The 57,671-nt window shown below is 61.9% G+C and carries 35 protein-coding genes and 1 rRNA gene (1 of these 36 running past the window's edge); 13 read left to right on the top strand and 23 right to left on the bottom strand.

Going from position 1 to position 57,671, the window contains the following annotated elements; translation table 11 throughout:
- The 7 genes from CAF76_RS17345 to CAF76_RS17315 form a co-directional block, all read right to left on the bottom strand.
- Positions 1-391, bottom strand: partial view of an HlyD family secretion protein gene (locus CAF76_RS17345; RefSeq protein ID WP_085647900.1) — the 5' portion only. The gene continues 497 nt to the left of window position 1, outside the view; 391 of the gene's 888 nt are visible here — the first part of the coding sequence; its start codon is at positions 389-391; its stop codon lies beyond the left edge, outside the window.
- A complete protein-coding gene (locus tag CAF76_RS17340; protein ID WP_007957657.1) occupies positions 388-597 on the bottom strand; it encodes a DUF1656 domain-containing protein in 210 nt (69 codons plus the stop codon). The genes CAF76_RS17345 and CAF76_RS17340 overlap by 4 nt, the downstream gene beginning before the upstream one ends.
- Positions 594-2,657, bottom strand: coding sequence for an FUSC family protein (locus CAF76_RS17335; protein WP_085647899.1), 2,064 nt, complete (start codon positions 2,655-2,657; stop codon positions 594-596). The genes CAF76_RS17340 and CAF76_RS17335 overlap by 4 nt, the downstream gene beginning before the upstream one ends.
- Entirely contained in the window at positions 2,654-3,082 is a 429-nt protein-coding gene (locus tag CAF76_RS17330) for a MarR family winged helix-turn-helix transcriptional regulator (protein ID WP_039773010.1), read from the bottom strand. Before CAF76_RS17330 ends, CAF76_RS17335 begins: the two co-directional genes overlap by 4 nt.
- A 121-nt stretch (positions 3,083-3,203) precedes the next feature.
- Positions 3,204-3,449 (bottom strand): type II toxin-antitoxin system Phd/YefM family antitoxin, encoded by a 246-nt coding sequence (locus tag CAF76_RS17325; RefSeq protein ID WP_081353107.1) that lies wholly within the window; start codon positions 3,447-3,449, stop codon positions 3,204-3,206.
- A gap of 88 nt (positions 3,450-3,537) precedes the next feature.
- The gene (locus CAF76_RS17320) at positions 3,538-3,783 is read right to left on the bottom strand and encodes a DUF2789 domain-containing protein (RefSeq protein WP_085613325.1); all 246 of its coding nucleotides are present in this window, start codon (positions 3,781-3,783) and stop codon (positions 3,538-3,540) included.
- Positions 3,784-3,912: 129 nt separating this feature from the next.
- Positions 3,913-4,374 carry an aminoacyl-tRNA deacylase gene (locus CAF76_RS17315; RefSeq protein ID WP_007957669.1) on the bottom strand — a complete coding sequence of 154 codons (462 nt, stop codon included), beginning with the start codon at positions 4,372-4,374 and terminating at the stop codon, positions 3,913-3,915.
- A gap of 197 nt (positions 4,375-4,571) precedes the next feature.
- On the opposite strand from CAF76_RS17315, the gene CAF76_RS17310 reads away from it, so the two are divergent.
- Together CAF76_RS17310 and CAF76_RS17305 are read left to right on the top strand one after the other, a co-directional pair.
- A complete protein-coding gene (locus CAF76_RS17310; RefSeq protein ID WP_085647898.1) occupies positions 4,572-5,099 on the top strand; it encodes an NfeD family protein in 528 nt (175 codons plus the stop codon).
- A gap of 2 nt (positions 5,100-5,101) precedes the next feature.
- The gene (locus CAF76_RS17305) at positions 5,102-5,860 is read left to right on the top strand and encodes a slipin family protein (RefSeq protein WP_039773021.1); all 759 of its coding nucleotides are present in this window, start codon (positions 5,102-5,104) and stop codon (positions 5,858-5,860) included.
- Positions 5,861-5,903: 43 nt separating this feature from the next.
- Here the strand turns inward: CAF76_RS17305 and CAF76_RS17300 are convergent, their stop codons facing one another.
- From CAF76_RS17300 to CAF76_RS17245, 12 genes are all read right to left on the bottom strand, one after another.
- A complete protein-coding gene (locus CAF76_RS17300; RefSeq protein ID WP_085647897.1) occupies positions 5,904-7,484 on the bottom strand; it encodes a glycosyltransferase family 39 protein in 1,581 nt (526 codons plus the stop codon).
- Positions 7,485-7,539: 55 nt separating this feature from the next.
- Complete coding sequence (locus CAF76_RS17295; RefSeq protein ID WP_256579629.1) at positions 7,540-9,051, bottom strand: efflux transporter outer membrane subunit; 1,512 nt, start codon at positions 9,049-9,051, stop codon at positions 7,540-7,542.
- A complete protein-coding gene (locus CAF76_RS17290; protein ID WP_085613328.1) occupies positions 9,048-10,118 on the bottom strand; it encodes an HlyD family secretion protein in 1,071 nt (356 codons plus the stop codon). Before CAF76_RS17290 ends, CAF76_RS17295 begins: the two co-directional genes overlap by 4 nt.
- An 18-nt stretch (positions 10,119-10,136) precedes the next feature.
- Positions 10,137-11,672, bottom strand: a complete 1,536-nt coding sequence (locus tag CAF76_RS17285; RefSeq protein WP_085647896.1) for an MFS transporter — start codon at positions 11,670-11,672, stop codon at positions 10,137-10,139.
- 102 nt (positions 11,673-11,774) lie between these two features.
- Positions 11,775-12,692, bottom strand: coding sequence for a LysR family transcriptional regulator (locus CAF76_RS17280; RefSeq protein ID WP_039773030.1), 918 nt, complete (start codon positions 12,690-12,692; stop codon positions 11,775-11,777).
- A gap of 58 nt (positions 12,693-12,750) precedes the next feature.
- Positions 12,751-13,617, bottom strand: coding sequence for an ABC transporter permease (locus CAF76_RS17275; protein ID WP_064592581.1), 867 nt, complete (start codon positions 13,615-13,617; stop codon positions 12,751-12,753).
- Positions 13,618-13,637: 20 nt separating this feature from the next.
- Complete coding sequence (locus tag CAF76_RS17270; RefSeq protein ID WP_007957720.1) at positions 13,638-14,498, bottom strand: ABC transporter ATP-binding protein; 861 nt, start codon at positions 14,496-14,498, stop codon at positions 13,638-13,640.
- Between the two features lie 5 nt (positions 14,499-14,503).
- Positions 14,504-15,529, bottom strand: a complete 1,026-nt coding sequence (locus CAF76_RS17265) for an ABC transporter substrate-binding protein (RefSeq protein WP_074689341.1) — start codon at positions 15,527-15,529, stop codon at positions 14,504-14,506.
- Between the two features lie 18 nt (positions 15,530-15,547).
- Positions 15,548-16,444: a TauD/TfdA family dioxygenase gene (locus CAF76_RS17260; RefSeq protein WP_085647895.1), complete on the bottom strand. Its 897-nt coding sequence runs from the start codon at positions 16,442-16,444 to the stop codon at positions 15,548-15,550.
- 370 nt (positions 16,445-16,814) lie between these two features.
- Positions 16,815-18,182 (bottom strand): HlyD family type I secretion periplasmic adaptor subunit, encoded by a 1,368-nt coding sequence (locus tag CAF76_RS17255; RefSeq protein WP_011331851.1) that lies wholly within the window; start codon positions 18,180-18,182, stop codon positions 16,815-16,817.
- Positions 18,172-20,328 (bottom strand): type I secretion system permease/ATPase, encoded by a 2,157-nt coding sequence (locus tag CAF76_RS17250; RefSeq protein WP_039773034.1) that lies wholly within the window; start codon positions 20,326-20,328, stop codon positions 18,172-18,174. Before CAF76_RS17250 ends, CAF76_RS17255 begins: the two co-directional genes overlap by 11 nt.
- A 34-nt stretch (positions 20,329-20,362) precedes the next feature.
- A complete protein-coding gene (locus CAF76_RS17245) occupies positions 20,363-21,715 on the bottom strand; it encodes a TolC family outer membrane protein (protein WP_011331849.1) in 1,353 nt (450 codons plus the stop codon).
- Between the two features lie 359 nt (positions 21,716-22,074).
- On the opposite strand from CAF76_RS17245, the gene CAF76_RS17240 reads away from it, so the two are divergent.
- Together CAF76_RS17240 and CAF76_RS17235 are read left to right on the top strand one after the other, a co-directional pair.
- Complete coding sequence (locus CAF76_RS17240) at positions 22,075-39,207, top strand: LapA family giant adhesin (RefSeq protein ID WP_085695477.1); 17,133 nt, start codon at positions 22,075-22,077, stop codon at positions 39,205-39,207.
- Between the two features lie 146 nt (positions 39,208-39,353).
- Positions 39,354-39,692 (top strand): hypothetical protein, encoded by a 339-nt coding sequence (locus CAF76_RS17235; protein ID WP_039773037.1) that lies wholly within the window; start codon positions 39,354-39,356, stop codon positions 39,690-39,692.
- Positions 39,693-39,732: 40 nt separating this feature from the next.
- Here the strand turns inward: CAF76_RS17235 and lapD are convergent, their stop codons facing one another.
- On the bottom strand, positions 39,733-41,679 hold the full coding sequence (lapD, locus tag CAF76_RS17230; protein WP_085647893.1) for a cyclic di-GMP receptor LapD: 1,947 nt from the start codon (positions 41,677-41,679) through the stop codon (positions 39,733-39,735).
- Positions 41,680-41,693: 14 nt separating this feature from the next.
- Positions 41,694-42,386: a cysteine protease LapG gene (gene lapG / locus CAF76_RS17225; RefSeq protein ID WP_085647892.1), complete on the bottom strand. Its 693-nt coding sequence runs from the start codon at positions 42,384-42,386 to the stop codon at positions 41,694-41,696.
- Between the two features lie 193 nt (positions 42,387-42,579).
- Between lapG and CAF76_RS17220 the strand changes: the two genes are divergently transcribed.
- The 5 genes from CAF76_RS17220 (at position 42,580) to CAF76_RS17200 (ending at position 49,639) form a co-directional block, all read left to right on the top strand.
- A complete protein-coding gene (locus CAF76_RS17220; RefSeq protein ID WP_039773042.1) occupies positions 42,580-43,290 on the top strand; it encodes a GntR family transcriptional regulator in 711 nt (236 codons plus the stop codon).
- Between the two features lie 755 nt (positions 43,291-44,045).
- Positions 44,046-44,819 carry a DUF3050 domain-containing protein gene (locus CAF76_RS17215; RefSeq protein WP_039773044.1) on the top strand — a complete coding sequence of 258 codons (774 nt, stop codon included), beginning with the start codon at positions 44,046-44,048 and terminating at the stop codon, positions 44,817-44,819.
- On the top strand, positions 44,816-45,745 hold the full coding sequence (locus tag CAF76_RS17210) for a diiron oxygenase (RefSeq protein ID WP_085647891.1): 930 nt from the start codon (positions 44,816-44,818) through the stop codon (positions 45,743-45,745). Before CAF76_RS17215 ends, CAF76_RS17210 begins: the two co-directional genes overlap by 4 nt.
- Positions 45,746-45,758: 13 nt before the next feature.
- Positions 45,759-49,148, top strand: coding sequence for a non-ribosomal peptide synthetase (locus CAF76_RS17205; protein WP_085647890.1), 3,390 nt, complete (start codon positions 45,759-45,761; stop codon positions 49,146-49,148).
- A 23-nt stretch (positions 49,149-49,171) separates the two neighbouring features.
- Complete coding sequence (locus CAF76_RS17200; RefSeq protein ID WP_085647889.1) at positions 49,172-49,639, top strand: SRPBCC family protein; 468 nt, start codon at positions 49,172-49,174, stop codon at positions 49,637-49,639.
- A gap of 147 nt (positions 49,640-49,786) precedes the next feature.
- Here the strand turns inward: CAF76_RS17200 and CAF76_RS17195 are convergent, their stop codons facing one another.
- A complete protein-coding gene (locus tag CAF76_RS17195; RefSeq protein WP_064592567.1) occupies positions 49,787-51,667 on the bottom strand; it encodes a methyl-accepting chemotaxis protein in 1,881 nt (626 codons plus the stop codon).
- A 311-nt stretch (positions 51,668-51,978) separates the two neighbouring features.
- Here CAF76_RS17195 and CAF76_RS17190 point away from each other — a divergent pair, with 311 nt between their 5' ends.
- The 4 genes from CAF76_RS17190 to CAF76_RS17175 all read left to right on the top strand — a co-directional run bounded on the left by CAF76_RS17190 (position 51,979) and on the right by CAF76_RS17175 (position 57,323).
- Positions 51,979-52,479 (top strand): sigma-70 family RNA polymerase sigma factor, encoded by a 501-nt coding sequence (locus CAF76_RS17190; RefSeq protein WP_085647888.1) that lies wholly within the window; start codon positions 51,979-51,981, stop codon positions 52,477-52,479.
- Entirely contained in the window at positions 52,479-53,480 is a 1,002-nt protein-coding gene (locus tag CAF76_RS17185; protein ID WP_085647887.1) for a FecR domain-containing protein, read from the top strand. The genes CAF76_RS17190 and CAF76_RS17185 overlap by 1 nt, the downstream gene beginning before the upstream one ends.
- Before the next feature lie 87 nt (positions 53,481-53,567).
- A complete protein-coding gene (locus CAF76_RS17180) occupies positions 53,568-56,069 on the top strand; it encodes a TonB-dependent siderophore receptor (protein ID WP_085647886.1) in 2,502 nt (833 codons plus the stop codon).
- 75 nt (positions 56,070-56,144) lie between these two features.
- Positions 56,145-57,323, top strand: a complete 1,179-nt coding sequence (locus tag CAF76_RS17175) for a PepSY domain-containing protein (RefSeq protein WP_085647885.1) — start codon at positions 56,145-56,147, stop codon at positions 57,321-57,323.
- A gap of 73 nt (positions 57,324-57,396) precedes the next feature.
- Here the strand turns inward: CAF76_RS17175 and rrf are convergent.
- Positions 57,397-57,512, bottom strand: a 5S ribosomal RNA gene (rrf, locus tag CAF76_RS17170).
- Positions 57,513-57,671: the final 159 nt, after the last annotated feature.

Below are 57,671 nucleotides of genomic sequence, written 5' to 3'. Positions count from 1 at the left end.
CCACTTTCGACAGGCTTTCTTCCAGCTGTTCGGCTGGCACCAGATTGCCCAGACCACGGTTACGCTTGGCTTCACGCTGCGCCTGAGCCAGGGTTTCTTCGCGATCGGCGACCGCCGCCCTGGCCTGGCGCAACGCCAGTTTGAAACGGTCCTGGTCGATGCTGAACAGCACCTGGCCGCGTTTCACCAACTGGTTGTCCTTCACTTCGACCTGCTGGATCAGCCCGGACACGTCCGGAGCGATCTGCACGATGTCGGCGCGAATGTGGCCGTCGCGGGTCCAGGGCGCGAACATGTAATACATCACCATGCGCCAGACCACGACGACGGCGAAAGTCACGATCAGCAGCGTCAGGACGACGCGACCGAGGGTCAGAAACGGTTTTTTCATGTCATCAGGTATCGACTGAGTGAATCCACGCCGTACAGCATCACGGCGTAGAGAGCCACGTTGAACAATGCCCGGTGCCAGACCAGACGGTAGAAATGCAGGCGTGTGAGCACGCCGTGTACCAACACAAACAGCACATAAGTGATGCCCATCAACACCAGCAGGGTTGGCAGGAAAATGCCGCTGATATCCAGATCACCGATCATAGGGGCGCTCCTTCGGGCAGCGGTTCTTCGGGCTCTGCGTTGGAAACGAATTCCACGCCGGGCAACAGCGCCAGGCGCAAACCGCTCAAGGCGTGCAACAGGTTGAGCCGGGTTTCTTCATCGCCGTGGCCGTTGAGCGCGCGGCGGGTGCGATCCATGGTCATCAGCAAGGCGCTTGGCGCTGGCAGGCGTTCGCCGGCCTTGAGACAGGCCCGGAAATACTCGCCGACCTCTGCCACCACTTGCTTGAGCAACGCGTTCGGCGCGCCCGTCACTCGCGGTGTGTAGGCGAGCAGGTCGAGCAGGTTCAGCCCCACGCGCACTTCGCGCATGGCGATGCCGGTGTCCTGGCCGGTCAGCGCCAGACGCGGCAGGTGCTGCATCAGACGGTCGAGCAGTTGCACACCCAGTTGCCGGTGTTCGGCGAGGTTCGCCGGTTCGGTCATGCTGACGATGTCTTTCCAGCTGAAACGGGTCAGGCGCTTGGCCGCCAGTTCGGCGCCGAACGGCCGGGCGATCAGGGTCCAGATAAACGCGAACAACAACCCAATCGGACCCGCCAGGTTGGAATTGACGAAGGCAAAGAAGTCCGCGTCGTAAGCACCGGAAATGCTGATGAACGACGAGGTGTTGACCAGCGTCAGCAGCATGCCGAGGTAGAAGCGTGGCTGCACCGTCAGGGTGCCGACACAGATGAACGGCACCGCGAACGCCAGCACCAGCATCGGAAAGTCATGCAGGTTCGGCAGCACCAGAAACAGGTACAGACTGGCAAACAGCACCGACATACCGGTCCAGAAAAAGAACCGGTAGATCTGCGGCGCCGGGTCGTCCATCGAGGCGAAGAAGCTGCACGACACCGCCGCCAGAATCACCGCGCTGCCGCCGTCGGTCCAGCCCAGCAGGATCCACAGTACCGAGGCGACGATGATCGCCAGGATGGTCGAGACCACCGAATACAGCATCAGCCCACGGTCGATGAATGGCGTCAGGCGACCGAGGCGCCAGTGACGATACACCGCGCGCCAGCTGTCCTGGCGCTCGCACAGGATCGCGTCCTGCAGGCTGCGGCAGTCCTGCCACAGATCGATGAATTCGCCGAGGCGATACAGCGCGTTGGAAAACAGCAACTGTCTGCGATCTTCCAGGGCTTCGGTGCTCGGTTGCAGCGCTTCGAGCTGATCCCGCAGGGCTTGCCAGCGGTCGAGATCGGCGTCTTTGTGGCCGAGCCATTCGCGGGTCGCGGTGAGCAGCGGGGCGAACTTTTCCACCAGCTCGGGCGTGCGCCTTTCGAGGGCGTAAAGCGAATCTTCGAGGGCATCGATCACCGGCAGCAGGTGGATCATCCGCCCGCGCAGTTCCTTGGTGTTGCGCACCGTCTGCGGCCGCGCACCTTCGTGCGGCAACTGGCCGATCATCAATTCCAGGCTGTTGAAACTGCCGACCATGGCCATGCGCAGGGCTGCGACCTCTTCGGGCTGCACGTCGCGGCTGAGGAATTTCAGACTGTAAGTTGTGGCGTCGGCGAACCACTTGCCCACGGCATCGTTGAACACCGGTGCCAGGCGTCGTGGCCAGAACATTGCGCCGACCACCGCCGCTACGGCGATGCCGAGAAAGATTTCCTCAGTCCGCGACTCGGCCACGTCCCACACCGCCAGCGGGTTATCCACCACCGGCAGGGCGATCAACGGCAAGGTGTAGCCGGCCAGCATCAGCGCGTAGTTGTTGGCGGTGCGCAAATGCAGGGACAGAAACAGCAGAATCCCCGTCCACAAGGCGATGACCACCACCAGCACATACGGGCTCTGAACGAACATCGGCACGAACAACACCGCCGCCGCCGCACCGAGAAACGTGCCGATCGCCCGATACAACGCCTTGGAACTGGTCGGGCCGAGGAACGGGCTGGAAACGATGTACACCGTGGCCATCGCCCAGTACGGACGCGGCATCTGCATGAGCAAGGCGATGTACAGCGCGGTCATCGAAGCCGCAAACGTGCGGACCCCGTAGAACCAGTCCCGCGCCGGGGGCATGCCGGAAAAGAACCCGTTCACGGATTGATCACCGTTGGCGGAGTGGCCGCCTCAAAAGCTCTCAGTACTCGAAGCGTAGCCTCCAGATCGCGCTGGTCGATGCCTTCGAGCACTTCATGACGCAGACGCACCAGTTGCGCCTCCACCGCTTGCACCAGCTCACGGCCGGCGTCGGTCAGGCTCAGGCATTTGGCGCGACGGTCCTGGGCATCTTCGGTGCGGCAGACAAACCCGGCGTGACACAACTGATCGAGCAGGCGCACCAGCGACGGCGACTCCATCCCCGCCGCCTGCGCCACCTGCACCTGGCGCACACCCTCGCCCAACCGCCCGATCATCAACAACGGGACGGCGCAGGCTTCGGAAATTCCATAATTGACCAGCGTGGTCTGGCAGATCTTCCGCCAATGCCTGGCGGCCACCACCATGGCACTGCTGATGTTCATCTGGAGAACGTCGAGGTTATTCGGCACGAGGGAATGCACACACTGTTAGTTTGCTAACTATCAATATCGCATTGGTGGGGAAATTCAGTCAAGTTTTGAAACAAATCTCCTCGAAGGTTTTTTACAGTTGATCCAGCTCGATGGGTTTTCCAATTTCATTGCGTCGCGAGTGAATGATCAACGCCAAATACTGATCGTCCAGCCGTTCAATAACCGCCTCATACAATGATGCGGAAAGCAGGACAGCTAAAACTTGACTGTGCTTTTGTAAAACGACTGGCTCATATTTGACGTCCTTGATTACCGCATCAAAATTTTCTTTAAAAGCCTCGACACTGATCATTTTTACCGGGGGGAATCTTTGCATTTTTCAGCTTCCAGTCTTCTTTGAAATCGGAAGCTACCCCAGATAGAGAGGGCGATTGAGGATATCCTGTGACGAAATTTTACGCTGACTAAGCGCCCCGCCCCTTCCTCAACATCACATCCAACTGATCCACCACCTCCGCCCAATCCGCATCATCGAGAATTTCGTCCCGCAGGAAATCCGCCTGGCTCTCGCTCCAGAAAAACGCGTCGCACAGGTGCAGTTCGGGTTTGAGCGGGGAATGGGTGGCGATGAACTGGTCGATGCTGACCGGGTCGTTGTCCAGGCCGAGTTGCTTGAACAGGGATGGGAGGCTGTGCGTCGGGTTTTCCATGTCGGAACTCCTGCGAGATTTGTAGGGTGTGAAAGATTTTTCGCGAGCAAGCCCGCTCCCACAGGTTTAGCGCAGAACCTGTGGGAGCGAGCTTGCTCGCGATTGGCGTCGGCACAGACGCTAAAAAAGCTACTGACTCAACTCCCGCACCTGCGCATGCGGCACCATTTTCAGGAACTCGGGCATGCTCATGTGCAGCAGGTTGTTGTGGTTGCCGGCTTCCAGGTAGATGTCTTTCTGCCGGGTCAGCAGCGGGTCGATGACCATGTCCAGGCCATAGGAATCGCCCAGGGGCGGTACGGCGCCGCGTTCGCAGTCGTCGAAAATGTGCGCCAGATTGCTTTCGCGGGTGATTTGCCATTCGCCGCTGCTGCGCACCTTGCTCAAGTCCAGGTGTCGGCTGGCGGGCAGCACCGCCATCAGGTAGTGCCCGTGACGGTCGTCCAGGATCACCGATTTGGCCACCCGTTCTGCGGCAATCCCGGAGACCCGCGCCGTTTCCAGGCTGCTGGACGAGTGCGGGTGGGTGACGATGTCATATTCGCATTGCGCCCGGTTGAGGCTGCTCTGCACTTTCTTGGCCATACGCATGATGCACCTCGGTGCCCGCCGACGCTGCGCGGCGGACGGTAATGAAACGCTGTGGCTGTCCTTCAAAGTCTAGTCCCGTCGGCCGCGCACACCGGGAAATCCGCCCACTGGCGGGGCGGGGAGAATTGATCAAAATTCATCCAGCCACAGCCTCAACTAGACTGTAAGAACAACCCCTGACTCTCGCGGAGGGTCACGTGAACATCCGTTGCTGTGCGTTTGCCCTGTTGCTGCTGAGTGGAACGGTGGTTGCGGCAGACACCCCGTTTACCGCTGTCAGCCCGGTCGGTCTGTGGCTGATCACCCTGGGCATCGCGTTTCTGATCGCCGAAGCCGCGCTGCCCAACTACGGGGTGATCGGCCTCGGCGGCATCGTCATGTTCGTGATCGGCGCACTGATCCTGAGCAACGCCGAACTGCCGGTACCGATGATGATCGGCCTCGGCCTGGTCAGCGCCCTGTTGCTGATCGCGCTGCTGGTCCGCGCCCTGAAAACCCGACCGCGCCAACCGGTCAGCGGCGATGCCGGCCTGCTCGGCAGTGTCACGGCGGTGACGGTGGTGCAACCGGAAGACAGCCGCAACGGCTGGGTGCAGTTGCAAGGAGAACGCTGGCAGGTGCTGAGCGCCACACCGCTGCACACCGGGCAACCGGTGCGGGTGGTCGGGCGCAAGGGTCTGTTGCTGCAAGTGGCCGCGACTGACGCGGCACCGCTCGGAGAGTGATCATGGGTCTGCAAATCGGTTTTGTCGCGCTGCTGCTGTTGCTGATCGCCCTGGCCGGCTCGACGTTCCGCATCCTGCGCGAATACGAACGCGGCGTGGTGTTCCAGCTCGGACGCTTCTGGCAGGTCAAGGGACCGGGGCTGATCCTGCTGATTCCGGTGGTGCAGCAAATGGTCCGGGTCGATCTGCGCACCATCGTCCTCGACGTGCCGCCGCAGGACGTGATCACCCGCGACAACGTATCGGTGAAGGTCAACGCGGTGCTGTACTTCCGCGTGCTCGACCCGCAGAAAGCGATCATCCAGGTCGAAGACTTCCTCATGGCCACCAGCCAACTGGCCCAGACCACCCTGCGCGCGGTGCTCGGCAAACATGAGCTGGACGAACTGCTGGCCGAACGCGAACGCCTGAACATCGACATCCAGCAAGTGCTCGACGCCCAGACCGACGCCTGGGGGATCAAGGTCGCCAACGTCGAAATCAAGCACGTCGACCTCAACGAGTCGATGGTGCGCGCCATCGCCAAACAGGCCGAAGCCGAGCGGGAACGGCGCGCCAAGGTGATCCACGCCGAAGGCGAATTGCAGGCCTCGGAAAAACTCATGCAGGCCGCCGAAATGCTCGGTCGCCAGCCCGGCGCCATGCAACTGCGCTACATGCAGACCTTGAGTTCGATTGCCGGGGACAAGAGCTCGACCATCGTCTTTCCGTTGCCGATCGAACTGCTCAAGGGCATGGCAGATTTGTCAGGTAAATCCTGAGGCAAAAGCTCGCAGTCGGCAGCGGCGTCTATGAGGGGCGGCTTTAGTCGAGTGGTGGCTGGGGGATGAACAGGCGTGCGTTGGCGCCGCCGGCATGGATTTCGGCGCCGGGCTGCCAGGTGGCGGGTAAGGGTGAGAATTCTTCCGCAGCGCCGAACGTCCCGACCAGCCAGACCCGTCCATGCCCCGGCAATTGTGCGAGGCTGTCCAGATAGACCTCGCGGCTCACCAGTGTGCCGAAGCCGTACTCATTCGGTTGTGTCGAACGGCCGTCCGCTGTCGGCGGAGTAAAGAGGCGCACCTGCGCACCGCTGCGGTCGTAATAGACGTAGCTCAAGTACCAGAGCATGTCGCTGGTGACGATACGATCGCCCGGCAGGAAATGCCGATTGACGTAATTCACCACGCGGTCGAACTGATCATCGCTGTCGACGTTGGCGTTGTTGTTCACGCCGAGCAGTTCCACGCCGATCAGTGAGACCAACACCGCCAAAGCGAGCAACCGTGCGTGGCTGTACAAACGGTCAATGGCCAACGCCGCCAGCATCGGCAACCCCAGGGCGTACGCCGTCAAATAGCGCTCGACAAAGACCGGCGTGATGAACGACACCGCAAATACCAGCAGCAGCGGCAGTCCGGTGTACAGCGCCAACAGCATACTGCCGCGCGACACGCTGCGATCGCGCATCACCGCGACAGCCGCCAGTGCCAGCAATGCCAGGGGCAACGCTGCGAACGTCAGCAGCGGTAACGTATCGCCATCGTCCTGAATCAACCACGACCAGATCATCGACGGCAGCGAACTCAAGGTGACGGCCGGCTCCCAGCCGACATCGCCGCCGGCCCTGAGCTGTTCCATGTGCTGCATCAAGTCGAGCAGATTGGGCAGCCAGGGCAGGTACAGCACGACGATGGCCAGGTTCGCCAGCCACCAGTTCCAGCGCTGGATATGGCGGAATCGATAACCGCGCTGTACGCGGATCGCGATCAGGTAGAGCCAGTGACACAAAACCGCGAGAACGGCGAAGTAGTGGGTGTAGAAGGCCGCGCTCATCAACAACGCGTAAATCACGAGATAGCGGTTTCGCTGGGGGCGCCTGATCCAGTAAACCAGCGCCAGGCTCGCGGCGAGCAACAGTCCTCCGAGCAACGCGTACATGCGCACTTCCTGGCTGTAGCGCACCGCTGTCGGCAGCAGCGCCAGCAACAGACCGGCGATGAAGGCGGCCCGGCGTGTGGCCAGGCGATCCACCAGCCAGACGCCCAACCCGACCGCCGCGATGCCGGCCAGCGCACTCAGGCAGCGGATCGCGAAGATGCCGTCACCGAACAGCTCGATCCAGCCATGCAGCAGTATGAAGTACAGCGGCGGATGCACATCGAAGGCCGCGTGCTTCCAGATTTCGCTCAACGGATAGCGCGCCAACAGCAGACTGGACCCTTCATCGCCCCAGATCGCCGCCGCCGTCAGGTCATAAAAACGCACGAACGCCGCCAGCACGAGGATCGGCCACAGCCAATGATGTTTTACCCAGCGCACCCAGCGCAGACTGCCGAACCAGGAGCCGGGTGCGGCAAAGGGATCTTGCGTGTCGCCCATTGGCGTGACTCTGTTAACCGCCATTGCTTCCTCTTGCCGCGCCGTTGCGCCACGAGAGTATGACGCGCCAACCTGCTCATCACTTTAGGTCAGCCACAGCAGAACCGTCGACGCCGGCTGGCGCTTTCGCGACACCCGGCAACACGGCGGCCCGGTTCTCGTCTGGGTACACCGACTCCCATCCCCCACCCAGCGCCCGGTACAGCCCGACCATCGCCAGTGAAACGCCGGTGGAGCTTTCCACCCATTGTTCCTGGGTGGCGAGCAGAGCGCCTTGCACGGTGAGGACGTTGACGAAGTCGACCACGCCTTCGACGTATTGCTGTTGCGCAGTGCGCAGGGCGATCTGGTTCTGGCGCACGGCTTCGGCGAGGCTGTCGCGGCGGCGCTGGCTGGCGTTGTAGGCGGTCAGTTGGTCGTCGATTTCGTGCCAGGCGCGCAGGACGGTCTGTTGATAACCGATCGCTGCTTCCTGCTGCTGGGCTTCGCGCAGTTGCAGCATGCCGCGCAAGCGGCCGCCGTCGAACAGCGGCAGGCTGAATTGCGGGCCGATGCCGAAGGCGCGAGAGCCCCAGGAACCGAAATCGCTGAGTTGCATGGCTTGCGAGCCGAGGTTGCCGGACAGGGTGATGCGCGGATAGAAATCGCCCTTGGCCACGCCGATGTTGGCGGTGGCGGCATGCAGACGAGCTTCGGCCTGGCGAATGTCCGGGCGGCGTTCGGCCAGTTGCGACGGCAGGCCGATGGCGACGGTCAATGGCGACTGCGGCACCGGCGCGTCTGTGGATAACTCTTGAGCCAAGGCCTGTGGCGGTTCGCCCATCAACAGGCTGATGGCGTTGATCAGTTGCGCCTGACGTTGCTCCAGCGCCGGCAGGCGCGATTCGATGGCCGCCACTTGCGCGGCGGCTTCGGCGACGTCGAGATCGGTGGCCACGCCATCGTTGAGGCGCAGTTGCGAGAGCTTCAGGCTGTGCCGCGCCACGTCGAGGTTCTGCTCGGTGACCGCGCGGGTGTTCTGCACACCACGCAGCTGGATGTAGTTCTGCGCGGTGTCCGCGAGTACCGCCAACAGCACGCCGCGACGGTCGTTTTCCGCGACTTCGAGATTGGCGTCGGCGGCTTCGGTTTCCCGGCGCACACGGCCCCAGAAATCCAGTTCCCAGGAGGCGGAGAAACCGGCATCCCACAGGTTGAAGGCGGAATCGCCGTTGTGCCCGGACGGGTCGTTCAAGCCTTCGCCGCTGTTGCGTTTGCGGGCGTAGCTGCCGGTGGCGGCGGTCGTCGGATAGCGGTCGGCGCTGATCACCTGACGGGCAGCGCGGCTTTGTTGCAGGCGGCTGCTGGCCAGTTGCAGGTCGAGGTTGCTACGCAGGGCGCGCTGAGTCAGGGCCGAGAGCTGTGCGTCGTGAAAGACTTCCCACCAGCGCTCGTTCAACGGTTCGCTGACGGCCTGGCTGGGGGCACTTTTTGACGGTTTTGCCCACTCGGCAATCCGGGTGGTTTCGGGTTTCTGGAAGTCCGGGCCGACGGTGCACGCCGCCAACGCCGACAGACTCAGGACAACCGTCATGGACTGAAAGCGCTTCATCGCTGCGTCACCTCACGCACCGAGGTGGCCGAGCTTTCGGTGTCGATGCTCGCCTCTACCGACATCCCCACCCGCAGCCGTTCGGCCAGTGGCTGGCCCGGATCCAGCAGAACCTTTACCGGAATCCGCTGCACGACTTTGGTGAAGTTGCCGGTGGCGTTGTCCGGTTTGACCGCCGCGAAGGTCACGCCGGTAGCCGGGGCGATGCTTTCGACACGGCCGGTGAGGGCTTCGCCGCCGAGGCTGTCGACCCGCACGACCACGTCCTGCCCCGGCTGCACGTCGGTGAGCTGGGTTTCCTGGAAGTTGGCGACCACATAGGCCTGTTTCAGCGGCACCACCGCCAGCAGTTTGCTGCCCGGCGTCACATAGGCGCCGACCCGCACGGCGCGCTCGCCGATCATGCCGTCCTGGGGCGCGGTGATGCGCGTGTAGGACAGCTCGAAACTGGCGATTTCCAGCGCGGCCTGAGCGTGCTTCAAACTGCCTTCGGCGGCATCGCGCTGCGCCGTCAGAATCTCGACCTGCTTACGTTCCGCCGCCAGTTTCGCGGTGGCCGTGTCCAGCCGCGCAGAAGCCTGATCAATCCGGGTGCGCGCCTGCTGCGCGTTCTGCACGGTGCCGGCACCGACGCCGGCCAAGTGGTTGTAACGGTTCAATTCCTGCTGGGCGAAAGCCATTTCAGCCTTGGCCGAGACCACCGACGCCTGCGCCTGAGCGATCACCGAAGTTTGGCGCTCCAGCGTGGCCTTGGCGTTCTGCAATTGAGCGCGGGCCACCAGGGTTTGCGCATCGGCGGCTTCGGCGGCGGCGCGCAGGTCGCGGTCATCGATCAGCGCCAGCAATTGCCCGGCCTTGACCTGCTGGTTGTCTTCCACCAGCACCTCTTTGATGAATCCGGCCACACGCGGCACCACCAGGGTGAAGTCGGCAGAGACGAACGCATCGTTGGTGTTCTGCTGGGTGCGTTTGCCGAACAGGCCGGGCATCGCCAGATACACCAGCACACCAACCGCCAGCGCAGCGGCTACGGCCACCGCGAGTTTTTGCTTTGCTTGAGTCGTCATAAAAACCTTCTGTTCCAGTCAGGTCGGCGCGCGCGGCGGAAAGATCCGCGTCGGCAGCCAGAAAATCAGCAGGATCAGCGCCACCGCGACGCCGGCCATGCACAGATAAAGATCCGAGGAAGTCAGCACCACCGCCTGTTCGTGCAGACGATGGGCGAGGCCGGGGTCATTGCTTGCGGCCAGCGGTGAGTTGCCGAGGCGATCGACCAGCATCGTCGAATGAAAATGCAGGCGCGAAGTGGTCAGCGCTTCGATCACGCCGGTGGCGACCACCGCCGCCAAGCCTTTCACGGTGTTGAACCAGGCCGAGGCGAACGGCCCGTCCTGCGGCTGGATGCTGCCGGTCGACAACATCAGCAACGGCAGCACCGCCATCGGCTGGCCGAAAATCTGCAGCCATTGCAGGACGTAGAAATCGTCGCGAATCCATTCCGAGGTCAGTTGCGAGCCGCCCAGGCACGACAGCGTCAGCATGCTCAAACCGATGCCGAGCACCCAGCGGCAATCGACCCAGCGCAGGTTGCACAGCGCCGCCACCAGCGGCAGCGCGATCAACTGCGGCAACGCCGCGATCAGCATGATCGGCGCAGTCTGTACCGGCCGGTAACCCTGCACCTGAGCCAGATAACTCGATGGAATCAGCACCACCGCCAGCAGCACCACCAGCACGCCGGCCAATGTCATCAGCGCGAACGACAGGTTGCGGATGCCGAGCATCTGCAACTTGAAAAACGGGATTGGCTGCGACCATTCATTGATCAGAAACGCCACCAGCAACAGCGAACCGGCGCCGAGCAAAGCGCAGATCAGGTTGGATTCGAACCAGTCCAGGCGATTGCCCTGCAACAGGCCGATCACCAGCATGCAGATCGCCGGAAAGCCCAGCAGCAGGCCTTTCCAGTTGAACGATTTGAGGCGCTCCAGACGCAGCGGATCCTGTGGAATGCCCCAGGCAACCATCGCCATGGCAATCAGGCACGGCACGATGATTTGCCAGAACGTCCATTGCCAGCCGACGTATTCGGTCCACAACCCCGCCAGCGGCGTGCCGAGACCGGGACCGAACGTCGCGGTCAGGGCGTAACCGGCCAGACCGTAAAGCTTGATGTTGGCCGGCAGGAATCGCAGCGCGACGGTCATCAGCATCGGCGGCAACGCGCCGCCAGCCAGGCCTTGCAGGATGCGCATCAGCAACAGGCTTTCGTAGTTCGGGGCGAACGGACAGAGCACCCCAAGCAGGGTGAACACGCCGATGGCGCACAGGGTGAAGCGACGCAGGGAAAAGGTCACCGAGCACCACGGCGCGAACGCCATGGCCGCCACCGAGGTCGCGGTGTAGCCGGCGACCAGCCAGGTGCCTTCGTCGTAGCCGATGCTCAGGGCGCCGCGAATGTCGGCCAGGGCGACCTTGGTCACCATCTCGTTGAGACCCGACACCAGCACCGCCAGCAGCACGCCGACCAGACCGATGATGATCCGCGCCCCAAACACCGGTGGCGCGGCTGCCATCGGAGCGGTTGCGGCGATCGGCGCCGTGACCGTCAGGGATGTCATGCAAGCAAACTCCGGAGGGAAAAATACCGGAGCATGTTAGTGGGGCTTAGTGCTGACGAAAATTGACTTATTGGCAGCTTATAAGTGCGCCAGACGCAATCGTCAGGGCTGTGCCGCCAGCCAGGTTTCGTCGCAGCAGGTCTTGAGGGTTTCACGCAGCCAGCGGTGGGCCGGATCCTTGTCGAAACGCGGGTGCCAGGCCTGGGTCAGCATCAGGGTCGGCAACGGGACCGGCAGATTGAACGAGCGCAGCTTCAAGCCCAGCCGCCGCACGCTGAGCAGCGCTTCCTTGGGCACCGGCAAAATCAGGTCGGAGTCCGGCAGGGCGAACATCGCCGCGTGGAAACTCGGTGCAATCACTGCCACCCTCCGCTCCAGCCCCAGGGCATTCAAAGCGGTGTCGATGGGCCCACGGGCGATGCCCCGGCGGGACATGCTGATGTGGGAAAAACCGGCGTAACGTTCGGCCGTGATCTCGCCATCCAGCAGCGGATGATCCTCGCGCACCAGACCGACAAAGTGGGTGGAAAACAGGTTCTGCACTTTGACTTCCGGCGTCACCGGGCGGGTGTTGCTCACGCTCAGATCGATCCGCCCTTCGCGCAGGGCTTCATCGTCACCGTCACCTTCGGGCACGAAGCGCAGTTCACAGTGCGGCGCCAGTTGATCGAGGGTGTCGAACAGCTTGCCGCCGTACACCCCGACGAAAAAATCGTTGGCACGAATGCTGAAGCGCCGGCGCAACGTGCCCAGCTCCACGGCATCGGCCGAGCGAAACAGCAGCGCCGCCTGCTCGACCACATCGCGCACCTGCTCGCGCAGTTCCAGGGCCTTGGGCGTCGGCACCAGACCGCGACCGGCGCGCACCAGAATCGGATCGCCAATGGCTTCGCGGATCCGCGTCAGCGTGCGGCTCATGGCCGCGGGGCTGAGGTTCATCCGCCGCGCGGCGCCGACCACACTGCCCTCGTCGAGCAAAGCGTCGAGGGCGACCAACAGGTTCATGTCCGGGAGTTGCATACTGAGCACTCGTGACCGATCAGGATTGATTCGCACGCAATGCTAGCAGATCGAAAAATCAGCGCTGCATTCCCCAGCGTTTCACCGTCACCCGCTCCAGCGTGTCGAACACCAGGTTCTCCACCAGCAAACCGATGAGGATCACTACCGCCAGACCGGCAAACACCTTGTCGGTGTACAACTCATTGCGGTTCTGGAAGATGTACCAGCCCAAACCACCCTTACCGCTGGTGGCACCGAACACCAGCTCGGCAGCGATCAGCGTACGCCAGGCGAAGGCCCAGCCGATTTTCAGTCCGGCGAGGATCGATGGCAGCGCCGCCGGAATCAGGATGAACAGCACGAAGCGCATGCCCTTCAAGCCGTAGTTGCGCCCGGCCATGCGCAGGGTTTCCGAGACGCCGAGAAACCCGGCGTAAGTGTTCAACGCCAGCGCCCACAGCACCGAATGCACCAGCACGAAAATCAGGCTGTTCTGGCCCAGCCCGAACCACAGCAACGCCAGCGGCAACAGGGCAATCGCCGGCAGCGGGTTGAACATCGAGGTCAGGGTGCTGAGCAAGTCCCGACCAACCTGGGTCGAAACCGCCAGCGTGGTCAGGGCGAAGGCCAGGACGATGCCGATCAGGTAACCCTTGATCAGCACCACCAGCGAGATCCACACCTTGCCCAGCAGTTCGCCGCTGAGCAGGCCGTCATACAGCGCGTGACTGGTCTGCAAGAAGCTCGGCAGCAGCAGGTCGTTGTTCTGCACCCGGGCCACAACCTCCCAGAGCACGGCGAGCAAAATCAGGATCACGCTTTTGCGCAGCCAGCCCTGTTGCCACAAGCGCTGGCCCAGCGCCAGCTCGCGCTCCACCGGAACGCTGGTCAGCGGTTGCAGATCGTTTTCGAATTCTTGACGTACGGATGATGAATGGCTCATCGGGCAATCCTCCAGGCGGCTCAATAAGCGATGCGGATATCGGTGAAATCCAGTTCGCGCTCGGTTTCCGGCGACTGGCCTTCATCGAACAGCAATCGGTGAATACGCCGCGCCGATTCCTGAAACGCCACACCGCCGAGGCTGTGCAAATCGTATTGATGACTGTGCACTTCCGCCCTCACCCGGCCCGGATGCGGCGACAACAGCAGGATCCGATTGCCCACCACCAGCGCTTCTTCAATCGAGTGGGTGACGAACAGCAAGGTGAACCGCACCTCCTCCCAGAGCAGCAGCAATTCCTCCTGCATCTTGCGCCGGGTCAGGGCATCCAGCGCGGCGAACGGCTCGTCCATCAGCAGGATTTTCGGCTGCATCGCCAGCGCCCGGGCAATCGCCACCCGCGCTTTCATGCCGCCGGACAAGGTGTGCGGGTAGGCATCGGCGAACGCCGCCAGACCGACTTTCTCCAGGTAATGCAGCGCACGCTCTTCAGCTTCCTTTTTCTTCAGCGTGCGCGAAGCCAGCAGCGGAAACATCACGTTCTGTTTGACGGTTTTCCACGGTGGCAGTTGATCGAACTCCTGAAACACCACGATCCGGTCCGGTCCCGGCGCGTCGACCCGCTGGCCCTGCAGACGGATCTCGCCCTCGCACGGTGCAATGAACCCGGCGACGGCTTTGAGCAAGGTGGATTTACCGCAGCCGGAAGGACCGAGCAGCACGAAGCGATCCTGTTGATCGACTTCGAAACTGACCTGGTGGGTGGCGCGCACGACGCGCTGCGGCGTGCGGTATTCGAGGCTGACCTGATCGACCGCCAAAAGCGCTTGCGCAGTGGCGATCGGGTTGCTGGCCGCGTGGCCTTGCAAAGGGGCGTTCATGTCGATCAGCTCCCCTGCAACGGTTTGGCGTCCTGGAAGAAGTAGTCCTTCCACGATTCGGGTTTGTTCTTGATCGCGCCGACGCGGTAGAGGAATTCGGCGAGCGGGTAGGTGTTTTTCGGCGTGACGCTGAATTCGAATTGCGGGTTGTCGATGATTTTCAGCAACGCTGCGCGGTCGATCTTGGCCTTGGTCACACGGATGTATGTATCGGCCGCCGCGCCTTTATCGTTCTGCGCAAATTGCGCGGCTTCGGTCAGCGCTTCGACGAACGCCTTGTAGGTTTTCGGGTTCTCGTTGCGGAATTTCTCGGTGGCGAACAGCACGGTCGGCGAGTTCGGGCCGAGCACGTCATAGGAATTAAGCACGACGTGGACGTTCGGATTCTCCAGCGCCTGATCCTGGAACGGCGGGTTGGAGAAATGCCCGGTCAGCTCGGTGCCGCCGGCGATCAATGCAGCAGTGGCGTCCGGGTGCGGAACGGCGATGGTGTATTTGTCGAGGCGATTGAACTCCTTGTCGCCCCACTGTTTGGCCGCCGCGTATTGCAGGAAGCGCGACTGCACGGAAACGCCCACCGCCGGCACCGCGATGCGGTCCTTCTCGGTGAAGTCGGCGATGGTTTTGACCTTGGGATTGTTGCTCACCAGGTAGTACGGGAAGTTGCCCAGCGAGGCCACGGCTTTGACGTTCTGCTTGCCGTGGGTGCGATCCCAGATCGTCAGCAACGGCCCGACACCGGCGCCGGCAATGTCGATGGAGCCGGAGAGCAACGCATCGTTGACCGCCGCGCCGCCGGACAGCTGAGTCCAGTCGACCTTGATGTCGAGGCCTTCCTGCTTGCCGTACTTCTCGATCAGTCCCTGATCGCGCACCACGTTGAGCAATAAATAGACAATGCCGAACTGTTCGGCGATACGGATTTCACCTTCGGCGTGGGCCGCGGTCGGCGCCACCAGGCTGCCGGCGATCAGGCTGAAACCGAGGCCGATGGCCGCCGCCAGCGGTGCGAATGGAAGACGTTTGGACATGATCGGATCTCCGGCGAATCAGAAAGGCGCGTCGCCCTGAATGGTGGTGCGATACAACTTGCGGCGCAGGTGCGCAGGGCAACCGGCGGCAAGGTGGATCAGTGAGCGGTTGTCCCAGAACACCAGATCGTGGGGTTGCCATTGATGGCGGTAGATGTTCTGCGGCAGCACGCTGTGGGCGTAGAGCTCGTCGAGCAGTTGTTTGCTCTCGTCCTCCGGCAGACCGACGATGCGGGTGGTGAAGCCTTCGCTGACGAACAACGCCTTGCGGCCGTTTTCCGGATGGGTGCGGACCACCGGGTGCACGACCTCGGCGACCTGGGCCAGTTGCTCCGGGGTCAGGGTCGGGCGCCAGTTGCCTTCGAATTTGGTTTCGCTGTAGCGCGCGGTGTAGGAATGCGCAGCCGAGCGGCCTTCAACGGCTGTGCGCAGCGCGTCGGGCAGGCTGTCCCAGGCTTTGTGCATGTCGGCGAACAGGGTGTCGCCGCCTTCGGACGGTAGTTCCTGGGCGTGCAGCATCGAGCCGAGGCTCGGCAGTTCTTTATAGGAAAGGTCCGAGTGCCAGAATTTGCCGGCATCGCCGAGGCCGATGTTCTGGCCGTTTTCGACGATGTTGGAAACGATGAGGATTTCCGGGTGATTGGCCAGCAGGAACTGCTTGAGCACGTGGATCTGCAACACGCCGAAGCGGCGGCTGAAGTCGATCTGCTGTTGCGGGGTGATGCGCTGGTCGCGGAACACCACGACGTGGTGATCGAGGTGCGCGCGGTGGATGCGGGCGAAGTCTTCGTCGTTGACCGGACGGGTCAGGTCGAGGCCGATGATCTCGGCGCCGACGGCACCGCTGAACGGGCGGACTTCGAAGGTTTGCGGCGCGGCAGTCGCGGCGCTTGGGGTAGCAGTAGCTGCGGACATCAATCAATCTCCCACGCACGGCGCGCTCATGGGCGCGCGCGTCGATCAGAAACTCACGCTGGATTGCGTGTTGGTTCGTGTCGTGCGGCGCGCCGATTGGTCGGCAGGTACGCAGGAGGCTGACTTTATAGCTATAAGAAGCGGAATTTAAATACTGTTAACGAATAACGATATGGCGAATGCTTAGGAATGGACTGGATGGTGAGTGACCATTTGCGTCACTTCTGGACGGAATGTGTTGTTTTGACAGACGCCTCGCGAGCAGGCTCGCTCCCACACTTGATCTCCAGTAAACGCAAAATCTGTGTTCGACTCATATCGAATGTGGGAGCGAGCCTGCTCGCGATGAGGCCATCAGCCTCGAATAGAATCAACGTTCGTGCAACGCCTCGGCCCGCGCCCGGATGATCGGCTTGAGCAGATAGCTCAGCACGGTCTTCTTGCCGGTGATGATGTCCACCGACGCCACCATTCCCGGGATGATCAGCAACGGCTTCTCGTCAGTGCCGAGATGGCTGCGCTCGGTGCGCAGCTTGATGACGTAGTAGGTGGTTTTCTTGTCTTCGTCGGTGATGGTGTCGGCGCCGATCTGCTCCAGCTTGGCCTTCAAACCGCCGTAGATGGTGTAGTCATACGCGGTGAATTTCACCGTGGCTTCCTGGCCCGGATGCAGGAACGCGATGTCCTGCGGGCGGATCTTCGCTTCGACCAGCAAGGTATCGTCCAGCGGTACGATTTCCAGCAGGTCACTGCCCGGCTGGATCACGCCGCCGATGGTGTTGACCAGCATCTTGTTGACGATGCCCCGCACCGGCGAGGTGACGAGCGTCCGGCTGACCCGGTCTTCCAGTGCCTTGCCGGTGGCCTGGGCCTTGTTCAGGTCGGTACGCGCTTCGTTGAGCTGAGTCAGGGCTTCGCTGCGGAATTTGCCGCGGGTCTCGTCGATCTTGCGCTGCACTTCCTTGATCGCCGATTCGGCGCGCGGGATCGCCAGGGTGGTGGCGTCGAGCTGACCACGGGTTTCCACTTCGGCACGCTTGAGTCGCAGCACTTCCACCGGCGATACCGCGCCCTGGGCCACCAGCGGCTCGGACATGTTGATTTCCTGGCGTTGCAGGCCGAGTTGCTGGCGGTATTGCGCCTGCTTCGAGGTGAATTCGCGCAGCTCCTGCTGGCGCTGAATCAACTGCTCCTGCAGGCCACCGACCTCGTCGTGCAGTTGCTGGCGACGGCTGATGTACAACGACTCTTCGCTCTTGGCCTGACCCGGCACGGCTTTGAGCACGTCCTCGGGGAAATTCAGTGGCCGGTCATCGACCTCGGCGCTCAGGCGCTCGACCCGCAGCAGCATCGACAGGCGATCAGCCTCGGTTTCACCGACGTTGGAGGCGAATCGCGTGTCATCCAGGCGTACCAGCGGTGCGCCGGCCTCGACGATCTGGCCTTCCTTGACGAACAGCTCGGAGACGATCCCGCCCTCGAGGTTCTGGATTTTCTGGATCTTCGACGAGGGAATCGCCTTGCCGTCGCCCTTGGTCACTTCGTCGATGACGGCGAAGTTGGCCCACAGCATCAGGAACACGAAGAAACCGATGATCGCCCAGATCGTCAGCCGCACCACGCGCGGCGCGTCCTCGATCAAGGCCTTGTTGACCTCCGGCAGCGGCTGGCCCTGCAGCGATGCCGAGCCCTTGAAGTAGCGGCGGATCGAATCCTTGAAACCCGACTTAAGCAACACTGATCTGCCCCTTCTTCAACGCTTCCATGACGGCCGCTTTCGGGCCGTCGGCGAGAATCTGCCCACGGTCGACCACCAGCAGGCGATCGACCAGCGACAGCAGCGATGCCCGGTGCGTCACCAGCACCACGGTCTTGTTTTCCACCACCGCCGCGAGGCGTTGCTTGAGGCGTTCTTCGCCGGTGTTGTCCATGGCGCTGGTCGGTTCGTCGAGCAAAAGAATCGGCGGATTGAGCAACAGCGCCCGGGCCAGCGCGACGTTCTGGCGCTGGCCACCGGACAGGTTCTGCCCGCGCTCGCCGACTTGCAGCTCATAACCCTGCGGGTGCAGTCGGGCGAATTCGTGGACGCCGGCCAGTTCAGCGGCCTGCAGGACAAGTTCGTCTTCGACGTAACGAGCGCCGGAAATCAGGTTGTCGCGCAGGGTGCCGGCCAGCAGCTGGATGTCCTGCGGCACGTAGCCGATGTTGTAGCGCAGCTCGCTGACGTCGATCTGGCGGATGTCGACGCCGTCCACCAGCAATGCGCCGTCATCCGGCTGATAGAGGCCGACCAGCAATTTCGCCAGCGAACTTTTGCCCGAGCCGCTGCGACCGATGATGCCGATCTTCTCGCCGGGACGGATCACCAGGTTGATGTTCTTCAGCGCCGGGTTCTGTTGTTCCGGGTAGGTGAAGCTGAGCTGGCGGCATTCGATCGCGCCTTGCAGCACCTTGCGGCTCAGCGGGCGCTCTTCGAAATTGCGCTCTTGCGGCAGCTCCATCATCTGGTCGACCGAAGTCATGGTCACCCGCGCCTGCTGGTAACGGGTCAGCAGACCGGACAGCGACGCCAGCGGGCTGAGGGCGCGGCCACTGAGCATGTAGCAGGCGATCAGGCCGCCCATGCTCAGGTTGCCGGCGATGATCTGGTACACGCCGAAGACGATCATGATCACCCCGGCCAGTTGCTGGATCAGCAGGGTGATGTTCATCGCCAGACCGGAGAGCATTTTCACCCGCAGCTCGAGGCGGCTGAGGGTGCCGATGGTCTGCTCCCATTGATACTGGCGTTCGCTTTCGGCGTTGTTGACCTTCACCGCGTCGAGGCCGGCGAGGGTTTCGATCAGGCTCGACTGACGCTCGGCGCCGAGGGCCATGGTGCGTTCCATGGTTGCCACCAGCGGTTTCTGCAAGGCATAGCCGATCAGCAGCGCAATCGGGAAGGCCAGCACCGGAATCCACACCAGATGCCCGCCGAGAATCGCGATGACGATGAAGATCAGGATGGTGAACGGCAGGTCGATCAGGCTGGTCAGGGTCAGCGAGGCGAGGAAGTCGCGCAGGCTCTGGAACTCATGAATGTTCTGGGCAAAGCTGCCGACCCGCGCCGGGCGGTATTTCATGGCCATGCCGACGATGCGTTCGAACAGCGTGGCGGAGATGATCAGGTCGGTTTTCTTGCCGGCCAGATCCAGGCACAGGCTGCGCAGACTCTTGAGGATCAGGTCGAACAGATAGGCGCCGGTGATGCCCAGCGCGAGCACCCACAGGGTCGCTTCGGCCTGGTTCGGCACCACGCGGTCGTAGACATTCATCACGAACAGCGGCGCGGCCATAGCGATGATGTTGATCAGGAAACTGGCGGCGATGGCGTCGGCATACAGCCAGCGCGAACGCTTGAGGGTGTCGCGAAACCACGATCGCGCACGCGGGATCAGCGTGCCGTGGTTGACGTCGAATTTGTGCTGGGGCTGGGCGAAGAACACTTTGCCGGTGTAGTCGTCGGCCAGCAGTTCGCGGCTGACCAGGGATTCGCCGCCGTCGCTTTCGCTGAGCAGCACCCGTGCTTCGTTCTCGCCCTGCCAGCCGAGCAGGACGGCACTGCGGCCATCCTTGAGCAGCAACAGCGCCGGCATGGCAATCGCCGGAATTTCTTCGAGCTTGCGCTGCAGCACCCGCCCTTGCAGCCCGGCGCGCGCCGCTGCACGGGGCAGCAGCTCGACACTCAGGCGTTGTTTGGGCAACGGCAGGCCGGTGGTCAGCATCGCCGCGCTGGCGGGTTTCTGGTGGAGCATGCAAAGAGCGAGCAGACCATCCAGTAACGGATCGTCGTGCAACGCGCGTGGATCATGACTGAGATGAACTCGACTGACTTCTGATTCCACGCTCGACACTCTTTAGCAGTTGAAAAGGGACAACTCAATTCATCCCAGGCAGCTGGACCTTGGGCTTCACGTCGTTCTGCACAACGGATGCCAAGGGTGCGACCACTCCCTGGCTCTTGAGCAATTCGCCCATGGTCGCCTTGATTCGATACTGAGTAAATAACTGAATGTTTTTGATTTCAGCCAGACGCCGCGAAGCGGTGAACAGCTCGTTTTCGCTGTCGAGCAAATCCAGCAGGGTCCGTTCGCCGAGGCTGAACTGGCGCTGGTAAGCAGTGCGCACCGAAGTGCTGTGATCAACGTACTGCTGAGCGATCGGCACCTGGGCGTTGGCGTTGTTCAGGGCGTTCCAGGCCAGGCCCAGTTCTTCATTCAATTGACGCAAGGCGTTGTTGCGGATGTCCAGCGCCTGGTTCGACAGGTAGGACTTGGATTCCAGATCCGCCTTGTTGCTGCCGCCCGAATACAGGTTGAAGCGCATGCGCAACATGGCCTGCCATTCGTTGTTGTGACCGTTCTGGCCGTCGAGGTCGTTGTCGGCAGTGCGGCCCAGCTCGGCGTCGAAGCGCGGGTAGAAGGTCGACTTGGCAGTCTCGTATTGCTTCTCGGCCGCGGCGATATCGGACTCGGCCGAACGCAGGATCGGGCTGTTTTCCAGCATCTGCTGGCGCGCTTCATTCAGGTTGGCCGGCATCATCGCCATGAACGGCGCCGGACGCTCCAGCTGATCGGGCATCTGGCCGACGGCGCTGAGGAAGTTGGTTTCCGAGTCGGCGAGGTTGGTCTGCTCGGTGATCAGGTTGTTGCGGGCCTGAGCCATACGCGCTTCGGCCTGATCGAGGTCGGCCCCGCTGCCGACGCCGCGCTGGGTGCGCAGCTGGATCTGGTCGTAGATGCGTTGGTGGCTTTTGAGGTTTTCTTCGGCCAGACGCACGAATTCGCGACGGGTCAGCACATCCAGATAAACCTGGGCCACGGTCAGCGCGGTGCGTTCGGAAGTGCCGAGCAGGGAATACGCGCGGGAGTTGACGGTGGCTTGTTGACGCCCGACTTCGCTGGACGTCGCAAAACCGTCAAAAACCATTTGCGACAGACGTAAACTTGACTCGCTGCGGTTCAGGGTTTCCCAGTGATTGCCGCCACCATTGGCGCGGGTGGTCACGCTGTCGGTGCCTTCACGACCATAACCGCCCAGCAGATCGACCTTGGGCAGGTATCCACCTTTTGCAGCCTTTAATTGATAATCCGCGGCCAGCCGACTGTTGACCCCTGCCTGGATTTCCGGATGGACATCCAGCGCCTGCTGCATGGCTTCTGGTAAGGATTGTGCTTGTACGAAAGAGGCGGCGAGAGCGAAGGGTAGAGCCTTGAACAGGTGCGAACGCATGGTAAAGATTTCCCAGAACTTCTTGTCTTGAATCACAGCAAATTGGTGAGCTGCGTCGGAAGATGGCAACCGGAATGACCGTATGTCGGAAAGTTTAAAACCGGAACTGGATCACACGCTGAAGGGCAGGTCGCCGCATAAATATCAATGTGACATTACTGGGACGATTGTTTAGGATGGCACCCAGAAGGTCAATAGTTTGGCATAAAGTTAATAGCGAAAGAATCTAGCCAAAATATTGACGAGCAACAGCGTCAACTTTGCTTCATCTTTTTTTAAAAGTACGTCCAGACTGAATCGGCGCAGACAGCCATCAGGTCTATGGAAGTCAACTGAACGTGACACCCGGAGAGTCTTCAATGAGCAGTGTTGTTGCCATCGTCAAAAGCATTGTCGGTCAGGTTTTCGTGGTGTCCCCAGAGGGCGTCCGTCGCGTACTCGTTGAAGGCGACCGGCTGTTTGCCGGCGATCAGGTCGACACCGGCGTTTCCGGCGCCGTGTCCCTGGAACTGGCCGATGGCCGCACGATCGATCTGGGCCGTGACACTCAGTGGAGCGCCGATACCCCGGACTCCAGCACCGACCTGGCCGAAGCCACCGCGCAAGCCGCGCCGTCGGTAGAAGAGCTGCAACAAGCCATCGCCGCCGGTGTCGACCCGACTACCGCCCTTGACGCCACCGCTGCCGGCCCGAGCGCCGCAGGGACTGGCGGTGCCGCCGGCGGCGGTCACAGCTTCGTGATGCTCGATGCGACCGCCGGCCGTGTCGACCCAACCATCGGTTTCCCGACTGCGGGCATCAACGCTGCCGGCCAGGCCGCGCAAAACATCACCGGCGGCCAGACCACCGATACCAACGCCAATGCCCTGCGCGAATCGACCCTGAGCCTCAGCGCCACGCCGAGCATCACCGAAGCCGGCGGCGTGCTGGTGTACACCGCAACGCTGACCCAGGCGCCGCTGACCGACCTGACCATCACCCTGTCCAACGGTGCGGTGATCGTGATTCCGGCCGGTTCCACCACCGGCACCGTCAACGTGCCCCTGGCGCCGAACGACACTGTTTATAACGACCCGACCCAGATCGACGTGACCGTCACCGGCACCACCGGCGGCAACGGCATCACCGTGACCCCGCCGACCACCCCGGCCACGACCCAGGTCACCGACACCATCGACACCACCACCGTGACCCTGACGGCGGGCCCGAGCGTGACCGAAGGCGGTCAGATCACCTACACCGCGACCCTGACCAACCCGGCGCAGACGCCGGTGACCGTGACCCTGTCCAACGGCTCGACCATCACTATCGGCGCCGGCCAGACCACCGGCACCGTCAACGTGCCGACCGCACCGAATGACGTCTATAACAACGGCAGCACCGTCACCACCACCATCACCGGTGCCACGGGCGGCAACTTCGAAAACCTGGTGCCGAACCCGACACCGGCCGTTACCACGATCGTCGATTCGGTCGACACCACCAATCTGACTCTGACCGCCACCGGCACCGTGGTCGAAGGTGGCCAGATCACCTACACCGCGACCCTGACCAACCCGGCGCAGACGCCGGTGACCGTCACCCTGTCGAACGGTTCGACCATCACTATCGGCGCCGGCCAGACCACCGGCAGCGTCAACGTGCCGACCGCACCGAATGACGTCTACAACAACGGCGGCACCGTCAGCACCACGATTACCGGCGCCACCGGCGGCAATTTCGAGAACCTGGTGCCGAACACGACGCCAGCGACCACTACCGTCACCGACTCCATCGACACCACCAACCTGTCGCTGAGCGCCACCGGTTCCGTGGCTGAAGGCGGCTCGATCGTCTACACCGCAACCCTGACCAATCCGGCCGGCACCCCGGTGACCGTGACGTTGAGCACCGGCTCCGTCATCACCATCGAGGCCGGTAAAACCACCGGTACCGTGACCGTTCCGGCGCCTGCCGATGACGTCTACAAAGACGCGGGCAAGGTCGAAGTGACCATCAAGGACGCCACCGGCGGCAACTTCGAGAATCTGGTGCCAAGCACTGTTCCCGCTGTCACCGAAGTGACTGACACCATCGACACGTCGACGGTCATACTGACGGCTGATACTTCGGTTGCAGAAGGCGGCACCGTTACCTATACCGCCACGGTTGGCGCACCAGTCACCGGTTCGCCGGTGACTGTCACTTTGGCCAACGGTCAGACCATCACCATCGAAGTGGGCAAAACCACCGGCACCGTGACCACCACCGCGCCGAACGACGCATTGGCTGGCAACGCACCGCTGACCAACTCGATCACCGGCGTTTCCGGCGGTAATTACGAAAATCTGGTGGCCGACAAGACCCCGGTTTCGACCACGGTTACCGACGTTTCCGACACCACCAACCTGACCCTTAGCGCCACCGGCACTGTCGCCGAGGGCGGTTCGATTGTTTACACCGCGACCCTGACCAATCCTGCGGGCACCCCGGTGACCGTGACGTTGAGCAACGGCTCCGTCATCACCATCGAAGCGGGTAAAACCACTGGCACCGTGACCGTTCCGGCGCCTGCCGATGACGTCTATAAAGACGCCGGCAAAGTCGAAGTGACCATCAAGGACGCCACCGGCGGCAACTTCGAGAACCTGGTGCCAAGCACCGTTCCGGCCGTCACCGACGTGACCGATACCGTCGACACCACCACCGTCAAACTGACCGCGACCGAGTCGGCGGCCGAGGGCGGCACCGTCACTTACACCGCGACTGTTGGCGCACCGGTGACGGGCTCGCCGGTCACCGTGACCCTGGCCAACGGCCAAAGCATCACGATTGAAGTGGGCAAGACCACCGGCACCGTGACCACCACCGCACCGAACGACGCATTGGCCGGCAACGCACCGCTGACCAACGCGATCACCGGCGTGAGCGGCGGCAACTACGAGAATCTGGTCGCCGACAAGACTCCGGTTTCGACCACCGTCACTGACACCGTCGACACCACCAACCTGACCCTGAACGCCACCGATTCCGTGGCCGAGGGCGGCTCGATCATCTACACCGCGACGCTGACAAATCCGGCCGGCACGCCGGTGACCGTGACCTTGAGCAACGGCGCGGTCATCACCATCGAAGCCGGCAAGACCACCGGCACCGTGACCGTTCCAGCGCCTGCCGATGACGTCTACAAGGATGCCGGCAAAGTCGAAGCGACCATCACCGGCGCAACCGGTGGCAACTTCGAAAACCTGGTGCCAAGCACTGTGCCGGCCGTGACCCAGGTCACCGATACCATCGACACCTCGACCGTCAAACTGACCGCGACCGAGTCGGCGGCGGAAGGCGGTACCGTTACTTACACCGCGACGGTGGGCGCCCCGGTAACCGGCTCGCCTGTGATTGTGACCCTGGCCAACGGTCAGGCGATCACCATCGAAGTCGGCAAAACCACCGGCACCGTGACTACCACGGCGCCGAACGACGTACTGGCCGGCCATGCACCGCTGACCAACTCGATCACCGGTGTGAGCGGCGGTAACTACGAAAACCTCGTGGCCGACAAAACGCCGGTCAGCACCACCATCACCGACACCGTCGACACCACCACCGTATCGCTGACCGCCACCGGCAACGTCAACGAGGGCGGGCAGATCGTCTACACCGCGACCCTGACCAATCCGGCCGGCACCCCGGTGACCGTGACGTTGAGCAACGGCTCCGTCATCACCATCGAAGCCGGTAAAACCACCGGCACCGTGACCGTTCCAGCCCCGGCCGATGACGTCTATAAAGACGCCGGCAAAGTCGAAGTGACCATCAAGGACACTTCCGGCGGCAATTTCGAAAACCTGGTGGCCAATCCGACGCCAGCGGTGACCAACGTCGCCGACACCATCAACACCACGCACCTGACCCTCAGCGCCGAAAGCTATGTGCTCGAAGGCACGTCGATCACTTACACCGCGACCCTGACCAACGCCGCGCAGACGCCGGTGACCGTCAACCTGAGCAACGGCCAGACCATCGTTATCGAGGCCGGCAAGACCAGCGGTTCGGTGACCATCCCGGCGCCGAGCGATGACGTCTACAAGGATGTCAGCAAGCTCACCGTGACCATGACCGATGCCAGCGGCGGCAACTTCGAGAAGCTCGACGTCAGCAAGACGCCGGTCAGCACCACGGTCAACGACACCATCGACAAGACCACGCTGACCCTGAGCGCCAGCGACACCGTCAGCGAAGGTGGCCAGATCACCTACACCGCGACCCTGAGCAACCCGGCCGGCACCGCCATGACCGTGACCCTGGCCAACGGCGCGGTCATCAACATCGCCGCCGGTGCCACCAGCGGTTCGGTGAATTTCCCTGCGCCGGCCAACACGCCTTACATCGATGGCGGCAAGGTGCAGACCGCCATTGCCAGCCACAGCGGCGGCAACTTCGAACAGGTCGATGCCAACCGTACGGCTGTGGTGACCAAGGTTACCGACACCGTCGACACCACCAATATCAGCCTGAGCGCCACCGGTTCGGTCGCCGAGGGCGGTTCGATCGTCTACACCGCGACCCTGACCAACCCGGCCGGCACGGCCATGACCGTGACCCTGAGCAACGGCGCGGTGATCAACATCGCCAAAGGCGCGAGCACCGGCACCATCACCGTCGCCGCACCGGGCGACGACGTGTACAAGGACGCCGGCAAAGTCGATGCCAGCATCACCAAGACCACCGGCGGCAACTTTGAAAATCTGGTGGTCGACAAGACCCCGGCGGTGACCGACGTCACCGACACCATCGATACCAGCACCGTTTCCCTGAGCGCCACGGCCAGCACCGTTGAAGGCGGCGTGGTGGTTTACACCGCCTCCGTCACCGCCCCGGTGACCGGCTCGCCGGTGGTCGTGACCCTGTCCAACGGCCAGACCATCACCATTCCGGTCGGCGCCAGCAGCGCCAGCGTCAACTACACCGCACCGAACGATGCACTGGCCGGCGGCAACACGCTGAGCGTGAAGATCGACGGCACCAGCGGCGGCAATTACGAAAACCTGGTCGCCGACAAGACGCCGGCCGTGACCTCAGTCACCGACACCGTCGACACCACCAATCTGACCTTGAGCGCTACAGGTTCCGTGGCTGAAGGTGGTTCGATCGTTTACACCGCCACGCTGACCAATCCGGCTGGCACGCCAGTGACCGTGACCCTGAGCAACGGCTCGGTGATCACCATTGAAGCGGGTAAAACCACTGGCACCGTGACCGTTCCGGCTCCGGCCGATGACGTCTACAAAGACGCCGGCAAAGTCGAAGTGACCATCAAGGATGCGTCCGGCGGCAACTTCGAGAATCTGGTGCCGAGCACCGTTCCGGCCGTTACTGAAGTGACTGACACCATCGACACATCGACCGTGAAGCTGAGCGCCGATACGTCGGTGGCTGAGGGCGGCACTGTCACCTACACCGCCACTGTTGGCGCGCCAGTGACCGGTTCACCGGTCACCGTGACTCTGGCCAACGGTCAGACCATCACCATCGAAGTCGGCAAGACCACCGGCACCATCACCGCCACCGCGCCGAACGATGCGTTGAACGGTCACACACCGCTGACCAATGCGATCACCGGTGTGAGCGGCGGTAACTACGAAAATCTCGTGGCCGACAAGACCCCGGTTTCGACCACCGTCACCGACACCGTCGACACGACCAACCTGACCCTCAGCGCGACAGGTTCCGTGGCCGAAGGCGGCTCGATCGTTTACACCGCAACGCTGACCAACCCGGCCGGCACCCCAGTCACCGTGACACTGAGCAACGGCGCTGTTATCACCATCGAGGCCGGTAAAACCACCGGCACCGTGACCGTCGATGCGCCGAAAGACGACGTCTACAAGGACGCCGGCAAAGTCGAAGTGACCATCAAGGATGCAACTGGCGGCAACTTCGAGAACCTGGTGCCAAGCACTGCTCCAGCGGTCACCGATGTCACCGACACCATCGACACCTCCACCGTCAAACTGACCGCGACCGAATCGGCTGCTGAAGGCGGCACCGTAACCTACACCGCCACCGTCGGTGCCCCTGTCACCGGCTCGCCTGTGACCGTGAACCTGGCCAATGGTCAGTCGATCACCATCGAGGTCGGCAAGACCACTGGCACCGTCACCACCACCGCGCCGAACGATGCGTTGAACGGTCACACACCGCTGACCAACGCGATCACTGGCGTGAGCGGCGGTAACTACGAAAATCTCGTAGCCGACAAAACGCCGGTCAGCACTACCGTAACTGACACCGTCGACACCACCGACCTGACGCTGAGCGCAACTGGCTCGGTAGCCGAGGGTGGTTCGATCGTTTACACCGCGACCCTGACCAATCCGGCCGGCACTCCGGTGACCGTGACCTTGTCGAACGGCGCCGTGATCACCATCGAGGCCGGCAAAACCACCGGCACCGTGACCGTCGATGCACCGAAAGACGACGTCTACAAAGACGCCGGCAAGGTCGAAGTCACCATCAAGGATGCAACTGGCGGCAACTTCGAGAACCTGGTGCCAAGCACCGTTCCAGCCGTCACCGATGTCACCGACACCATCGACACCTCGACCGTCAAACTGACTGCGACCGAGTCGGCGGCGGAAGGTGGCACTGTCACTTACACCGCGACCGTCGGCGCCCCGGTAACCGGCTCGCCTGTGACCGTGACGCTGGCCAATGGTCAGTCGATCACCATTGAGGTCGGCAAGACCACTGGCACCGTCACCACCACCGCGCCGAACGATGCGCTCAACGGCCATGCGCCGCTGACTAACTCGATCACTGGCGTGTCTGGCGGCAACTACGAAAACCTCGTAGCCGACAAGACCCCGGTTTCGACCACCGTCACCGATACCGTCGACACCACCAATCTGACCCTCAGCGCCACTGACTCGGTGGCCGAGGGCGGTTCGATCGTTTACACCGCGACCCTGACCAACCCGGCCGGCACCCCAGTGACCGTGACGTTGAGCAACGGCGCCGTGATCACCATCGAGGCCGGTAAAACCTCCGGCACCGTGACCGTCGATGCACCGAAGGACGACGTCTACAAGGACGCCGGCAAGGTCGAGGTGACCATCAAGGATGCAACTGGCGGCAACTTCGAGAACCTGGTGCCAAGCACTGTTCCAGCCGTCACCGATGTCACCGACACCATCGACACCTCCACCGTCAAACTGACCGCGACCGAATCGGCTGCTGAAGGCGGCACCGTTACCTACACCGCCACCGTCGGTGCCCCTGTCACCGGCTCGCCTGTAACCGTGAACCTGGCCAACGGTCAGTCGATCACCATCGAAGTCGGCAAAACCACCGGCACTGTCACCACCACCGCGCCGAACGATGCACTCAACGGCCATACGCCGCTGACCAACTCGATCACCGGCGTGAGCGGCGGCAATTACGAAAACCTCGTGGCTGACAAAACGCCGGTCAGCACCACCGTGACCGACACCGTCGACACCACCAACCTGACCCTGAGCGCCACGCCGGAAGTCAACGAAGGTGGCCAGATTACCTACACCGCGACCCTGACCAACGCCGCCGGGACTCCGGTGACCGTGACCTTGAGCAACGGCGCAGTGATCACCATCGAGGCCGGTAAAACCTCCGGCACCGTGACCGTCGATGCACCGAAGGACGACGTCTACAAGGACGCCGGCAAAGTCGAGACGACCATTTCGACCACCACCGGTGGCAACTTCGAGAACCTGGTCACCAGCACCGCCCCGGCGGTCACCACCGTCAATGACACCATCGACACGTCCACCGTGTCGCTGACCGCCACCGCCAACGTCGCCGAAGGCGAAACCGTGGTCTACACCGCGACCGTCACCGCGCCAGTGACCGGTTCGCCGCTCGTCGTGACCCTGTCCAACGGCCAGACCATCACCATCGCCGTCGGCGAAACCACCGGCACCGTGAACTTCGTCGCGCCGAACAGCCCGCTGGCGGGCGGCAGCTCGCTGAGCGTGACCATCGACAAGGCCACCGGTGGCAACTACGAAAACCTGGCGGTCGACGGCAAACCGGCAAATACCTCGGTTTCGGACACTGTCGACACGACCAACCTGAACCTGACGGCCACCGACTCGGTGGCCGAGGGTGGTTCGATCACTTACACCGCGACCCTGACCAACCCGGCCGGCACTCCGGTGACCGTGACCCTGTCGAACGGCGCTGTCATCACCATCGAGGCCGGCAAAACCTCCGGCACCGTGACCGTCGATGCGCCGAAAGATGACGTCTACAAAGATGCGGGCAAAGTCGAGGCGACCATTTCGACCGCTATTGGCGGTGGTTTCGAGAACCTGGTGCCAAGCACCGTTCCGGCCGTGACCAACGTCACCGACACCATCGACACCACCACAGTCAAACTGACCGCGACCGAATCGGCAGCTGAAGGCGGTACCGTCACTTACACCGCGACTGTCGGCGCACCAGTGACCGGTTCGCCTGTGACCGTGACCCTGTCCAACGGGCAGTCGATCACCATTGAAGTCGGCAAAACCACCGGCACCGTCACCACCACCGCGCCGAACGATGCACTCAACGGCCATGCGCCGCTGACCAACGCAATCACCGGCGTAACCGGCGGCAACTACGAAAACCTCGTAGCCGACAAAACTCCGGTTTCGACCACCGTTACCGACACCGTCGACACCACCAATCTGACCCTGAGCGCCACCAACTCGGTTGCCGAAGGTGGCTCGATCACCTACACCGCCACCCTGACCAACCCGGCTGGCACTCCGGTGACCGTGACCTTGAGCAACGGCGCGGTGATCACCATCGAGGCCGGCAAAACCTCCGGCACCGTGACCGTCGATGCGCCGAAAGATGACGTCTACAAAGATGCGGGCAAAGTCGAGGCGACCATTTCGACCGCCACCGGTGGCAACTTCGAGAATCTGGTGCCGAGCACGGTTCCGGCCGTGACCGAAGTCACCGACACCATCGACACCACTACGGTGAAACTGACCGCGACTGAAGCAGCAGCTGAAGGCGGTACCGTCACTTACACCGCGACTGTCGGCGCACCTGTGACCGGTTCGCCCGTCACCGTGACGCTGTCCAACGGTCAGTCGATCACCATCGAAGTGGGCAAGACCACTGGCACCGTGACCACCACTGCGCCAAACGATGCGTTGAACGGCCACACGCCGTTGACCAACGCGATCACTGGCGTGAGCGGCGGTAACTACGAAAACCTCGTAGCTGACAAAACCCCGGTTTCGACCACCGTCACCGACACCGTCGACACCACCAATCTGTCGCTGACCGCGACCGACAGCGTGGCCGAAGGCGGCTCGATCGTTTACACCGCGACCCTGACCAACCCGGCCGGCACCCCGCTGACCGTGACCTTGAGCAATGGCGCTGTCATCACCATCGAAGCCGGTAAGACCACCGGCACCGTGACCGTTGCCGCGCCAGCCGATGACGTCTACAAAGACGCCGGCAAGGTCGAAGTGACCATCAAGGACGCAACCGGTGGCAACTTCGAGAACCTGGTTCCGAGCACCGTTCCAGCCGTAACGGAAGTCACCGATACCGTCGACACGACGACCGTGAAGCTGACCGCTTCCGAAACGGCCGCTGAAGGTGGCACCGTCACTTACACCGCGACTGTTGGCGCACCGGTGACCGGTTCGCCTGTGACCGTGACCCTGGCCAACGGTCAGTCGATCACCATCGAAGTGGGTAAAACCACTGGCACTGTCACCACCACCGCGCCGAACGATGCGCTGAACGGCCACACGCCGCTGACCAACTCGATCACGGGTGTGACAGGCGGCAACTACGAAAACCTCGTGGCCGACAAAACGCCGGTCAGCACCACCGTGACCGACACCGTCGACACCACCAACCTGACCCTGAGCGCCACCAATTCGGTAGCTGAGGGTGGTTCGATCACTTACACCGCCACACTGACCAACGCTGCGGGCACCCCGGTGACCGTGACCTTGAGCAACGGCGCGGTCATCACTATCGAGGCCGGCAAAACCACCGGCACCGTGACCGTCGACGCACCGAAAGACGACGTCTACAAAGACGCCGGCAAAGTCGAAGCAACCATTTCGACCGCCACCGGTGGCAACTTCGAGAACCTTGTTCCGAGCACTGTTCCGGCCGTGACCCAGGTCACCGACACCATCGACACCACCACGGTCAAACTGACTGCGACCGAGTCGGCGGCTGAGGGCGGCACCGTTACTTACACCGCGACTGTTGGCGCACCTGTCACCGGTTCGCCTGTGACCGTGACCCTGGCCAATGGTCAGTCGATCACCATCGAGGTCGGCAAAACCACCGGCACCGTCACCACCACCGCGCCGAACGATGCGTTGAACGGTCACACACCGCTGACCAACGCGATCACTGGCGTGACTGGCGGGAACTACGAAAACCTCGTGGCCGACAAAACGCCGGTCTCGACCACCGTCACCGACACGGTCGACACCACCAACCTGACCCTCAGCGCCACCAATTCGGTTGCCGAGGGCGGTTCGATCATCTACACCGCGACCCTGACCAACGCCGCTGGCTCGCCAGTGACGGTGACCTTGTCGAACGGCGCGGTGATCACCATCGAAGCCGGCAAAACCACCGGCACCGTGACCGTCGATGCACCGAAAGACGACGTCTACAAAGATGCCGGCAAAGTCGAGGCGACCATTTCGACCGCCACCGGTGGCAACTTCGAGAACCTTGTTCCGAGCACTGTTCCGGCCGTGACCCAGGTCACCGATACCATCGACACCACCACGGTGAAACTCACCGCCACCGAGTCGGCGGCTGAAGGCGGCACTGTCACTTACACCGCCACCGTGGGCGCTCCTGTGACTGGCTCGCCAGTGACTGTGAACCTGTCGAATGGCCAGAGCATCACCATCGAAGTGGGTAAAACCACCGGCACCGTGACGACCACGGCGCCTAACGATGCGCTCAACGGCCACACGCCGCTGACCAACGCGATCACCGGCGTGAGCGGCGGTAACTACGAGAATCTGGTGGCCGACAAGACGCCAGTCAGCACTACCGTGACCGACACCGTCGACACCACCAACCTGTCGCTCAGCGCGACCGGCACCGTGGCCGAAGGTGGTTCAATCACCTACACCGCGACCCTGACCAACGCTGCGGGCACCCCGGTGACCGTGACCTTGAGCAATGGCGCCGTGATCACCATCGAGGCCGGTAAAACCACGGGCACCGTGACCGTCGCCGCGCCAGCCGATGACGTCTACAAAGACGCCGGCAACGTGCAAGCCACGATCACCAACGCCACGGGCGGCAACTTCGAAAACCTGATCACCAGCACCACACCAGCGGTGACCAGCGTTACCGACACCATCGACACCACCACCGTGAAGCTGACCGCAACCGCAACAGCGGCCGAGGGCGGCACCGTCACCTACACCGCTACCGTAGGTGCGCCAGTGACTGGCTCGCCTGTGACCGTGAACCTGTCGAACGGCCAGAGCATTACCATCGAAGTCGGCAAGACCACCGGCACCGTGACCACCACCGCGCCGAACGACGTGCTGACCGGTCATGCACCGCTGACCAACGCGATCACTGGTGTGAGCGGCGGTAACTACGAAAATCTGGTTGCTGATAAAACCCCGGTTTCGACTACCGTCACCGACACCGTCGATACCACCAACCTGTCGCTCAGCGCGACCGGCACCGTGGCCGAAGGCGGCTCGATCACCTACACCGCGACCCTGACCAACGCTGCTGGTTCGCCAGTGACCGTGACCTTGTCGAACGGCGCCGTGATCACCATCGAAGCGGGTAAAACCACCGGCACCGTGACCGTTCCAGCGCCAGCCGATGACGTCTACAAGGACGCCGGCAACGTACAGGCAACGATCACCAACGCCAGCGGTGGCAACTTCGAGAACCTGGTCACCAGCACCACGCCAGCCGTGACCAGCGTCACCGATACCATCGACACCACTACCGTGAAGCTGACCGCAACTGCGACGGCGGCCGAGGGTGGCAACGTTGTCTACACCGCCACTGTTGGCGCTCCGGTGACTGGCTCGCCAGTGACGGTAACCCTGTCGAATGGTCAATCGATCACCATCGAAGTCGGCAAGACCAGCGGCACCGTGACCACCACCGCGCCTAACGACGTGTTGAATGGTCATGCACCACTGACCAACGCGATCACCGGCGTGAGCGGCGGTAACTACGAGAATCTGGTGGCCGACAAGACCCCGGTCAGCACCACCGTGACCGACACGGTCGACACTACCAACCTGTCCCTGAGCGCCACCAACTCGGTCGCCGAGGGTGGTTCGATCACTTACACCGCAACCCTGACCAATGCTGCGGGCACTCCGGTGACCGTGACCTTGAGCAACGGCGCCGTGATCACCATCGAAGCGGGCAAAACCACCGGCACCGTAACCGTTCCTGCGCCAGCGGACGATGTCTACAAAGACGCCGGCAACGTGCAAGCCACGATCACCAACGCCACGGGCGGCAACTTCGAAAACCTGGTGACCAGCACCACGCCAGCAGTGACCAGCGTTACTGACACCATCGACACCACCACCGTGAAGCTGACCGCAACCGCAACAGCGGCCGAGGGTGGCACCGTCACCTACACCGCTACCGTAGGTGCGCCAGTGACTGGCTCGCCTGTGACAGTGACCCTGTCCAACGGACAGTCGATCACTATCGAAGTCGGCAAGACCACGGGCACCGTGACCACCACCGCGCCGAACGATGCGCTCAACGGCCATGCGCCGCTGACCAACGCGATTACCGGCGTGAGCGGCGGTAACTACGAGAATCTGGTGGCCGACAAGACCCCGGTCAGCACCACCGTGACCGACACCGTCGACACCACCAACCTGACGCTCAGCGCGACCGGCACCGTGGCTGAAGGTGGCTCGATCACCTACACCGCGACCCTGACCAACGCCGCTGGCTCGCCAGTGACCGTCACCCTGAGCAACGGTTCGGTGATCACCATCGAAGCCGGTAAAACCACGGGCACCGTGACCGTTCCTGCGCCAGCTGACGACGTCTACAAAGACGCCGGCAACGTGCAGGCGACGATCAAGTCCGCCACCGGCGGCAACTTCGAGAACCTGGTCACCAGCACCACACCAGCCGTGACCAGCGTCACCGACACTATCGACACCACCACCGTGAAGCTGACCGCGACCACGACGGCGGCCGAAGGTGGCAACGTGGTCTACACCGCGACCGTCGGCGCGCCAGTGACAGGCTCGCCTGTGACCGTGACCCTGGCCAACGGTCAGTCGATCACCATCGAAGTCGGCAAAACCACCGGCAGTGTGACCACCACCGCGCCGAACGACGTGTTGAATGGTCATGCGCCACTGACCAACGCGATCACCGGCGTAAGCGGCGGCAACTACGAGAATCTGGTGGCCGACAAGACCCCGGTCAGCACCACCGTGACCGATACTGTCGACACGACCAATCTGTCGCTCAGCGCTACCAATTCGGTCGCCGAGGGCGGTTCGATCACTTACACCGCGACTCTGACCAACGCCGCTGGCTCGCCAGTGACCGTGACCCTGAGCAACGGTTCGGTGATCACCATCGAAGCCGGCAAAACCACCGGCACCGTGACCGTTCCTGCGCCAGCCGATGACGTCTACAAAGACGCCGGCAATGTGCAGGCCACGATTACCAACGCCACGGGCGGCAATTTCGAGAACCTGGTGACCAGCAACACACCGGCCGTGACCAGCGTCACCGATACCATCGACACCACCACCGTCAGCATCACCGGCAGCACCTCGGTGACCGAAGGCCAGACCGCAACCTACACCGTCAGCCTGACCAACCCGGCGCAGACCGAAGTCACCCTGAAAATCGTCTACAGCGGCACCGCCGCCGACGGTTCGGACTTCACCGGCGTGTACACCGTGAAGATCCCGGCAGGTGCCAGCAGTGCGCAGTTCAACGTCGCGACCATCGATGACAAGATCACCGAAGGCACCGAAAACTTCGTGGTCAAGATCGATTCGGCCACCGGTGGCAACTTCGAGAACCTGGCGGTCAGCAGCACCAATGGCAGCGTCAGCACCTCGATCATCGACAACGATGCACCGCCGGTCATCGACCTGGACGCCAACAACTCCAGCGGTGCAACGGGTGCCGACTACAAGGTGACCTTCACCGAGAACACCCCGGGCGCAGGCGTGTCGATTGCCGACACCGACATCAAGATCACCGACCCGGACAGCACCATGCTGACCGGCGCCACCGTCGTGCTGACCAACCGTCAGGACGGCGATGCGCTGAACCTGGGCAACAGCGTCAACGGCATTACCATCAACGCCAACAGCACCAACGGCACCGTCACCCTGACCCTGTCGGGTAACGCGACGCTCGCCGACTACATGCAGGCCATCAAGAACATCAGCTTCACCAACAGCAGTGAAGACCCGAGCACCGTGCCACGGATCATCACCGTGACCGTGACCGATGGCGGCAACTACTCCAACACCGCGACCACCACGGTCAACGTAGTGGCGGTCAACGATGCGCCGGTCGCTGCACCGGTCAACGTCACCGGCACCGAAGACACCCCGCTGATCCTCGGCTGGTCGACCTTCGGCGTCAGCGACGTCGACAGCCCGGCCAGCAGCCTGGGCGTGAAAATCACCCAGCTGCCGGGCGAAGGCAAACTGCAGTACCTGGACGGCTCGACCTGGAAAGATGTCGCCAACAACCAGACTTTCAGCAAGGCCGATATCGACGCCGGCAAGTTGCGCTTCCTGCCGGATGCCAACGAGTCGGGTGTGAATGGTTACGGTGGTACTGGCGTTGGTAACAATCAGGCCGACTACGCGCAGATCAAATTCCAGCCAACCGACGGCCAGTTGCTGGGCAACACTGGCACCATCAAGATCGACATCACCCCGGTGGCGGATGCACCGACCCTGTCGGTGGCCGACAACAGCGTGAAATCCACCGGGCTGATCAAGGAAGTCTGGACCGGTCTGTCGGGCCTGGGCACCGACGGCAGCGGCGCCAACTCGACCACCCTGAAAAACGTGATCGACGGTGCCGGCAAGCCGAACACCAGCGGTACCGTGAACAACGTGCAGTCCGACGGCAGCGTAACCGCCGGCACTGCGTCGAAAACCTCGGGCCTGATTTATCTGGAAGCCGGCAAGACCTACACCTTCAGCGGCACCGGTGACGACAGCCTGCTGGTGACCATCGGCGGCAAGAGCGTGGCGTCCACGACGTGGGGCGCGGGCGGCAACCTCAACGGTTCGTTCACCCCGACCACCAGCGGCTACTACACCCTGGACATCTACCACCACAACCAGAGCGGCCCGGGCAGCTACGACGTCAACCTGTCGGTCAACGGCAGCACGCCGATCGACCTGAGCAGTGCCGGCGTGCCGATCTACACCGGCGTGCAGGATCTGGTGAATGCCGGCGTAACCGTCTCCGATCTGCACGGCAGCAACGGCGAAGGCTATTACGACGGCTACAAGCTCAACACCGGCGCCGAAGGCACCACCGTGAAACTGTCGTCGATCAGCACCGCGCTGACCGACACCGACGGTTCGGAAACCCTGAGCATCAAGATCAGCGGCGCACCGGTCGGTTCGGTGCTCAGCGATGGCGCAGGCCACAGCTTCACCGTGACCGCCACCAGCGGCGACGCCAACGTCACCGGCTGGAACCTCGGCACCCTGACCGTGACCCCGCCGACCTACTACAACGGCCAGTTCAACCTGACCTTGACCTCGACCTCAACCGAACAGGTCGGCGGCTCGGCCAGCACCACTGCGACCATCCCGGTCACCGTGGTGCCGGCGGTATATAACGCGGTGGTCGCCACTTCGGCCGACGACACCGTCACCGGCACCGACGGCAACGACATCATCGTCGCCGACATCGGCGGCCTGACCGTGGTGCCGGGCACCAACTACAACATCGCGTTCATGGTCGACAGCTCGGGCAGCATGAGCGCCTCGTCGATCAACGCCGCCAAGGACTCGCTGACGTCGGTGTTCAACACCCTCAAGCAGAGCCTGGGCAGCAACTCCGGCACGGTGAACATCTTCCTGGTGGACTTCGACACCCAGGTCAACAAGTCGGTGTCGGTGAACCTCAACGACCCGAACGCACTGACCTTGCTCAAGGCCGTGCTGGACTCGATGTCGTCCGGTGGTGGCACCAACTACGAGGACGTGTTCAAGGCCACGGCGAACTTCTTCCAGAGCACCGAAGCGCTGGCCAACACCGGGGCGAAGAACCTCACGTACTTCATTACCGACGGCCAGCCGACTTACTACCAGAGCAACGAGCAGACCAACCCGACGCTGTACGGCAACGTGAAGCTCGATGATGTGGTCAAGACCAGCAACTACAAACTGGGCGACAGCTTCAGCACCTACATCGACAACACCCACTACCTGAGTATCAACACTGCTGGCGCCGTGGTATTGCAGACGTACAAGAACGGCAGCTGGAGCTGGAACAGCCTGGGTACCATCCACGCTCAGGGTGACGGTACCTACGAGATCTCGAGTCTGGCGGGCAACGGCAGCAGCACCACGACCACGACCACCGATAACGCCAGCAGCGGTTTCGCCTTGCTCAACGGTTTGTCGAACGTGGAGGCCATCGGCATCAACAGCGGTGTCAGCCTCAACGACCTGAAACCGTACGATTCGGACAAGACGCCGCAGACCAACATCGATCCGAAGGACCTGGCCAACTCGATCATCGGCCACACCGAAGCGACGATGCCGGGCAACGACACCGTCAGCGGTGGCGACGGCAACGACATCCTGTTCGGCGACCTGGTGAGCTTCAACGGCATTGCCGGCGAGGGTTATCAGGCAATGCAGGCGTTCGTGGCCAAGGAAACCGGGGTCGACGTCAGCAAAGTCACCACCAGCAACGTGCACCAGTACATCACCGAGCACTATCAGGCGTTCGATGTGTCCGGTGCCCACGACGGCAACGACACGCTGCTGGGCGGCGCGGGCAATGACATCCTGTTCGGCTCGGGCGGCAACGACCTGCTCGATGGTGGCAAGGGCAATGACATCCTGCTCGGCGGCACCGGCAACGACACGCTGATCGGCGGTCAGGGCAACGACATCCTGATCGGTGGTTCCGGTGCCGACACCTTCGTCTGGAAGGCAGGCGACACCGGCAACGACGTGATCAAGGACTTCAAGGCCAGCGAAGGCGACCGCATCGACCTGCGTGACCTGTTGCAGGGCGAGACCGGCAGCACCATCGACAACTTCCTGAAGATCACCACGGTCGACGGCGTGTCGTCGCTGCAAGTCAGCTCGGGCGGCAAGTTCAACTCGGGCGATGCCGCAGCCGCCACACCGGACGTGACGATCAAACTGGAAGGCAACAACTGGTCCACGGCCAACATTCACAACCTGATTGCCGGCAGCGATCCGACCATCAAGGTCGACCACAACAACAGCTGATGCGTGAACAACGGCCGCCCCTCTGGGGCGGCCGTCACGTTTGCAGCGCTTGAACCGGTGACGATTTCGTCGGCGCACCGCATACTCGCGCGCAGTTGGCTATGCTGCTGACAGCATGACGCTGGTCCATTTCCGAGGGATGCTCAATGTTTTACGTGCAACGCGATGCGCAGGGTCAGTTGATTCGCGTGGAAGCTGCGGCCTACGCCGAGGCCACGGAAACGCTGCCGGCCGACCACCACGAAATCCAGGCCTGGTACGCCAACGAGGCGGTGGAAAACAGCCTCAAACAGCTCAAGCAGAGCGACCTGGAAATGATCCGGGTACTCGACGACCTGATTCAGGTGCTGACCCAGAAAGGCGTGATCCGCGTCACCGACCTGCCGCCGGCGGCCCAGGCCAAGTTGATGGACCGGACCCAGGCTCGGGAAGCGCTGGGCGGATTGAGTCAGTTGATCGATGAGGATGAGGGTGGGTTGATCTGATCCGTTGGATCTTTCCCACGCGGAGCGTGGGAAAGATCAGTCAGCCCCAGGGTTTTGGCTCACCGAACAACTGCCCCTGAACCCCATACAACCCCATCTCGCGAATCACCGACAATTCCCCTTGCGTCTCGACCCGCTCGGCAATCAACGGCAGATCGATGCTGTGCGCCGCACGCTGGATCGCTTCGATGAACAGGCGCTTGTCGCTTTCCTGATCGATCGCCCGGATGTAGCTGCCATCGATCTTCAGGTAAGCCAGCCCCAGCCGCGCCAGGTTGCCGATCATGCTGAAGCGTCCGCCGAAACGCTGCAGGCTCAAGGAGAAACCGAGTTCACGCAGGCGCCGGGTCAACTGTTCCAGCACCGCTTGTTCCGGCAATTGTTCCTCGCCGATTTCCAGGGTCAGGCGCGCACCGAGGTTGGAATGCGCCCGTAGAATCTCGAACACTTTGTTCAACGCCTGCGGATCGGCCAGGGTGGCGGAAGACAGGTTCAGCGCCAGGGACTCTTCATGACCGGCCATCTGCTCCAGCACCCGCTCGAGCATCAACCGGTCCAGTCGTGCGGTCCAGCCGAAGCGCTCCAGCCACGGCAGGAAGCGTCCGGCTGGAATGGTCTGGCCCTGCTCGTCGAGCAAACGCGACAGCACCTTGTAATGCAACACCAGTTGCGTGTCCTGCGCCGCCACTACCGGCTGGAAGAACAGCTCGAAACGCCGCTGATTCAGGGCCTGATCGAGCAAGCGGTGCCAGGCGTGGTGATCGTCGCCGACCTCCGCCACCAGGCTCTGATCGAGGCACGCCCAGTTCTGCTCGCCCTGCCCTTCGGCCTGGGCCAGCGCCTGATCGCCGAGGCTGAGGACCGCTTGCGGCGAATCGCCGTGAGCGAACGGCGCCAGGCCGATAGAAGCCACGGCGGGCACGTCGGTGGCGCCTGTCGCGTGCAAGCTGCTCAACGCACTGTCGAGGCTCTGCGCCAATTGCAGCGCTTCTTCACGGGTCAACCCCGGCGCCAGCACGGCGAATTCGCCGCCGCGAATGCGGGTGACGAGGTTCTGGGTTTCCGGGTATTTGGCGCACTCGCGGGACAGTTGCTCGCCGACCGCTTTCAACAATTCATCGGTGCGCTGACCGCCGAGGCGCTGGTTGAGACCGGCCAGATCCTTGACCCGCAACAGCAGCAGATAACCGGAACTGGCCTGCTCCGGGTTGCTCACCCGCGCATTCAGCTGCATCTCGAAATAACGCCGGTTGGCCAGCCCCGTGAGGTTGTCCTGATAGGACTCGGTGCGCAGTTTTTCACTGCGTTCGGCCTGCTCCTGGAACAGCGCCTTGAGCTTCTCGACCATCTGGTTCATCGCCAGCACTACGCGGCGCAATTCAGGCGTGCGCGGCAAGTCCGGCAGGCTGAGGAACTCGCGGCGGGCGATGGCGTGGGATTGTTTGACCATGTAATCCAGCGGCTTCAATTGCCGACGCAGCAACAGCGCGCCCAGCACCGCACTCACCGCCCCGCAGACCAGCAACCAGCCAAGGCTGCCGAGCGCGCTCTGCCAGAGCTTGGCCAGGGCGAACATCGGGTGGCTGACCACCTCGACCCGCGCCGCCTGCTCCCAGCCACGGCTGACCAGCGCATCGCCACCGGCCGGTTCCAGGCCGATCAGTCTGACGAACCAGTCCGGCACGTTGGTGACCGCCGGAATGCCGTTGCGCTCGACAATGGTCTGGTCGGTCTTCAGATCGACCACGCGGATGCTCGAGTAATAACCGCTGTCGAAGATCGAGCTGACCAACAACTCGACCATTGCCGGGTCATCGATGTTCGGCGTCAACGACAGTGCCAGCGCCGTGGCCGCATCCTGGGCGTGGGAGCGCAACTGGTTGACGTACTGGGTGCGCGAGCTCTCCAGACTGACCATGAAGCTGCCGGTGAAGGCGACCACCAGGAACAGACAGATAGCGATCAACAGCTGTTTGAACAAAGACATCTGAGCGCGTGCTCCTAGTTAGTCGTCTCGACCGGAAATCCTTCGGCCTGCATTTTCTTCAACACATCCTGCCAGCGTGACAGGCGTTTGGTGTCACCGACCTTCTTGTTGCCCTTGGCGCCCGGCAGGTACAGCCCTTCGGCATTGAAAGAGTAGACCGGCAGCAAATCGGTTCGCTCGGCGGCCGGCTTGATCGGGTCGATCAGGCTGTCGAGCACCAGCGGCATGGCGTCAGGGCTGGAATAGTAAGTCAGGACCATGTGCGCGCGGTTCTGGCGCAGGGCCTTGACGTAGGTGATGCGCAACTTGTCACTGGCCACACCGAGGTGGCGCAGGCTGAAATACTTGGCGATCGCGTAGTCTTCGCAGTCGCCGGCGCCTTTCCACAAGGCCTCGATGGGGGTTTCCCAATAATCGACCTCGTGCCACAGATCGATGTCTTCGACGTAGCGCATCTGTTTGTTGAAAAACAGGTTCACCACTTTGAGCTTTTCCATCTCGCTGACCTGCTTCTGCGTGGCCAGCAGATTCTGCCAGGCATCGATCCGCTGTTGCCCGGCGCCCAATGGTCCGTACAGTGCCGTGGCCTTGCGGCTGATCGCGGAAAAATCCCAATCGGCATGCAGGCCGCCCAGCATGATGCCGGCCAGCAGCAGCGCGCCGGCAAGCCAGCGCGCAATCCGTGGGATCGCGTAACGTACCGCCAATGCAAGGCATCCAGGGCAGAGAGGAAAGCGCTTGATGGTGAAGGTTAGCCCAGCAAAAAACAATGGCACCATGAGATCATCGCTGCCGCGCTAAACTTCAGATGTGACAGGGTTCTTCTACACGGTTTGACAACCTGTAGAGCAATCACTAGTGTCCTTTGGATCCAAATCCGCAGTCATAGGGTGTGCAGTTGTGACCCAAAAGCCCAAGCCACTCCACAGCATCAAAGTCGACGGCCCGATTCCCGCGCATCTGGCGCGCTCGGTCATTGAAGAAACCCTGCGCGCGGCGATTCTCGACGGGCGCCTGCCCTGCGGCACCGCCGTGCGCCAGCAGGATCTGGCCGACCTGTTCGGTGTCAGCCGCATGCCGGTGCGCGAAGCCTTGCGCCAGCTCGAGGCCCAGGGCCTGCTGAACGTCACTGCCCACAAGGGCGCCGTGGTGGCGCCGCTGATCCAGGGTGACGCAACGGAAACCTATGAGCTGCGGATCCTGCTGGAGTCCGAAGCACTGCGCCAGTCGATCCCGCTGCTGACCCCGGTCGACCACGAACGCGCGGCCGGTTTCATCGAAGAACTGGAAAACGAACACGACTACACCGAAATCGGTCGGCTCAACCGTCTGTTTCACATGGCGCTTTACGGCAAGGCGCCCAATGGCCGACTGTTGCGGCTGGTGGAAGACGGCTTGAACGAAGAAGAGCGCTTCCTGCGCTTCAACCTCGAGGCCATGGGCCTGGGCAAAATCTCCCAGGACGATCACCGCGCGCTGTTGCAGGCGGTGAAAGAGCGTGACACCGCGCACGCCGTGACACTGCTGGAGCAGCACCTCAACCGCGGTGTCGAGGTCATCACCCGTTACCTCGCCAGCTCCGCCGGCCAAAGCCGCAAAGCGGCGCACTGAATCCTCCCTCCCGGGTGAGCCTCCACTCACCCGGCGAATAACCCGCTTACAAATCCCCCCACCCGTCACGGTCATTTGCCGTGGCACATCGACGCCTGCGCTCTAACCTCCCTTCTGCTTTGAACAGCCCGGAATTTGCACCGCAAGGAAGTCATTTTCGACGATAGCCGCGGCGCCGATTTACGCGCACCCTTGAATCGCCAACCCAATATAGAACGGGGACGCGCCGCCCCGGCAGCAGTCCCCGCACCAGGAACCTACGGAAGGAGCCTTGTCACGGGAACAGGAAGAAACGGCGCTCTTACAGCCCCGACTTCATCCCCTCATATCAATTCGATTACTTAATTTGAAAGTTGCTTCGAGTGAGGCATTCACTCTTGTCGTTCAATTTTGGCCGTTAAACGCCGAAAGGAGCAACTACGCCCAAATAAAACTTAACTTATAAGTTTTATCAGCCCCACTCATACTTCAAAAACAGCCAACTAAAAATAATTAAAAATAAACTTGTTAAGTTGTTTTGCGATGTATTAGTTTTTCTTCGCCGGGTTTGGATCCGAAATCACCAACCCGGCAAAACCTTGCGCTACGGCCGGGTTCGCAGCGGTTTATCCGTCTGCTGCTGTCCCGAGCCCTTCAGACATTGCCTGTTTTCATCGAAACCGAATGAGGCTGTCGTTCGCCTGGAGAAACTTGCTCAACGTTGTTAGCGATTAATTGAGCAATCCTTATTCCCTATTAACCAGAGTCTCGCAACCATGCCAACTAAAGAGCAACTTACACTGAAGAAAGCCGAACTCAGCATTCATCCGATCTTCTCCGAGATCGATTCTTTGGCGACATTGCGCCGGTTTATGGAGTCCCATGTATTTGCTGTCTGGGACTTCATGTCGCTGACCAAACGCCTGCAGCAGGAACTGACTTGCACTCGCCTGCCGTGGTTACCGCCACGGGACCCGCACGCAGCAAGACTGATCAACGAAATCGTGCTCGGGGAAGAATCGGACGATCGGCTGTCACACGGGCATTACAGTCACTTCGAACTGTACCTCGATGCCATGCGCGAAGTCGGTGCGGACACGACAGCCGTGGAACGCTTCGTCACGCTGCAGCAGGAGGGCGTGAGTTACGACGTCGCCCTGCAAAGCGTCGAGGTCGATCCGGCGGCGGCGCGATTCGTCCGCGACACTTTGCACACCGCGCTGCATGCACCCGGTCACAGCGTTGCTGCCGCATTCCTGCACGGTCGCGAGAGCGTGATCCCGACCATGTTCCAGCGCATGCTCGATGCCTGGGGCATTGGCGTCGAGCAGGCGCCGACCTTCCGTTACTACCTCGAGCGACACATCGAGGTCGACTCCGAAGACCACGGCCCGGCCGCAGAACAACTGCTGGACCGACTGGTGGACGGCGATCCGCAGCGCGAAGCCGAGGTCTACGCCAGCGCCATCGCCGCCGTGGAAAGCCGCATCGCCCTGTGGGACGGTTTGCGCCTGAGCATGCGCGAACCGCTGGCGGAGGTGGCCCAATGAACGCCGCCGACTACCAGTCTTTCGCCGACGCCTGGGAAAGCCGCGCAACCATTCGCACCCGGCCACGCCGCGTGCTGGAGGACGACGCGCGGCTGATCTATCCGCTCAGCCGCCAGCCGCTGGTGCTCAGCGAAACCTTCCTGCGCGAATGCCCGGAACAGCGTGATTTTGCCCTGGTGCAGACGCTGTACAAATTCATCAACGACGTGGTGATTTTCGAAACCGAGATCGTCGACAAAACCGCCCGCAGCATCGCCAAGAACCGCTTCGCCGTGGCCTTCCCGTTCGCCTGTCGCTACGACGCCATGACCGTGGTCGTGGACGAGGATTACCACGCGCTGGTGGCGATGGATTTCATGCAACAGACGGTGGCCATGACCGGCATCCAGCCCATCGAGCTGCCGAATGAAATCGAACTGAGCCGGGCGATTCCGGCTGCCGTCGAACTGGCCCCGCAACACCTGCGCAGCGCCGTGGAGCTGATCTGCGTGGCCATCGCCGAAAACACCGTGACCGGCGACGTTGCGGCGTTCGCCCGGGACGATACGGTCAAGCCGTCGATCAAGGGCCTGATGGCCGACCACTTGCTCGACGAGGGCCGGCACTCGAGTTTCTGGGCGCGGATGGTGCGCATCTACTGGCACACCGCGAGCGACGCTGACCGCGACTGCATCGCGCAGATCCTGCCGGTGTTCATCGGCCATTACCTGACCAACGACATCCAGAAGTCCTTCGACCTGCGTCTGATCGATGCCCTGCCGGTCAACGATGCCACCCGCCGCGCACTGAAAAACGAGATGGCCGGGCTGGCCTTCCCGATCAATCGCCACCACCCGCTGGTGGGCAACATCGTGCGGTTTTTCCACAACAGTTCACTGCTCGACACACCGTGCGTGCAGCACGCCCTGCGCGACTACCTGGTTTGACAAGGAGGCTGACATGAGACGTCTCGACATTTTGCTGAGGGGCCGCAGCCAGGCCTTGACCGACCTGGCGCAGGAGCTCGAACAACACGGTCATTCATTGCTGACGCAAGCGGCTCCGTCGGTGGATCTGGTGATCGATGACGGCAGTCTTGCGCCGCAGGATCACGGCGTGACACCGCACCTGACTTTACGTCTGGGTATCGGTGCAACGGGCGTCGGCGGTTTGCCGGTGCTTGATCTGCTGTGCCTCTGCAACACGACACTGCTGAGCCGCGTGCCCATCGCCGACGAACCGTCCGGCAATGGTCAGGCCCTGCGCCAGCGAACACTGGCGCAGGTGGTGGACGAAGTGGCGCTGCTGGTCAGCCGCTTTTCCCGCGATGCCGAGTATTTCCAGCACGCGACAGCGGCCCGTGCGCCGGACTTCGAACAGGTGGAAAACCTGCTGTTTCTCGACGGCCTGGCCTACGTCCATCGCCTGAATGTCACGGCCAATCCGGCCTTGCTGCAACAGGCGCAGATCCCGGTGATCGAGCGGCTGCAACAGAGTCTGATCGAGCACGCGGAGCGCCCGGCGCTGCACCTCGCCGAGCAGTCGATCAGCTATCGCCAGTTGCACGATCACGGCCGGGCGATCCAGCAACGGTTGCTGACAATACTGGAGACACAGCAGCAACCCTGGGTGGTGGGGATTTGCCTGCCGAAATGCGATGCGCTGTTTGCTTCGATCCTGGCGATTCTCGGCAGCGGTGCGGTGTACCTGCCGCTGGAGCCGAGCCATCCACTTCAGCGCCAGCAATACATTCTGGAAAACGCCGGGGCGGTGCTGTTGCTGCACGACGGCGAACACCCGCTGAGCGGTTCGATGCCGGGGCTGGATGTCTGCCGCATCGACCGCACTGACGTCGATCTGACGCAACCGTTGATGCTTCGCCGGCCCGAGCTCGATGCGCCGTGCATGGCGCTCTATACCTCGGGCACCACCGGGCATCCGAAGGGTGTGCTGCTGAGTCAGGCAAATCTCGCCCACTTCACCACGTGGTACGCCGATTACGTGCAATTGCACACCGAGAGTCGGGTGCTGCAGTTCTCGTCGCTGAGTTTTGACTCGTCGCTGATCGATATCTTCCCGACCCTGCTCGAAGGCGCGGAACTGGTGGTGCCCGACGACAACCAGCGCCGCGATCCGCTGCAACTGGTGGCGCTGATCCGACGCCGACAACTGACCCATGCGTTCCTGCCGCCGGCGCTGTTGAGCATCCTGCCGCTGGAGCAACTGCAAAGTGTCGGGCGGATCATGACTGGCGGCGACGTCTGCGAGCCGTTCGTGATCGAACAACTGACGCGCCAGGGCAAACTGTACAACCTCTACGGCCCCACCGAAGCCACGGTGCTGATCACCGCGCGGCAACTGCAACCGGGCGACAGCAATCGCACCCTCGGCGGGCCGATTGCCAACAGTCGGGTGCTGATCCTCGATGACGACCTGCAACCGGTGCCGGAGCAAACGGTGGGCGAACTGTTCATCGTCGGCCCCGGCGTGTGCCTGGGTTACTTGAACAATCCACAGCAGACCGCCGAGCGCTATCTGGACCTGGAGTTGCCGGATGGTCAGCGTCTGCGCGCCTACCGCAGCGGCGACATGGCCAAGTGGGGCGAGGACGGCATCGAGCTGTGCGGACGTCGCGACAATCAGGTGAAGATCCGCGGCTTCCGTGTCGAGCCGGAGGAGATCGAACGGTGCCTGCGCGAGAGTCAGCTGTATCGGCAGATCGCCGTGGTGATCGACAGCCAGCGGCGGATTCTCGCGTTCCTCGCCCAGCCGCAATCAGATGCCGCCCGCGATGCGCTGAAGGCACACGCCCAGCAGTTTTTGCCCGACTACATGCAACCGGTGGCGTGGACGGAACTGCCGAACATGCCGTTCGCCGCCAACGGCAAAGTCGACCGAAAAGCCTTGCTGGAATTGCCGGTCAGCGTGCAGGACAGCGGCCCGAAATGCCTGCCGGCCAACGCCGACGAAGCGCTGCTGCTGGAGATCTGGGGCGAGTTGCTGGAGCTGCCGACCAGCGATATTTCCACCGACGAAAGCTTCTTCAATCTCGGCGGTCACTCGATTCTGCTGTCACGCATGCTCCTGCGTCTGCGGGAGGAATTCGGTCGCAGCATCTCGATCAACCGCTTCATCGAACTGCCGACCATCACCAAGCTCGCCACGCTGGTGCGCGGCACCGACAACAGCGCGGTGCTCAGCGCCCAGGCGATGGCCGACGCCGAGCGAGCGCTGGAAATCGAGCCGTTGCCGATCAGCCGCATGGGCGATGTGCACAAGGTGATCGTCACCGGCGCCAACAGTTTTGTCGGTGTGCACATCGTCGAGGCGCTGCTGGGATGGGGCGCCAGCGAGGTGGCGTGTCTGGTGCGCGACGGCGGCGGGCAAACCGCGGCGCAGCGCTTTGCCCAAGCGCTGCGAGAGAACCGGCTTGAGCATCTGGACCTGAGCCGGGTGCGGGTCTATTCGGCGGACATCAGCCGGCCGCAACTGGGCTTGGCCAATGAGGATTTCGAGCGACTGGATCGTGAGTTCGGCGCGCTGGTGCACAACGCGGCCAACGTCAATCACGTGCTCGACTACGAGTCGCTGGCGGCGGACAACGTCGAGCCGATTTTCGAACTGCTGCGGCTGTGTGAAGGACGCAGCAAGAAGGTGTTCAACTTCGTCTCGACGCTGTCGGCCTCCAGCACCGTCGACGACGCGGGCCGGGTGCTGGAATTGCCCGCCGCACCGACGCCGCCGATCTACATCCGCAACGGCTACAACCTGTCGAAATGGGTCGGTGAGCGCATCCTCGAACGGGCCCGGGAGCGTGGGGTGCGGGTCAATCTGTATCGGCCCGGCAACATCAGTTTCAACAGCCTCAGCGGCGTCTGCCAGCCGCACAAGAACCGTTTGATGCTGATGCTCAAGGGCTCGATCCAGCTCGGTCAGGTGCCGGCCTTCGCACTGAATTTCGACCTGATGCCGGTGGACTTTCTCGCCCGTTTCATCGCCTTCCACGCCAGCCGTTATTCGCCCGAACGGGCGGTGTTCAACCTGCACAACCCGGAGCCCCTGAGCTGGGATGCCTACGTCGCGTCGTTCCGCGAAACCGGCAGCGAGTTTTCGCTGGTCAGCGTCGCCGACTGGCAACAGCAACTGGGCCGCGTCGATGCGGATAACGCGCTGTTCGGCGTGCTCGGTTTCTACCTCAACGGCTTCGAGGAAGACATCGGCGACATCTCCCTGATCGGCCACGCCAACGCCCAGGCCGGCGTGCAGCAGATGGGCGCGCACTACCCGGAAAAATCCCCGGCGCTGCTGCGTCGCGGCTGCGACTACCTGAAAGAAATCAACTTCATCTGACTCATCAACCAAGGAGCAACACCATGAACAATCTGCAACCCGACACCCTGATCAAAAACCCTCACGGCTGCCACGTCGTGTCTTCGGTGGAAGTGCCGGTGGACGCCAATGAGGTGTGGTCGGTAGTGGGCAAATTCGACGGCTTCGACCGTTTCATTCCGGCGCTGTCGCACATTGAAATGACCGGCGAAGGCGTGTCTTCGCTGCGCAAGAAGTTCTTCAAGGATGGCAACGTGGTGGTCGAGCAACTCAATTCCCGGGACGACCAGGCGCTGAGCATGACCTGGACCACGATCTACAACACGCTGGGCGTGGCCAATCTGTGGGCGGCGATGAATGTGGAATCGCTGGGCGCGGGCAAGTCGCGGGCGACCTGGACGATCATTGCCGAACCGGCCAGCGGTGGGCCCGAGGCACTGCCGGGGTTCAAGGACTTCGTGCAGGGCTTTGCCGATGATGCGATGGGCAATGTGCTGAAGCTGTTTGTGTAAGGTTTCAGTTCTGCGGTGATTGAGCCACCGCTATCGCTGGCAAGCCAGCTCCCACAGGTTCCCGGTCGGTCACAAATGTTGTGTGCGCCTGAAATCCTGTGGGAGCGGGCTTGCCCGCGATGAACGATAACGCGGTCTGACTTGATGTCAGATCTTGAAGCTGTCGACCAGTTGTTTCAAACGGTTGGCCTGCTGCGACAACGCATCGCAATCCTTCAACGTTTCATTGAGGTTGGCCACGCTCTGCTGGTTCAGCAGGTTGATCTGGTTGACGTCGACGTTGAGGGTTTCCACCACGGCAGTCTGTTCCTCGGTAGCGGCAGCCACCGACTGGTTCATGCCGTCGATTTCGCCGATGCGCTGGGTCACGCTGACCAGTCGCAGACCGGCCTGGTTAGCCACTTCAACGGTCTCCTCGCTGGACGCCTGACTGGCGTTCATGGTGGTCACCGCTTCGCGGGAGCCGACCTGCAGCGAAGTGATCATCTTGTGGATCTCTTCCGCCGATTCCTGGGTGCGGTGAGCGAGGTTGCGCACTTCGTCCGCCACCACCGCAAAACCGCGTCCGGCTTCACCGGCCCGGGCCGCTTCGATAGCCGCGTTGAGCGCCAGCAGGTTGGTCTGCTGGGAGATGCCTTTGATCACGTCGAGAATGTGGCCGATGTTGTCGGTGCTCGCATTCAGGGTTTCGATCTGGGTGCACGACAGGCTGATCTTCTGCGACAGCTCGGTCATCGCCTGAATCGTCTGCTCGACCACCTGACGACCGTCATCGGCCTGCTCGCTCGCGCCGCTGGCGTGTTGCGAAGCATCGGCGGCGTTACGGGCGATTTCCTGGGTGGCGGCACCCAGCTGATTGATCGCCGCAGCCACGCTGTTGGTGCGCGCGCTTTGCTCGTCGGAGCCGATGATCGAGGCGTTGGACGATGCCATCACCCGTTGCGACAGGTCGTGTACGTGGCGAGTCGCGGAAGACACTTCGGAAATCGAGGCGTGAATCCGCTCGACGAACTGGTTGAACGAACTGCCCAGTTCGCCGAACTCGTCCTTGCTTTCCACCACCAGGCGGCGTGTCAGGTCGCCTTCACCCTGGGCGATGTCCTGCATAGCGCGGCCCATGGTGATCAGCGGACGCATCAGCACGGTGATCAGCAGGCTCAGGAACACCGCAATCGCACCCACTGCGACGAACATCGCGATCAGTGCCGAAGTACGGAACTGGCTGAGTGCGGCGTAGGCCTTGTCGCGGTCGATCGACAGACCGATGTACCACTCGGCATTCGGCAGACCGGCGACCGGAGTGAACGACAGGATGCGTTCCTGGCCGTTGAGCACCACGTTCTGGTTGCCCTTCTCGATACGCACACCGGCGTTCGGGTAGATGTCCTTGAGGTTCTTCATCACCTGGTCTTTGTCCGGGCTGACGATCACCTGACCGTCACCGCTGACCAGGAACGCGTGGCCCAGGCCGCCGAAGTCCACCGAGTTGATGATCTTCACCAGGGTTTCCAGACTCAGGTCACCGCCGACTACGCCGAGCAGCTCGCCGTTCTTTTTCACCGGCATGGCGATGGTCACCACCAGACCGCCAACGGCGGCCATGTACGGCGGGGTCAACATGGTCTGGTCAGCGGCCACGGCCTGCTTGTACCAGGGACGCTGACGCGGGTCGTAACCGTCCGGCATCTTCGCGTCAGGGCGCTGGGTGAACACGCCGTTGGCCTGACCGACGTAGGTGAACTGGAAGTTCGAGGTGAAGGCCGGTTGATCGACCAGGCCCGGGAAGTCGGCGTTTTTGCCTTGATGGGCAACGTTCTGCGCGAGGTTTTCCAGTACCAGAATCCGCCCGCTCATCCAGTTCTGCACACTGCTGGCGGTCAGGTCACCGGCCTGCTGGACGGAAGACTGGAGGTTCTGGCGAATGGTGTTTCGCTGCAGATAGTCGTTGTACAACGTGAACAGCGCGAACGCCAGGACCACGACGCCCGAGGCGGCCAGCAGGATTTTATGGCTGAACTTGAGATTCATTTCATGGGACTTCTTATGCGAAAAGTGGGGATGCGTTCCGGATGCAACATTCCATGTACAGCGCAGGCAGCGTTCTGAGGGCTGCTCTACTTTGGTGCACGCATGTCTCACCAGTCTGTCGGCACGCTTCGGAGAAAACTTAGGGCTTTGCAGGAAATGGGCGGCATTTCTGCCAGATTCCCGCCGGACGGCGTATTAGAGCGGTCGCCTCTGCTTTTTTGATGAGCGTTTTGCAGCGCCGGTTGCAAATTCTGTAACCCTTGATGACAATGCGACTAATTATCATTTGTGACGTTCGGGCTGTCGCGTTCATGTCCTCACCTGAGTTGGCTGTACAGGCGCTTTACACGAGTCATCACGGCTGGCTCAACGGCTGGTTGCGCGCTCGGCTGGGCAATGCTGCCGATGCGGCGGATCTGGCCCAGGACACCTTCGTTCGCCTGTTGCAGCGCACCGAGCGCCTGGAACTCAAGGCACCCCGCGCGTTTCTGCGCACGGTTGCCCGGGGATTGGTGATCGACCATTGGCGCCGTGAGGAAATTGAACGCGCCTATCTGGAAACCATCGCCCATTTGCCTGAAGCCGAAACTCCGAGCGCCGAATCCCGCGCATTGGTGATCGAACTGCTCGAGGGCATCGCCCGCATGCTTGAAGGCTTGAAGCCAAAAGTGCGTCAGGCATTTCTGCTGGCTCAGTGCGAAGGTTTGACCCACAAACAGATTGCCGAGCAGATGGGGCTGTCCCTGCGCTCGGTAGAACGCTACGTCGCCGACGCCCTGTTCCACTGCTACATGTTGCGGTATGAAAGCTGATGCCGGTGGATAACCTCTCGCTTGGCCGACGCGCCGAGCCACCGCAACAAGTCGTACGACAGGCCATTCACTGGCTCCTGCGTCTGCGCAATAACCATGGCAACCCGCGCCTGAATCGCCAGTGCGAACAATGGCGCGCTGAACACCATGATCACGAACTGGCCTGGCAGCGGGTGCAGTCTCTGCAAGCCGAACTGACCCACAATCTGCGCGCCGTGCCCGGTGCGCAGGTGGCGTTCAACACGCTGGAAAACAGTGCGCAGGGGTTGGGTCGACGTCAGGCCTTGAAGCTATTGTCCGGCGCGCTGCTGATGGGCTCGGCGGGATGGCTGGCCAGCGACACTTCCGTCTGGCAACAGTGGCGTGCCGACTATGCCACCGCCACGGGCGAACGCCTTGGCTTCCAGTTGCCGGACGGCACGCGGATCGAGCTCAACACCGCCAGCAGCGTGGATCTCGATTACACCGCACAGCAACGGCTGATCAAACTGACCCGTGGCGAAATCGTCGTCACCTGCGGCGGTGCCGATGAAGGTGCGCCGTTTGATCGACCGCTGTGGGTGCAGAGCCGTCATGGCAGCTACGAGCCGTTCAAGGCGCGATTCATTCTGCGCCAGGAAGATGGATGCACGCGCCTGAGCGTTACCAGTGGCCGGGTCGCGATTCATTCCGCTGGCAACTCGACGGAGGCCATCGCCGGCCAGAGCTATCTGATCGATCACCATCAGATACGTCCCGCGCCGCCGTTGGACATGGACGCCGGCGCCTGGGTCGACGGGCTGATCGTGACGCGCAACATGCGGCTGGGCGACTTCCTCGGCGAAGTCGGCCGGTATCGTCAGGGATTTCTGAGCTGTGCGTCGGATATTGCGGATTTGCGTCTGTCCGGCGTGTTCCGTCTTGAGGACACCGACAAGCTGCTGGCGATCCTGCCGCAGACCCTGCCGGTGCAATTGCGCTACCGCACCCGTTGGTGGGTGACGCTGGAGTCTGTGGCCTGAAAGTATTTTGGCGGGTTTTCGCGGCAAGTCCGGCTTAGTCAGTAAGCACTTCAACTCAGCCTTCGCGACTGCCTACGGAAACCTACAATGACTGCGCGCGTTACCTGTAAGAACCCTCTGAATTTCTCTGCCGAATCCGGCCTGTTGCGCCACGCCGTTCGGGCGGCGCTGTTTTCTACTGCACTGGGCGTTGGCGTGCTGCCGAGCCTGAGCATGGCGGCCAATGCCAGCAAGGTCAGCAGCCACCGCTACAACATCGCCCCCGGACCGCTGGGCGATGCGCTCAACCAGTTCGCGCGTGAGGCGGGCATCACGTTGTCGATGACGCCGCAGCAAACCCAGGGCCGGCAGTCACCGGGTGTGCAGGGCGAGTATTCGACCGATCAGGCCCTGAGCCACTTGCTCGGCGGCTCGGGCCTGGAGGCGATCAGCCAGGACGGCAGCAGCTATGTGTTGCGCTCGGTCGCAGAAACCGAAGCGCTGGCCCTGCCGACCACCGACATCAAAGGCTTCGCCCTCGGCAACGCACTGGGCAGCATGGACGGCTATAACGCGACGCACAGTCAGATCGCCACCAAGACCAGTACCGCGCTGCTGGAAACTTCGCAAAGCGTGTCCGTGGTCACCCGCGAGCAAATGGATGACCAGGGCTCGCAAACCGTGTCCCAGGCCATGCGTTACACCCCCGGTGTGCTGACCAACCCCTACGGCGCCACGCACCGTTACGACTATGTGGCGATGCGCGGCTTCAACGACGGTTCGGTGGATAACATCTACCTCGACGGCCTCAAGTCGATGGGCGACAGCGGCACCTACAGCACCATGCAGGTCGATCCGTATTTCCTCGAGCGTGTCGATATCCTGAAGGGCCCGTCGTCGGTACTCTACGGCCGTAGCTCGCCGGGCGGTCTGGTGGCGCTGACCAGCAAGAAGCCGCTGTACGAGGCCTATCACCAGGTACAAGCCACGGTGGGTACTCAGGGCCAACGTGGTGTCGGTTTTGACTTCAGCGGACCGGTCGATGACGACAAGCGCATCGCCTATCGTCTGATCGGTTTGACGGATCAGTCCGACACGCAATTCGACCACAACAAGGAAAAGCGCTTCGCCCTCGCACCGACCGTCAGCATCGACTTCAGCGAAGACACCTCACTGACCCTGCAAGCGTATCTGCAGCATGACCCGGACGGCGGCTATCACGGTGGCGTGCCGGCCGACGGCACGATTCGTCAACGCAACGGTAATCGTATCTCGCCGCACTTCTTTGAAGGCGAGCCGGGCATCGATGGCTACTCCCGTGATCAGCAGTCGTTCGGTTACCAGTTCGAACACCGCTTCAACGACGTCTTCACCGCACGGCAGAATTTCCGCTACCTCGACTCCAAAGTGAACATGGATCAGGTGTACGCCTATGGCTGGACGTCGCCGACCAGCAACGAACTGAATCGCTACTACACCGGCGGTAACGAGCGCCTCCATGCGTTCATCGTCGACAACATGCTCCAGGCCGAATTCTTCACCGGCGCGACCAAGCACACAGTGCTGATGGGTGCGGATTACCAGCGGCGCAAAACCGTGGTCGACTGGACCAGCGGCGGTCTGGCGCCGATCAACGCGTTCAACCCGGTGTACGGCAATTCCGCTATTACACCGTACGGCGAGACCAGCTATCTGCGGCGCCTGGAGCAGACCGGCGTTTACCTGCAAGACCTGATCGAGATGGACAAGTGGCGCTTCTCGCTGGGCCTGCGTCAGGACTGGGTGGAAACCTCCGACGAAAACCGTATCGCCGAAGCGGGCCGCCCGGTCGGAACCGAGATCAACGACCGACGCACCAAGCTCACCGGCCGTGCCGGCGCACTGTATCTGTTCGATAACGGGCTTGCGCCGTACGTCAGCTATTCCGAGTCGTTCAATCCGAACTCCTACGCGGACAGTGCCGGCAATCCTCTCGCACCGACCGATGGAACGCAGTGGGAAGTGGGCCTGAAGTACCAGCCGCCGGGTACCGACAACCTGTTCACCGCCTCCTTGTTCCACATCGATCAAGAGAACCTGGCGACCAAGCTGCCGCAGGAAAACTTTTATCGCGCTGTAGGCGCTGTCCGCTCTCAGGGTCTGGAACTGGAAGCGCACATGCAGTTGACTGACAACCTGAAAGTCCTCGGCAGCTACACCTTCACCGACATTGAATACTCGAAGTCGATGACCAGCACCTTGAGCACACCGACCAATGTGATCGAGAACAAAGGCAATTCGCCAACCCAGGCACCGCGGCACATGGCATCGCTGTGGGCCGACTACAAGTTCGACAGCGCGGCACTCGATGGTCTGCGACTGGGCGGTGGTGTGCGTTATGTCGGCTATAGCTGGGCGGATGCAGAGAACACCACGAAGGTGCCGTCCTACACATTGTTTGACGCATCGATTGGCTACGACCTCGGCAAGGTCGGTCTGAAGGGTGTCGACGTACGCCTGAATGCGAACAATCTGACCAACGAATCCTACGTAGCCTCCTGCGCCAGTCTGGACTTCTGCTACATGGGCGAAGAGCGCAACGTCGCCGCCACGGTCAGTTACCAGTTCTAAACCTTTGTCTTGTGCATAAAAAAGCCAGCCCCTGATTTCAGGGGCTGGCTTTGTCGTATCTGTGGGGGAATTTTCATGCGTTCGTTTCTGGTTTTATTGCACCGGTATATCGGGTTGGCCACGGCGGTTTTTCTGCTGCTGGCAGGGGTTACCGGGAGCATTCTGGCGTTCCACCATGAGCTGGATGAGTGGTTGATTCCGGAGTTTTACGCAGCTTCAGCCGAGGGGGCGAGACTACCGCCAGGTGAGCTGGTGGATGCGGTGCAATCGTTACATCCGAAGTTGCAGGTCTGGTACATGGAGTACCCGAACGAGGCAGGCCACACGGCATTACTGGCGGCGGTTCCGCGAAATGATCCGGCGACGGGCGAACCGTATAAAGAACGCAATCAGGTGTTCTACCTCGACCCTGTCAATGGCGAGCAAAAAGGCAAGCGTTACTGGGGCGAGTGCTGTTTCCAGCGTGAGAACTTCGTTCCGTTCATTCTCGAGTTTCACTACAACCTGACACTCCCCGGTAACTGGGGTTTGCTGTTGATGGGGTTGGTGGCCATAGCCTGGGTGATCGACTGCTTCATCGCCCTCTGGCTGACATTGCCGCGGGGGAAACCGTTCTGGAAGAAGTGGTCGAGCGCCTGGAAGATCAAGGGCGGGCATGCCTATCGACTCAACTTCGATCTGCATCGGGCAGGGGGCTTGTGGCTGTGGTTGTTATTGCTGCCGATAGCCGTCAGCAGCGTGGCGATGAACCTGCCGAGCCAGGTTTTCAAACCGGTGGTGTCGTTGTTTTCTCCGATTGAACCGAGCGTGTATGAGGCCCGAGGGCGAATGCCGGCCGAAGAGCTGGGGATCACCCGATTGAGTTATCAACAGGCGTACGAAAGGGCACAGCAGGAGGGAAAAAGGTTGGGGCTGACAGCAGCGATCGGCGAGTTGTATTACAGCTTTGAGTACAACTTCTACGGTGCGGGGTTTGGACAGCATGACACCGAGGCCCACGGCAAATCCTGGTTGTTCTTCCACGGTACTGACGGACGATTATTAGGGCAGGAGATCGCAGGAGAAGGGACGTTGGGAGAGCGGTTTTATCGGTTGCAGTTGCCGATACATGGGGGGCGGATCATAGGTTTCACCGGGCAAGTGATGATCGCAGTATTGGGTGTTCTGATTGCGGGGTTGTCGGGGACTGGCGTCTACATCTGGTGGCGCAAATGGCAGGCTCGTCGGAGCAGCAAGGCACGCAGAGCGGTTTGAATACAGGTTTTTGGTGTCCCCTGAAACGACAAAACCCCTGTCTGCTTTAGCAGACAGGGGTTTCGGAATTCAATCTTGACGATGACCTACTCTCACATGGGGAAACCCCACACTACCATCGGCGATGCATCGTTTCACTTCTGAGTTCGGGATGGGATCAGGTGGTTCCAACGCTCTATGGTCGTCAAGAAATTCTGTGACCAGCCCGTTACCGCAGTAACGTTCCGGCAAAAATCGGTGACTTCTACTAAAACAAAACCCCAACTGCTTTCGCAATTGGGGTTTCGGAATTTAATCTTGACGATGACCTACTCTCACATGGGGAAACCCCACACTACCATCGGCGAT

Origin of the sequence: Pseudomonas sp. B40(2017), from assembly GCF_002112855.1 — a bacterium.
Lineage (GTDB): Bacteria > Pseudomonadota > Gammaproteobacteria > Pseudomonadales > Pseudomonadaceae > Aquipseudomonas > Aquipseudomonas pharyngis.
The sequence above is the reverse complement of the archived record's forward strand: the minus strand, read 5'-3'. Positions and strand labels throughout refer to the sequence as shown.

Bases quoted from the DNA above. Each gene is read 5' to 3' on its own strand.
- CAF76_RS17340 (WP_007957657.1), bottom strand. From the start codon at position 597: ATGATCGGTGATCTGGATATCAGCGGCATTTTCCTGCCAACCCTGCTG.
- CAF76_RS17330 (WP_039773010.1), bottom strand. From the start codon at position 3,082: ATGAACATCAGCAGTGCCATGGTGGTGGCCGCCAGGCATTGGCGGAAG.
- CAF76_RS17325 (WP_081353107.1), bottom strand. From the start codon at position 3,449: ATGCAAAGATTCCCCCCGGTAAAAATGATCAGTGTCGAGGCTTTTAAA.
- CAF76_RS17320 (WP_085613325.1), bottom strand. From the start codon at position 3,783: ATGGAAAACCCGACGCACAGCCTCCCATCCCTGTTCAAGCAACTCGGC.
- CAF76_RS17315 (WP_007957669.1), bottom strand. From the start codon at position 4,374: ATGCGTATGGCCAAGAAAGTGCAGAGCAGCCTCAACCGGGCGCAATGC.
- CAF76_RS17305 (WP_039773021.1), top strand. From the start codon at position 5,102: ATGGGTCTGCAAATCGGTTTTGTCGCGCTGCTGCTGTTGCTGATCGCC.
- CAF76_RS17300 (WP_085647897.1), bottom strand. From the start codon at position 7,484: ATGGCGGTTAACAGAGTCACGCCAATGGGCGACACGCAAGATCCCTTT.
- CAF76_RS17295 (WP_256579629.1), bottom strand. From the start codon at position 9,051: ATGAAGCGCTTTCAGTCCATGACGGTTGTCCTGAGTCTGTCGGCGTTG.
- CAF76_RS17290 (WP_085613328.1), bottom strand. From the start codon at position 10,118: ATGACGACTCAAGCAAAGCAAAAACTCGCGGTGGCCGTAGCCGCTGCG.
- CAF76_RS17285 (WP_085647896.1), bottom strand. From the start codon at position 11,672: ATGACATCCCTGACGGTCACGGCGCCGATCGCCGCAACCGCTCCGATG.
- CAF76_RS17280 (WP_039773030.1), bottom strand. From the start codon at position 12,692: ATGCAACTCCCGGACATGAACCTGTTGGTCGCCCTCGACGCTTTGCTC.
- CAF76_RS17275 (WP_064592581.1), bottom strand. From the start codon at position 13,617: ATGAGCCATTCATCATCCGTACGTCAAGAATTCGAAAACGATCTGCAA.
- CAF76_RS17270 (WP_007957720.1), bottom strand. From the start codon at position 14,498: ATGAACGCCCCTTTGCAAGGCCACGCGGCCAGCAACCCGATCGCCACT.
- CAF76_RS17265 (WP_074689341.1), bottom strand. From the start codon at position 15,529: ATGTCCAAACGTCTTCCATTCGCACCGCTGGCGGCGGCCATCGGCCTC.
- CAF76_RS17260 (WP_085647895.1), bottom strand. From the start codon at position 16,444: ATGTCCGCAGCTACTGCTACCCCAAGCGCCGCGACTGCCGCGCCGCAA.
- CAF76_RS17245 (WP_011331849.1), bottom strand. From the start codon at position 21,715: ATGCGTTCGCACCTGTTCAAGGCTCTACCCTTCGCTCTCGCCGCCTCT.
- CAF76_RS17240 (WP_085695477.1), top strand. From the start codon at position 22,075: ATGAGCAGTGTTGTTGCCATCGTCAAAAGCATTGTCGGTCAGGTTTTC.
- CAF76_RS17235 (WP_039773037.1), top strand. From the start codon at position 39,354: ATGTTTTACGTGCAACGCGATGCGCAGGGTCAGTTGATTCGCGTGGAA.
- lapD (WP_085647893.1), bottom strand. From the start codon at position 41,679: ATGTCTTTGTTCAAACAGCTGTTGATCGCTATCTGTCTGTTCCTGGTG.
- CAF76_RS17215 (WP_039773044.1), top strand. From the start codon at position 44,046: ATGCCAACTAAAGAGCAACTTACACTGAAGAAAGCCGAACTCAGCATT.
- CAF76_RS17210 (WP_085647891.1), top strand. From the start codon at position 44,816: ATGAACGCCGCCGACTACCAGTCTTTCGCCGACGCCTGGGAAAGCCGC.
- CAF76_RS17205 (WP_085647890.1), top strand. From the start codon at position 45,759: ATGAGACGTCTCGACATTTTGCTGAGGGGCCGCAGCCAGGCCTTGACC.
- CAF76_RS17200 (WP_085647889.1), top strand. From the start codon at position 49,172: ATGAACAATCTGCAACCCGACACCCTGATCAAAAACCCTCACGGCTGC.
- CAF76_RS17195 (WP_064592567.1), bottom strand. From the start codon at position 51,667: ATGAATCTCAAGTTCAGCCATAAAATCCTGCTGGCCGCCTCGGGCGTC.
- CAF76_RS17190 (WP_085647888.1), top strand. From the start codon at position 51,979: ATGTCCTCACCTGAGTTGGCTGTACAGGCGCTTTACACGAGTCATCAC.
- CAF76_RS17185 (WP_085647887.1), top strand. From the start codon at position 52,479: ATGCCGGTGGATAACCTCTCGCTTGGCCGACGCGCCGAGCCACCGCAA.
- CAF76_RS17180 (WP_085647886.1), top strand. From the start codon at position 53,568: ATGACTGCGCGCGTTACCTGTAAGAACCCTCTGAATTTCTCTGCCGAA.
- CAF76_RS17175 (WP_085647885.1), top strand. From the start codon at position 56,145: ATGCGTTCGTTTCTGGTTTTATTGCACCGGTATATCGGGTTGGCCACG.